The organism is Mesobacterium hydrothermale, assembly GCF_035818635.1.
Classification (GTDB): domain Bacteria; phylum Pseudomonadota; class Alphaproteobacteria; order Rhodobacterales; family Rhodobacteraceae; genus Mesobacterium_A; species Mesobacterium_A hydrothermale.
Window position 1 is genome coordinate 1 of sequence record NZ_JAYLLH010000013.1, and the last position, 56,736, is coordinate 56,736.

The 56,736-nt window shown below is 63.7% G+C and carries 51 protein-coding genes and 2 pseudogenes (1 of these 53 only partly in view); 33 read left to right on the forward strand and 20 right to left on the reverse strand.

Annotated elements, in window-relative coordinates; translation table 11 throughout:
• Positions 1–71: 71 nt before the first annotated feature.
• The 3 genes and pseudogenes from paaZ to VK792_RS10810 form a co-directional block, all read left to right on the forward strand.
• Positions 72–1,523, forward strand: a pseudogene (gene paaZ, locus VK792_RS10800) (phenylacetic acid degradation bifunctional protein PaaZ); the annotation flags it as partial.
• Between the two features lie 88 nt (positions 1,524–1,611).
• Entirely contained in the window at positions 1,612–2,421 is an 810-nt protein-coding gene (locus VK792_RS10805; protein WP_326297499.1) for a PaaX family transcriptional regulator C-terminal domain-containing protein, read from the forward strand.
• 31 nt (positions 2,422–2,452) lie between these two features.
• A complete protein-coding gene (locus tag VK792_RS10810; RefSeq protein WP_326297500.1) occupies positions 2,453–2,791 on the forward strand; it encodes a DUF2794 domain-containing protein in 339 nt (112 codons plus the stop codon).
• A gap of 3 nt (positions 2,792–2,794) precedes the next feature.
• Here VK792_RS10810 and VK792_RS10815 read toward each other — a convergent pair whose 3' ends face one another.
• The 4 genes from VK792_RS10815 to VK792_RS10830 are packed head-to-tail and all read right to left on the reverse strand — an operon-like array spanning position 2,795 to position 6,346.
• Positions 2,795–3,700 carry a metal ABC transporter permease gene (locus VK792_RS10815; RefSeq protein ID WP_326297501.1) on the reverse strand — a complete coding sequence of 302 codons (906 nt, stop codon included), beginning with the start codon at positions 3,698–3,700 and terminating at the stop codon, positions 2,795–2,797.
• Between the two features lie 2 nt (positions 3,701–3,702).
• Entirely contained in the window at positions 3,703–4,608 is a 906-nt protein-coding gene (locus VK792_RS10820) for a metal ABC transporter permease (protein ID WP_326297502.1), read from the reverse strand.
• Complete coding sequence (locus VK792_RS10825; RefSeq protein WP_326297503.1) at positions 4,605–5,408, reverse strand: metal ABC transporter ATP-binding protein; 804 nt, start codon at positions 5,406–5,408, stop codon at positions 4,605–4,607. The genes VK792_RS10820 and VK792_RS10825 overlap by 4 nt, the downstream gene beginning before the upstream one ends.
• Positions 5,405–6,346: a metal ABC transporter solute-binding protein, Zn/Mn family gene (locus VK792_RS10830; protein WP_326297504.1), complete on the reverse strand. Its 942-nt coding sequence runs from the start codon at positions 6,344–6,346 to the stop codon at positions 5,405–5,407. Before VK792_RS10830 ends, VK792_RS10825 begins: the two co-directional genes overlap by 4 nt.
• A 181-nt stretch (positions 6,347–6,527) precedes the next feature.
• Between VK792_RS10830 and deoC the strand changes: the two genes are divergently transcribed.
• From deoC to VK792_RS10855, 5 genes are all read left to right on the forward strand, one after another.
• The gene (gene deoC, locus VK792_RS10835; RefSeq protein WP_326297505.1) at positions 6,528–7,517 is read left to right on the forward strand and encodes a deoxyribose-phosphate aldolase; all 990 of its coding nucleotides are present in this window, start codon (positions 6,528–6,530) and stop codon (positions 7,515–7,517) included.
• Between the two features lie 75 nt (positions 7,518–7,592).
• Positions 7,593–9,935: an aldehyde dehydrogenase family protein gene (locus VK792_RS10840; RefSeq protein WP_326297506.1), complete on the forward strand. Its 2,343-nt coding sequence runs from the start codon at positions 7,593–7,595 to the stop codon at positions 9,933–9,935.
• Positions 9,936–9,974: 39 nt separating this feature from the next.
• Positions 9,975–10,310 (forward strand): cupin domain-containing protein, encoded by a 336-nt coding sequence (locus VK792_RS10845; protein ID WP_326297507.1) that lies wholly within the window; start codon positions 9,975–9,977, stop codon positions 10,308–10,310.
• A gap of 117 nt (positions 10,311–10,427) precedes the next feature.
• The gene (locus VK792_RS10850) at positions 10,428–10,970 is read left to right on the forward strand and encodes a hypothetical protein (RefSeq protein WP_326297508.1); all 543 of its coding nucleotides are present in this window, start codon (positions 10,428–10,430) and stop codon (positions 10,968–10,970) included.
• A gap of 89 nt (positions 10,971–11,059) precedes the next feature.
• The gene (locus tag VK792_RS10855; protein WP_326297509.1) at positions 11,060–13,219 is read left to right on the forward strand and encodes an esterase-like activity of phytase family protein; all 2,160 of its coding nucleotides are present in this window, start codon (positions 11,060–11,062) and stop codon (positions 13,217–13,219) included.
• A 139-nt stretch (positions 13,220–13,358) separates the two neighbouring features.
• Here the strand turns inward: VK792_RS10855 and VK792_RS10860 are convergent, their stop codons facing one another.
• The gene (locus VK792_RS10860; RefSeq protein WP_326297510.1) at positions 13,359–14,762 is read right to left on the reverse strand and encodes an aspartate aminotransferase family protein; all 1,404 of its coding nucleotides are present in this window, start codon (positions 14,760–14,762) and stop codon (positions 13,359–13,361) included.
• Between the two features lie 81 nt (positions 14,763–14,843).
• Positions 14,844–15,512, reverse strand: a complete 669-nt coding sequence (locus tag VK792_RS10865) for a GntR family transcriptional regulator (RefSeq protein WP_435404843.1) — start codon at positions 15,510–15,512, stop codon at positions 14,844–14,846.
• Between the two features lie 152 nt (positions 15,513–15,664).
• On the opposite strand from VK792_RS10865, the gene VK792_RS10870 reads away from it, so the two are divergent.
• The 7 genes from VK792_RS10870 (at position 15,665) to VK792_RS10900 (ending at position 23,173) form a co-directional block, all read left to right on the forward strand.
• On the forward strand, positions 15,665–16,750 hold the full coding sequence (locus VK792_RS10870) for a polyamine ABC transporter substrate-binding protein (protein WP_326297512.1): 1,086 nt from the start codon (positions 15,665–15,667) through the stop codon (positions 16,748–16,750).
• Positions 16,751–16,809: 59 nt separating this feature from the next.
• Entirely contained in the window at positions 16,810–17,934 is a 1,125-nt protein-coding gene (locus VK792_RS10875; RefSeq protein ID WP_326297513.1) for an ABC transporter ATP-binding protein, read from the forward strand.
• Between the two features lie 3 nt (positions 17,935–17,937).
• Positions 17,938–18,828: an ABC transporter permease subunit gene (locus tag VK792_RS10880; RefSeq protein WP_326297514.1), complete on the forward strand. Its 891-nt coding sequence runs from the start codon at positions 17,938–17,940 to the stop codon at positions 18,826–18,828.
• A complete protein-coding gene (locus tag VK792_RS10885; protein WP_326297515.1) occupies positions 18,825–19,643 on the forward strand; it encodes an ABC transporter permease in 819 nt (272 codons plus the stop codon). Before VK792_RS10880 ends, VK792_RS10885 begins: the two co-directional genes overlap by 4 nt.
• Positions 19,640–20,962, forward strand: a complete 1,323-nt coding sequence (locus VK792_RS10890; protein ID WP_326297516.1) for an NAD(P)/FAD-dependent oxidoreductase — start codon at positions 19,640–19,642, stop codon at positions 20,960–20,962. The genes VK792_RS10885 and VK792_RS10890 overlap by 4 nt, the downstream gene beginning before the upstream one ends.
• An 87-nt stretch (positions 20,963–21,049) precedes the next feature.
• Positions 21,050–22,075: an extracellular solute-binding protein gene (locus VK792_RS10895; protein WP_326297517.1), complete on the forward strand. Its 1,026-nt coding sequence runs from the start codon at positions 21,050–21,052 to the stop codon at positions 22,073–22,075.
• 162 nt (positions 22,076–22,237) lie between these two features.
• The gene (locus tag VK792_RS10900) at positions 22,238–23,173 is read left to right on the forward strand and encodes a DMT family transporter (protein ID WP_326297518.1); all 936 of its coding nucleotides are present in this window, start codon (positions 22,238–22,240) and stop codon (positions 23,171–23,173) included.
• A gap of 37 nt (positions 23,174–23,210) precedes the next feature.
• Here the strand turns inward: VK792_RS10900 and arsJ are convergent, their stop codons facing one another.
• The 6 genes from arsJ to VK792_RS10930 form a co-directional block, all read right to left on the reverse strand.
• On the reverse strand, positions 23,211–24,488 hold the full coding sequence (gene arsJ, locus VK792_RS10905) for an organoarsenical effux MFS transporter ArsJ (protein ID WP_326297519.1): 1,278 nt from the start codon (positions 24,486–24,488) through the stop codon (positions 23,211–23,213).
• A 91-nt stretch (positions 24,489–24,579) separates the two neighbouring features.
• Positions 24,580–25,578, reverse strand: coding sequence for an ArsJ-associated glyceraldehyde-3-phosphate dehydrogenase (locus VK792_RS10910; protein ID WP_326297520.1), 999 nt, complete (start codon positions 25,576–25,578; stop codon positions 24,580–24,582).
• The gene (locus VK792_RS10915) at positions 25,575–26,402 is read right to left on the reverse strand and encodes an arsenate reductase/protein-tyrosine-phosphatase family protein (protein ID WP_326297521.1); all 828 of its coding nucleotides are present in this window, start codon (positions 26,400–26,402) and stop codon (positions 25,575–25,577) included. The genes VK792_RS10910 and VK792_RS10915 overlap by 4 nt, the downstream gene beginning before the upstream one ends.
• A gap of 66 nt (positions 26,403–26,468) precedes the next feature.
• Entirely contained in the window at positions 26,469–27,809 is a 1,341-nt protein-coding gene (locus VK792_RS10920; protein ID WP_326297522.1) for a sensor histidine kinase, read from the reverse strand.
• Positions 27,806–28,465 (reverse strand): response regulator transcription factor, encoded by a 660-nt coding sequence (locus tag VK792_RS10925; protein WP_326297523.1) that lies wholly within the window; start codon positions 28,463–28,465, stop codon positions 27,806–27,808. The genes VK792_RS10920 and VK792_RS10925 overlap by 4 nt, the downstream gene beginning before the upstream one ends.
• Position 28,466: 1 nt before the next feature.
• Entirely contained in the window at positions 28,467–28,760 is a 294-nt protein-coding gene (locus VK792_RS10930; protein ID WP_326297524.1) for a PepSY domain-containing protein, read from the reverse strand.
• A 134-nt stretch (positions 28,761–28,894) separates the two neighbouring features.
• Here VK792_RS10930 and VK792_RS10935 point away from each other — a divergent pair, with 134 nt between their 5' ends.
• The 6 genes from VK792_RS10935 (at position 28,895) to VK792_RS10960 (ending at position 32,906) form a co-directional block, all read left to right on the forward strand.
• On the forward strand, positions 28,895–29,233 hold the full coding sequence (locus VK792_RS10935) for a PepSY domain-containing protein (RefSeq protein WP_326297525.1): 339 nt from the start codon (positions 28,895–28,897) through the stop codon (positions 29,231–29,233).
• Positions 29,233–29,862 (forward strand): cytochrome b/b6 domain-containing protein, encoded by a 630-nt coding sequence (locus VK792_RS10940; protein WP_326297526.1) that lies wholly within the window; start codon positions 29,233–29,235, stop codon positions 29,860–29,862. The genes VK792_RS10935 and VK792_RS10940 overlap by 1 nt, the downstream gene beginning before the upstream one ends.
• Positions 29,863–30,012: 150 nt before the next feature.
• The gene (locus VK792_RS10945) at positions 30,013–30,333 is read left to right on the forward strand and encodes a polyketide synthase (protein ID WP_326297527.1); all 321 of its coding nucleotides are present in this window, start codon (positions 30,013–30,015) and stop codon (positions 30,331–30,333) included.
• A 133-nt stretch (positions 30,334–30,466) separates the two neighbouring features.
• The gene (locus VK792_RS10950; protein ID WP_326297528.1) at positions 30,467–30,847 is read left to right on the forward strand and encodes a DUF2946 family protein; all 381 of its coding nucleotides are present in this window, start codon (positions 30,467–30,469) and stop codon (positions 30,845–30,847) included.
• Between the two features lie 51 nt (positions 30,848–30,898).
• On the forward strand, positions 30,899–31,606 hold the full coding sequence (locus VK792_RS10955; RefSeq protein ID WP_326297529.1) for a Crp/Fnr family transcriptional regulator: 708 nt from the start codon (positions 30,899–30,901) through the stop codon (positions 31,604–31,606).
• 187 nt (positions 31,607–31,793) lie between these two features.
• On the forward strand, positions 31,794–32,906 hold the full coding sequence (locus VK792_RS10960) for a serine/threonine protein kinase (RefSeq protein ID WP_326297530.1): 1,113 nt from the start codon (positions 31,794–31,796) through the stop codon (positions 32,904–32,906).
• Between the two features lie 340 nt (positions 32,907–33,246).
• Here the strand turns inward: VK792_RS10960 and VK792_RS10965 are convergent, their stop codons facing one another.
• Positions 33,247–34,182 (reverse strand): LysR family transcriptional regulator, encoded by a 936-nt coding sequence (locus VK792_RS10965; RefSeq protein ID WP_326297531.1) that lies wholly within the window; start codon positions 34,180–34,182, stop codon positions 33,247–33,249.
• A gap of 357 nt (positions 34,183–34,539) precedes the next feature.
• Between VK792_RS10965 and dctP the strand changes: the two genes are divergently transcribed.
• The 8 genes and pseudogenes from dctP to VK792_RS11005 all read left to right on the forward strand — a co-directional run bounded on the left by dctP (position 34,540) and on the right by VK792_RS11005 (position 43,544).
• On the forward strand, positions 34,540–35,325 hold the full coding sequence (gene dctP, locus VK792_RS10970) for a TRAP transporter substrate-binding protein DctP (RefSeq protein WP_326297597.1): 786 nt from the start codon (positions 34,540–34,542) through the stop codon (positions 35,323–35,325).
• Positions 35,326–35,375: 50 nt separating this feature from the next.
• Positions 35,376–35,894 carry a TRAP transporter small permease gene (locus tag VK792_RS10975; protein WP_326297532.1) on the forward strand — a complete coding sequence of 173 codons (519 nt, stop codon included), beginning with the start codon at positions 35,376–35,378 and terminating at the stop codon, positions 35,892–35,894.
• Positions 35,895–35,972: 78 nt separating this feature from the next.
• A pseudogene (locus VK792_RS10980) lies at positions 35,973–37,174 on the forward strand (TRAP transporter large permease).
• Positions 37,175–37,184: 10 nt separating this feature from the next.
• Positions 37,185–37,535: a hypothetical protein gene (locus VK792_RS10985; RefSeq protein WP_326297533.1), complete on the forward strand. Its 351-nt coding sequence runs from the start codon at positions 37,185–37,187 to the stop codon at positions 37,533–37,535.
• Positions 37,532–38,497 (forward strand): alpha/beta hydrolase, encoded by a 966-nt coding sequence (locus VK792_RS10990; protein ID WP_326297534.1) that lies wholly within the window; start codon positions 37,532–37,534, stop codon positions 38,495–38,497. The genes VK792_RS10985 and VK792_RS10990 overlap by 4 nt, the downstream gene beginning before the upstream one ends.
• 439 nt (positions 38,498–38,936) lie before the next feature.
• Positions 38,937–39,896 carry a TAXI family TRAP transporter solute-binding subunit gene (locus tag VK792_RS10995; RefSeq protein WP_326297535.1) on the forward strand — a complete coding sequence of 320 codons (960 nt, stop codon included), beginning with the start codon at positions 38,937–38,939 and terminating at the stop codon, positions 39,894–39,896.
• Between the two features lie 71 nt (positions 39,897–39,967).
• On the forward strand, positions 39,968–41,752 hold the full coding sequence (locus VK792_RS11000) for a TRAP transporter permease (RefSeq protein ID WP_326297536.1): 1,785 nt from the start codon (positions 39,968–39,970) through the stop codon (positions 41,750–41,752).
• A 178-nt stretch (positions 41,753–41,930) separates the two neighbouring features.
• Positions 41,931–43,544, forward strand: a complete 1,614-nt coding sequence (locus VK792_RS11005) for a thiamine pyrophosphate-binding protein (RefSeq protein ID WP_326297537.1) — start codon at positions 41,931–41,933, stop codon at positions 43,542–43,544.
• 353 nt (positions 43,545–43,897) lie between these two features.
• Here the strand turns inward: VK792_RS11005 and VK792_RS11010 are convergent, their stop codons facing one another.
• Positions 43,898–44,137, reverse strand: a complete 240-nt coding sequence (locus tag VK792_RS11010) for a YdcH family protein (RefSeq protein ID WP_326297538.1) — start codon at positions 44,135–44,137, stop codon at positions 43,898–43,900.
• A gap of 148 nt (positions 44,138–44,285) precedes the next feature.
• Between VK792_RS11010 and VK792_RS11015 the strand changes: the two genes are divergently transcribed.
• Positions 44,286–45,221 carry a hydrogen peroxide-inducible genes activator gene (locus VK792_RS11015; RefSeq protein WP_326297539.1) on the forward strand — a complete coding sequence of 312 codons (936 nt, stop codon included), beginning with the start codon at positions 44,286–44,288 and terminating at the stop codon, positions 45,219–45,221.
• 24 nt (positions 45,222–45,245) lie between these two features.
• Here VK792_RS11015 and VK792_RS11020 read toward each other — a convergent pair whose 3' ends face one another.
• Positions 45,246–47,531: an adenosylcobalamin-dependent ribonucleoside-diphosphate reductase gene (locus tag VK792_RS11020; RefSeq protein WP_326297540.1), complete on the reverse strand. Its 2,286-nt coding sequence runs from the start codon at positions 47,529–47,531 to the stop codon at positions 45,246–45,248.
• Positions 47,532–47,672: 141 nt separating this feature from the next.
• Here VK792_RS11020 and VK792_RS11025 point away from each other — a divergent pair, with 141 nt between their 5' ends.
• Positions 47,673–48,104, forward strand: coding sequence for a DUF1489 family protein (locus VK792_RS11025; protein WP_326297541.1), 432 nt, complete (start codon positions 47,673–47,675; stop codon positions 48,102–48,104).
• An 87-nt stretch (positions 48,105–48,191) separates the two neighbouring features.
• Positions 48,192–49,052 (forward strand): glutathione-dependent disulfide-bond oxidoreductase, encoded by an 861-nt coding sequence (yghU, locus tag VK792_RS11030; protein WP_326297542.1) that lies wholly within the window; start codon positions 48,192–48,194, stop codon positions 49,050–49,052.
• A 124-nt stretch (positions 49,053–49,176) separates the two neighbouring features.
• On the opposite strand, the gene hisG is transcribed toward yghU, so the two are convergent.
• The 3 genes from hisG to hisS are packed head-to-tail and all read right to left on the reverse strand — an operon-like array spanning position 49,177 to position 52,435.
• Positions 49,177–49,869 carry an ATP phosphoribosyltransferase gene (gene hisG, locus VK792_RS11035; protein WP_326297543.1) on the reverse strand — a complete coding sequence of 231 codons (693 nt, stop codon included), beginning with the start codon at positions 49,867–49,869 and terminating at the stop codon, positions 49,177–49,179.
• On the reverse strand, positions 49,866–50,954 hold the full coding sequence (locus tag VK792_RS11040; protein ID WP_326297544.1) for an ATP phosphoribosyltransferase regulatory subunit: 1,089 nt from the start codon (positions 50,952–50,954) through the stop codon (positions 49,866–49,868). The genes hisG and VK792_RS11040 overlap by 4 nt, the downstream gene beginning before the upstream one ends.
• Positions 50,951–52,435: a histidine--tRNA ligase gene (hisS, locus tag VK792_RS11045; protein ID WP_326297545.1), complete on the reverse strand. Its 1,485-nt coding sequence runs from the start codon at positions 52,433–52,435 to the stop codon at positions 50,951–50,953. The genes VK792_RS11040 and hisS overlap by 4 nt, the downstream gene beginning before the upstream one ends.
• A 266-nt stretch (positions 52,436–52,701) precedes the next feature.
• Here hisS and VK792_RS11050 point away from each other — a divergent pair, with 266 nt between their 5' ends.
• Positions 52,702–52,908: a SlyX family protein gene (locus VK792_RS11050; protein ID WP_326297546.1), complete on the forward strand. Its 207-nt coding sequence runs from the start codon at positions 52,702–52,704 to the stop codon at positions 52,906–52,908.
• On the opposite strand, the gene VK792_RS11055 is transcribed toward VK792_RS11050, so the two are convergent.
• Both VK792_RS11055 and dnaE read right to left on the reverse strand, forming a co-directional pair.
• Positions 52,909–53,901, reverse strand: a complete 993-nt coding sequence (locus VK792_RS11055; protein ID WP_326297547.1) for a hypothetical protein — start codon at positions 53,899–53,901, stop codon at positions 52,909–52,911.
• 105 nt (positions 53,902–54,006) lie between these two features.
• Positions 54,007–56,736: the 3' portion of a DNA polymerase III subunit alpha gene (gene dnaE, locus VK792_RS11060; protein WP_326297548.1), read on the reverse strand. It continues 774 nt past the right edge of the window; 2,730 of the gene's 3,504 nt are visible here — the last part of the coding sequence; its start codon lies beyond the right edge, outside the window; its stop codon occupies positions 54,007–54,009.

A 56,736-nucleotide genomic window follows, 5' to 3' on the forward strand; every position in this document is an offset into this window, starting at 1 on the left:
GTTTGGCGGGCAGACCCCAACGACATCATCGCCGCAAGAAATCGAGGGTTCCAAATGTTGGATTCAATCCACTAGCCGAGGCCTGTTTCCGCATGATCGTCGAGTCGGGCATCCTGCCCGAAGGTGCGGTGCAGCTGATCGTCGGCGGGACCGGCAACCTCCTGGATCACCTCGGTCCACAGGACGTGGTCAGCTTTACCGGCTCTGCCGCCACCGCGCTCAAGCTGCGCTCGAACATGACCCTGCTGCGCAACTCCACCCGGTTTGTTGCCGAACAGGACAGCCTGAACGCCTCGATCCTTGGCCCTGACGCCGCGCCGGGCACGCCCGAATTCGACCTGTTCATCAAGCAGGCGGCGCAGGAAAGCACCGTCAAGGCCGGGCAGAAATGCACGGCGATTCGCCGCATCATCGTGCCGGACCGTCACATCGGCACCGTGGCAGAGGCGCTGTCGGCCCGGCTGGCCACCACCACCATCGGCGACCCGGAAACCGATGTGCGCATGGGCGCGCTGGTGTCTGCCGCGCAAAAGGCCGACGTCCTGGCGGTGGTCGATCGCCTGGCAGGCGAAACCACCCGCGTCCCCACGGGCGATCTCGCGGTACCCGACGCCCCCGGCACCGGCTTTCTCGCCCCCATCCTGCTGCGCTGCGACGATCCCGACGCCGCCCGCGCGGTCCATGACTGCGAAGCGTTTGGCCCGGTCTCGACCCTGATGCCCTACCGCGATCTCTCCCACGCGGCAGAGCTTGCCAATCGCGGCGGCGGCTCGCTTGTGGCCTCGCTCATCACCCATGACCCGGCGGTGGCGCGCTGCGTCGCGGTGGAAACCGCCGCCTGGCACGGGCGGCTCTACATCGCCGACCGCGACAGCATGGGAGAGGCGACAGGCCATGGCTCCCCGCTGCCGCATCTGCTGCACGGTGGCCCGGGCCGCGCCGGCGGCGGCGAGGAGCTTGGCGGTATCCGCGGCGTTCTGCACTACATGCAACGCTGCGCGGTGCAGGGCTCACCCGACATGCTGACCGCCGTCACCGGCCAATGGGTGCCAGGCAGCGCCGAACGCGGCGACCCCGTCCACCCGTTCCAGCAAACCTTCCACGATCTCGCCATCGGCCAGACACTGTGGACGGCAGAGCGCCAGGTCACGCTTGAGGATATCGAGCATTTCGCCCATTTCACCGGCGACACCTTTTATGCCCACATGGACGAAGACGCCGCGCGCGCGAACCCGTTCTTCCCCGGCCGTGTGGCCCATGGCTACCTTTTGCTCAGCTTCGCTGCCGGGCTTTTCGTCCAGCCCGACCCGGGGCCGGTGCTGGCCAACACCGGGCTGAACGCACTCAGCTTCCAGAAACCGGTCAGCCCCGGCGACACGATCCGCGTCCGCCTGACCTGCAAGCGCAAGACCCGCCGAACCGACAGCTACGGAGAGGTCGCGTGGACCGCCACGCTCTACAACCAGGACAGGGACCAGGTGGCGGAATACGAACTGCTGACCATGGTCAGCTACAGCCGCTGATCCTTTCATCTTTCCCATAAATACTCGAACGCAACGGCACCACGCGCGTGCCGTTGCATTGCCGGGCAAAGCCCTTAACCATGGCCCGATGGATCCGCTCGCGCCCCTTGTCACCCGCCTGCATGCCGAAGGCCGCCTGCGGGTCTGGTCATTGGTCATCACCGTCTTCGGTGACAGCGTGCAGCATCGCGGCGGGCGTATCGCCACCGCGCGGCTGTCGCGGCTTCTGGGCCGGATCGGCATCGGCAACAGCGCGTTGCGCACGGCCCTGTCCCGGCTGGCCAGCGACGGCTGGATCGAAGGGCGGCGCGAGGGGCGCAACAGTTCCTACTGCCTGACCCGCAAGGGGTCCGAGACATTCGGCCCCGCCACTGCCCGCATCTATGCCCCGCCGCGCCTTGGGCCTGTGACGGACTGGGTGTTCGATGCCGGGCCCGACTTGCCGGGGCTGACCGTGGCCGGGGGCACCCTGCGTCCCGCAGATGTCCCGCAACCCTCGGGCGCGGGTTTTCGGATCACCGGCCAATTGTCGCCCACGTCGCGGCAGGCGGTGATCGACGGGCTGGATCCGGACCACCTGACCGCGCTGGAACGGCTGGCCGCGGATCTGTCCGACCTTGGCGCGATCGCGAACCCCGACCCGCTGACCGCCGCATCCGCTCGCATCCTGCTGATCCACCGCTGGCGCCGCCTGGTGCTGCGCTGGCCCGAACTGCCGGCGGAACTGATGCCCGACGCGATCACCCCGCGCGACCTGCACGCGGCGGTTGCCAGGCGCTATGCCACGCTTTCTCCGCGGGCCGAGCACTGGTTCGACCGTGGCGATGGCGACATGGCAGCGATGCCTGCGGCGGCAGAGGCCTTCGCCAAACGCTTCGGCGGGCGCGGACTCTCTTGATTTGTGGAAAAATCAGCGCAACTGTTGAGAAATGAACAGCCTGACCCCGTTTCCCGGCGGCACCAGCGCGTCGCAGGTCGCCTTCCACCGGACCGAGCTTTCGGTCATCCTGTCGCTTTACGGTCGGATGGTCGCCGCCGGAGAATGGCGTGACTACGGTATTTCCAACCTGCGTGACGTGGCCGTGTTTTCCGTCTTTCGGCGCACGGCGGAAAACCCGCTCTACAAGATCGAAAAGCGCCCCGCGCTGCGTCTGAAACAGGGGATGTACGCGGTGATCGGCATGGATGGCCAGGTGTTGAAACGCGGACAGGACCTGAAGACCGTGCTGCGCGTCCTGGAACGCAAGCTTATCCGCCCGGTGGAATAGGCCTCAGCTGGTCCGATGCGGCGCGAAGAGCGCGGCCAGCGTCAGGATCAGCCCCGACACCGTCGCGATCATCCCCGCCGCGCTGACCGACTGCGTGAAGCCCAGCCAGATCGGCCCGTACCCGGCCAGAACGTACCCCGCAACCGCCGCCAGCGCGGCAAAGCCAAGGCTCCACCACACCTGTGCCTGCAAGCTGTTGGTCATCAACCGCGCGGCTGCGGGCGGGCAGATGAACATGGCGATCACGATGATCGACCCCACGGCATCGAATGCCGCGACCGCCGCAATCGCCGCCAGCACCACCAGCCCGAAACCGATCAGTGCCACCGGCAGTCCCTGCGAACGGGCAAACTCTTCGTCGAAGGTGGACAGTTTCAGGGGCCGCCAGAACAGCCAGATCGCCCCGGCCACCAGCAGCAGGCACAGCGCCATCCGCGCCAGTTCCGGCGGCAGGCCTTGCAAGGCCCGGGGGTCCAGCAGCGAAGACCAGCCCAGCCCGTCCAGCCAGATCAGGCTTTCCAGGTTGCCATACAGCGCGTGCTGTACGTCAAGGTGCACAGATGACGTGTCGGATTGCTCCAGCAGCAACACGCCACCGGCGAACATCGCGGTGAAAACGACCCCCATCGCCGTGCCGGCGTTCAACCGCCCCAGCCGCCGCACCGCCTCGATCAGCAGCGCGGCCAGGATCGCGGCCCCGGCGGCGCCCAACAGCATCGGCCAGGTGCTGACCTGCCCGGTCAACAGAAAGGCCACGACGATCCCGGGCAGCACCACATGGCTGATCGCATCGCCCATCAGCGCTTGCCGCCGCAGCAGCAGGAAATTGCCGGGCAAGGCGCAGGCCAGCGCGGCAAGGGTCCCGATCAACAGCGGGGGCAGGGACAGGGCGACAAACTCGGCTCCCATGATCAAAGGCCCCGTGCTGCGCGTCTGTGCCGGATCGCCCGGGCCAGGGCCCCGCGCCGGGGCGCGGCCACCAGCGACAGGGTAAACAGCGCGACGCCCACCAGCACGATGATCGGTCCGGTTGGCAGGTTCGGCGCCGATGCCGACAGCGCCGCGCCGACATAGGCGGCGACCGCGCCCAGCCCGCCCGACAGGACAACCAGCCGGGAAACGCTGTCGGTCCAGAACCGCGCCGTGGTAGGCGGGATGACCAGCAGCGCGACGATCAGGATCAGCCCGACGATCTTCAGCCCGACCACCGTGATCGCCAGGACCAGCCCCATCAGCATCGCGTCGCTCTTGCGCTGCGACACCCCCTGCGTCGCGGCAAAGACCGGATCGAACGCGGTCAGCGTCAGGGGCCTGCGAAACAGGAACACCCCTGCCAGCACGGCCAGCCCGCCAAACGCGATGATCACCGCTTCGGAAAACAGCATCCCGGCGGTCGAGCCCAGAAGATAGCTTTCCAGCCCGGCCTGACGGCCTGCGGGCAGGGCCTGCACCACGGTCATCAACACGATCCCGAAACCGAACAGCACCGACAACGCGGCACCGATGGCGGCATCTTCGGGCAGGCGCGTCCGGGTTGTCAGCCAGCGCACCCAGCGCAGCCCCAGCCAGGCCGACAGCGCCGAGCCGGCCATCAGCGCCAGCACATCCCGCCCGTCACCGCCCAGCAGCGTCAGGATCAGGAACACCCCGACCAGCCCCGGCAGGGTGGCGTGGCTGACCGCGTCGGACACCAGCGCCCGCTTGTGCAGGAACAGGAATGCTCCGACAGCGCCAGCCGCCAGCCCCAGCGCCGCCGCGCCAAGCGCGACAAGGCTGGCGTTGTAGCCCAGTTGCAGCATCAGCGCCTGCCAGATCATGCCGCCCCCAGCGCCAGCGTGGCGGTGTCCAGCCGCCCGCCATAAGCGCGGTGCAGGGCCTCGGGGGTAAAGGCCTGCGCCACCGTACCCTCGGCAATCCGTTCCCGGTTGACCAGGAACACGTCGTCGAAATACCGCGCCACCGTGCTCAGGTCGTGGTGCACGCAGACGATGGTCCGGCCTTCGTCGCGCAGCGCGTGCAGCACTCCGATGATCGCGCGCTCGGTGGCCATGTCGACCCCGGCAAAGGGTTCGTCCAACAGGTACACCTCGGCCTGCTGCGCCAGGGCGCGGGCAAGGAACACGCGCTGTTGCTGGCCGCCGGAAAGCTGCCCGATCTGGCGTCTGGCAAAATCGCGCATCCCCACGCGGTCCAGACAGGCAAGGGCCCGGTCGCGATGCGCGGAACGGATCCGGCGCAACAGGCCCAGTTCGCGGGTGAGACCCATCAGCACAACATCCAGCACATCAGACGGGAAATCCCAGTCCACCGCCGCCCGCTGCGGCACATAGGCGACCCGCCCGCGCTGGCGCTCGAAGGGCTGACCAAAGATCGTGACCTGCCCTGACAGGCGCGGCACGATCCCAAGCGCGGCCTTGAGCAGGGTCGATTTCCCCGCCCCGTTCGGCCCGATGATCGCCGTCATCCGCCCGGCCAGGGCGGTCATGTCGACGTCCAGAACCACCGGCTGGTCGCCATAGCTGACCGTCAGGCCGCGCAGGGCGAACGGCACTGCGTTCAGGTCCGTCGGCGTCACGGGGGTCACGTTCCCCAAGGTGACGGGCAAGGTCTCGCTCATGCGCCCAGCCTGCCCGTCATGCCGCGCGCAGGCACGTCCGCGCCAAGTGCCCCTGCGATGGTCGTCACGTTGTGGTCGATCATGCCCACATACGTCGCCTCGTAGGTGCCAGGGGCACCCATGGCATCGGAATAAAGCTCGCCTCCAACGGTGACGCGATGCCCGCGCGCCGCGGCGCCTTCGATCAGTGCGCGCAGGTTGCGGTCAGAAACAGAGCTTTCGACGAAAACCGCGCCGATCTGGCGGTCGACCAGCAGGTCTGTCAGGCTGCGGATGCGGTTCAGCCCGGCCTCGCTTTCGGTCGAAATGCCCTGGATGCCTTCGACCTGGAACCCGAAATCTCGCCCGAAATAGCCAAAGGCATCATGGGCGGTCACCAGCACGCGCGCGGCTTCGGGAACCCCAGTCAGCATGTCTTGTGCATAGGTTTGCAGCCGGTCCATCTGCGCCAGATAGGCCTGGGCATTCGCGCGCAGGGCATCGGTCTGATCCGGCAGCAGCGCAGTCAGCGCCATTTCCACTGCGCCCACGGCATGGCGCCAGAGCGACGGCACCATCCAGACATGCGGATCGGAGCGGGTGGACCGGTGGATCACCAGGTTTTCGGGAACCGCTTCGGCCACGGCGACCACGCGGGTGCGCGCGGCAAGACGGTCCAGAAACTCGGTCATCTGCGCCTCCAGGTGCAGCCCGTTGCACAGCACTAGGTCGGCGCGGGTCAGCGCAACGATGTCGCTGCGGGTCTGGCGATAGCCGTGCGGGTCCACACCCGGTCCCATCAACGTGGTCAGGTTTACCCGGTCCCCGGCGATCCCGGCCACGGCATCGGCGATCATGCCGGTGGTCGCAACGATTGACGGGCGCGACGCGGCCAGCGCCGGGACCGTCGCAAGGGGCAAGGCGGCAAGGGTTGTCAGCAGCGTTCGGCGGCTTGGCATGGGGTCTCTCTGTTGCAATTCATTCGCAACAAGATATGTGCGCCGAACGCGATTGGTCAAGTCACCTGTGAATGACTCGCAAAAGCAGACTTTTGCCGTGGCGGCAGTGCTCTGCCTGCGTGCTTGCCTTGCGCGGTGGCCCGTGCGATTTTTCGCGGGTCCCAACAGCCGAAGTCGAGCGATGCACAGCACCCATAGTCCCAGCCAGATTCACTTGCCCCAGACCACCGAGCCGCGCAATCCCGGCATGGCGCTGGACCTTGACTGGGTGATGCGCGCCACCGCCAACCGGTCGGCCATCGAACGGCGCGCGGCAACGCTGCCGGGGCGACGGTCGGTGAAGAAGGATTTTCAGGCGGCGTGGCTGTGCCGGGCGATTTCCTGCATCGACCTGACGACGCTGGCGGGCGATGACACCGCGGGCCGGGTCGGGCGGCTGTGTGCCAAGGCGCGCCAGCCGGTGCGCGCCGACCTGCTGGACGCTTTGGGCATGGGCGGGCTGACCGTGGGTGCGGTCTGCGTGTATCACGACATGATCGCACCGGCGGTCACCGCGCTGGAGGGCAGCGGCATTCCCGTCGCCGCGGTCAGCACCGGCTTTCCCGCAGGGCTGTCGCCGTTTCACCTGCGCGTGGCCGAGATCGGCGAAAGCGTGACCGCGGGCGCGGCGGAAATCGACATCGTGATTTCCCGTCGTCACGTCCTGACCGGCAACTGGCAGGCACTTTATGACGAGACGCGTGCCTTTCGCGCCGCCTGCGGCGAGGCGCATGTGAAGGCGATCCTGGCGACGGGCGAGCTGGGCACCTTGCAGAATGTCGCGCGGGCCTCGCTGGTCTGCATGATGGCGGGGGCAGATTTCATCAAGACCTCTACCGGGAAGGAAAGCGTGAACGCGACCCTGCCGGTGTCGCTGGTGATGATCCGCGCGATCCGCGACTATCACGATGCGACGGGCTACCGCGTTGGCTACAAACCCGCGGGCGGGATTTCCAAGGCCAAGGACGCGTTGAACTACCTTGCGCTGATCAAGGAGGAACTGGGTGACCGCTGGCTGCGGCCCGACCTGTTCCGGTTCGGGGCGTCGAGCCTGCTGGGCGATATCGAACGGCAGCTGGAACATCACGTCACCGGTGCCTATTCCGCCGGTTGGCGGCACGCGATGGCCTGAGGGGCGCGCAGCGATCTTGCCTGACGGCGTGCCCATGACACGCGGGGAATTGAGTATTTTTGGAAAGATGAAAGCATGACCATCAAGGATATCTTCCAGTCCATGGACTATGGCACCGCCCCCGAAAGCGCAGGGGACGCGCTGGCCTGGCTGGTCGACCAGGGAGACCGGTTCGGGCATTTCATCGACGGTGCCTTTACCGAGCCAGGTGACGGGTTCGAAAGCCGCAACCCGGCGACGGGCGAGGTGCTGGCGCTGCTGACCCAGGCGACGCCGGCCGATGTGGAGGCTGCTGTCAGCGCGGCGCGTCGGGCCCAGCCGAAATGGGCGCGGCTGGGCGGCGCGGGGCGCGCGCGGTTCCTGTATGCGCTGGCGCGTCTGTTGCAGAAACACGCGCGGCTGTTCGCGGTGCTGGAAACGCTGGACAACGGCAAGCCGATCCGTGAGAGCCGTGACATCGACGTGCCGCTGGCGGCGCGGCATTTCTATTACCACGCGGGCATGGCGCAGCTGATGGCCGCCGAACTGCCCGGGCGCGAGGCGCTGGGCGTGTGCGGGCAGGTGATCCCATGGAATTTCCCGCTGCTGATGCTGGCGTGGAAGGTGGCGCCGGCGATTGCCATGGGCAACACCGTTGTGCTGAAGCCTGCCGAGTATACCTCGCTGACCGCGATGCTGTTCGCCGATATCTGCCGCCAGGCGGGGCTGCCCAAGGGGGTTGTCAATATCGTGACCGGCGACGGTCACGTCGGCGAGATGATCGTGAAGGCCGATGTGGACAAGGTGGCCTTTACCGGTTCGACCGAGGTCGGTCGCAAGATCCGCGCGGCGACTGCCGGGTCGGGCAAGGCCCTGACGCTGGAGCTGGGAGGCAAGTCGCCATACATCGTCTTTGAGGATGCCGATATCGACAGCGCGGTCGAGGGGCTGGTCGATGCGATCTGGTTCAACCAGGGGCAGGTCTGCTGCGCCGGATCGCGCCTGATCGTACAGGAAGGGATTGCCGAGCGGTTTCACGCCAAGCTGCGCGCCCGGATGGACAAGCTGCGCATCGGCGACCCGCTGGACAAGAGCATCGACGTAGGCGCGATCGTCGATCCGTCGCAGCTGGCGCGCATCCAGGCGTTGGTGGATGGCAATACCGAGGGTGAGGTGTACCGCACCCCGTGCACCTTGCCGAACCAGGGCTGTTATTATGCCCCGACATTGATCACCGGGCTGCACCCGGCCTCGCACCTGATGCAGGAGGAGATCTTTGGTCCGGTGCTGTGCGCCACCACCTTCCGCACCCCGGGCGAGGCGGTCGAGATCGCCAACAACACCCGCTACGGGCTGGCGGCGTCGGTCTGGTCGGAGAACATCAACGTCGCGCTGGACATCGCGCCGAAACTGGCCGCGGGCGTGGTCTGGGTCAATGGCACGAACATGTTCGATGCCGCGGCAGGGTTCGGCGGTGTGCGCGAAAGCGGCTTTGGCCGCGAAGGTGGCTGGGAGGGGTTGCAGGCCTACACCCGGCCCGCGGGCAAACCGAAGCCGCTGAAACCCGTGATGCCCTTCAAGGGCGACACGGTCGAGCCGCAGGCTGTGGACCGCACCGCCAAACTGTACATCGGGGGCAAGCAGGTGCGCCCCGATGGTGGCTATGCCCGCGCGATCCATAACCGCAACGGCACGCTGATCGGGCAGGCGCCCATCGCCAACCGCAAGGATGTCCGCAACGCGGTCGAGGCGGCGCAGGGGGGCAGGGGCTGGGCCGCGGCCACGGCGCATCTGCGGGCGCAGATCCTCTATTACATCGCCGAAAACCTTGCCGCGCGGAAAGACGAATTCGCCGTGACCTTGAACCGGATGACCGGGACGCGCAGCGGTGACAAGGAGGTCGATGCCAGTGTCGACCGGCTGTTCACCTATGCCGCCTGGGCCGACAAGTTCGACGGGCAGGTGCGGTCCGTGCCGATCCGGGGTGCGGCGTTGGCGATGCGCGAACCCTGCGGCGTGATCGGGGCATTCTGCCCGGACGACGCGCCGCTTCTGGGGCTGGTGTCGGTGATGGCGCCGGCGATCGCCATGGGCAACCGGGTGGTGCTGGTGGCCAGCGAACCCTTCCCGCTGGCGGCCACGGATTTCTACCAGGTCCTGGATACGTCCGACCTGCCGGGAGGTGTGGTCAATATCCTGACCGGCAGCCATGCCGATCTGGCCCCGGCGCTGGCCAGCCATATGAACGTGGAGTCGGTCTGGTCATTCTCGTCGACCGACCTGTCGGCGGTGATTGAAAAGGCGGCGGCGGGGAACCTGAAGCGCACCTGGGTCAACGATGGCGCTGCCCGCGACTGGTTCGGGGCCGAGGGCGAGGGCCGCCCCTTCCTTGAGGCGGCGACCGAGGTCAAGACCGTTTGGATTCCCTACGGCGCCTGAACCCGTGCTATGACAGGGGTGTGAGAGAGGAGTTCCACCATGCCCCTGCCAGCCTTCATCCGTGCCCTTCCTGCCGCCGATATCCCGGTGCCCGAGGATCTGGTGACGACCAACGCGATGCAGTCCGAAGACGGGCTGATCGTGTTTTTCACCATTCACAAGGATATGGAAATCCCGCCGCATTCCCACGGCCCGCAATGGGGTATGGTGATCGAAGGTCGGTTCGAACTGACGATGAACGGCGAAACCCGAGTCTGCACGGCTGGCGACTCCTATGACATTCCGGCCGGAGTCGAACACGGGGCAAAGCTGACGGCGGGCACGATCCTGATGGATGTCTTTGCCGAACACGACCGTTACGCGTTGCGGCGCTGACCTGCGGGGGTTTGCGGGAAGGCCGGGCGAAAACCCTTGGCCATCCGGGCCCGGATTTGCAACAGTCGGGGCAACGGTCACGCAACGCGCCCCGTGCCGGGCGCAGGGAGAATTCGCATGAAGACTCATGTTCTTGCCGCCTGCACGCTTCTTGCCGGGTGCGGGTATTTCGACAGTGACACCATCGAACGGCTGACCAATGTCTCGCCGCTCGAGGCCGATCCGGGCCAATACGAAGTTGTCGTGACCCTGCCAGAGGGGTTGGATATCCCGCGCGGCGGGGCGGTGTTGAACGTGACCGCGCAGCGCCCTGACACCCATGCCAGCAGCAGCGGGCGGTATGTTCTGCAACGGCGTGAAACCACCGAAGGGGCGCTTTTGTTCCGGGTGGCCCCTGGCGATCTGCCCCAACTCAAGGCGCAACAGGCCCTGATCCGCGACTGGGAGGCCGAGACCGGCGGCGCGACCACGGGCACATTTGGCGTCGATGTCGATGCCTGCCGCAAAGGCGACGGCCCCGATCTGAACGGGCTGATGAGCATTTCTCTGATCGAAGGTACGGGGACTGCGCCGCGTGTGCTGGTGCCGCCAACCCCGGTCCGGCAGGTGGTCATCACCGGCGGCGACAATCAGGTTATTCTGCCGCCCTGCGGGCTCTGACAGTTTCGCGCAGCCGTCACAGAACAGTCATTCCCCCGTTACACAAGCGGCGCACCTGTCGCGGGTGATTATCCAACGGGGATCCTGACATGACTGGACGTCTTGTTTGCCTGACCTCGGCCCTTGCGTTTTGCGCCGGTGCCGCGTCGGCGGAAATGAATTTCAACCGCATCGCCAGCTTTGAAACCTGGCGCAACATGGCCGAAGGCGCGGATACCAAGCGCGAATCCTCGGCCGAGATCATCGCCGCCAGCGACGACGGCATGACACTGGTCTATTCCGACAGCCCGCTGGGCGTCGTCGGCCGCATCGACATCACCGACCCGAAGAACCCGCAGCCGCTGGGCAACACCGATATGGACGGCGAGCCGACCTCGGTCACCGTGATCGGCAATACCGCGTTCGTTGGCGTCAACACGTCTGAAAGCTACACCAAGCCGGGCGGCAAACTGGTGTCGCTCGACCTTGCTTCTGGCGCGATCACCGGCGAATGCGATCTGGGCGGCCAGCCCGATTCGACCGCGCATGACGACGCGGGCACCTTTGTCGTCGTCGCCATCGAGAACGAGCGCGACGAAGATCTTGGCGACGGCCGCGTCCCGCAGATGCCCGCCGGGTGGGTCACGAAGGTGATGATCGAAAACGGCGCGATGAACTGCGATGTGCAAAAGATCGACGTGACCGGTCTTGCCGCCATTGCCGGCGAAGACCCGGAGCCGGAATTCGTGGACGTGAACGGTCTGGGCGAAATCGTCGTGACCATGCAGGAAAACAACGAAATGGTCGTGATCGGCGCCGATGGCACCGTGCTGAACCACTTCTCTGCCGGTGCTGTCGATCTGGTACGTGTCGATCTGGACGACGAGCGCGCCGCGCTGACCTTTGACGGCGAACAGCCCGGCCGCCTGCGCGAACCCGATGGGGTCCAGTGGTTGGACGACAACCATTTCATGATCGCCAACGAAGGCGATATGGACGGCGGCTCGCGGTCGATCACCGTGTTCCACAAGGACGGCACACTGGTCTACGAATCGAACTCAGCGTTCGAAACCGCAGTTATCCAGGCCGGTCACTACCCGGACAAACGCTCGGACGCCAAGGGTGTGGAACCCGAGGGCATGGAATTCGCCACCTTTGGCGGAACGCCTTATGCGCTGGTCCTGACCGAACGCGCCTCGACCGTGCAGGTCTACGACGTGACCAACCCCGCTGCGCCGGTGCTGAAACAGACCCTGCCGTCGGGCATCGCGCCTGAAGGTGTGATCGCGATCCCGGAACGCAACCTGTTCGCCACCGCGAACGAGGCTGACCTGATCGAAGACGGCGGCGTACGCAGCCATGTCATGATCTATGAATACCAGGACGCACCGGCAGCCTATCCGCAACTGACTTCGGCCGGGGCGGACGAACTGATCGGCTGGGGCGCGAATTCGGGAATGGTCGCGGGCGAAGACGGTCTGGTCTATTTCGTCAACGACAGCTTCTACAGCTTCCAACCGCGCATCTTCACCGTCGATACCAAGCAGACCCCGGCGCGTATCGTGTCGGCGCTGGACGTGACCCGCGCTGGCCGCCCGGCCCAGAAGCTGGACATGGAAGGCATCACGCTGGACGGCAAGGGCGGGTTCTGGATCGCCTCGGAAGGCCGCACCGACCGGGTCATCCCGCACGCGATCTACAATGTGAACGCAAAGGGCGAGATCAAGAAGGAAATCGGTCTGCCGGCAGAACTGCTGGCCAACGAGATCCGCTTTGGTTTCGAAGGCGTCACGATGATCGGCGATACCCTGTGGATGGCCGTTCAGCGCGAGTGGAAAGACGACCCTAAGGGCTTCGTCAAGTTGGTGGCCTACAACACCGAAACCAAGGAATGGGGCGCTGTCCGCTATCCGCTGGAGCCGAAGGGCGCGGGCTGGATCGGCCTGTCGGAAATCGTGGCCCACGGTGACTGGGTCTATATCATCGAGCGCGACAACCAGATCGGGTCGAACGCCAAGGTGAAGAAGCTCTTCCGTGTCCCGGCCTCGGAGATGGTGGCCGCGCCGCTGGGCGGTGACCTGCCTGTGGTGAGCAAGCAAGAGGTCCGCGACCTGATCCCCGACCTGGCTGCCAACGGCGGCTATGTCGTCGACAAGGTCGAAGGGCTGGCGATTTTTGCGGACGGCACCGCCTGGGTCAGCACCGACAACGACGGTGTCGACGACAGTTCAGGCGAAACGTTCTTCTGGACCATCGGCAAGCTTCAGTAAAACGGGGCGGGCGGGGCCATCCGGCCCCGCCCGCGCTGGTCTTGTCCGGGCTTTGCCCGGACCCGGGGGAGGGGGCGCTGCCCCCTCTTTGCCGTTCCGGCAAATTCACCCCCGAGGTATTTGGAAAACCAAAGACGGATCAGGCGCGCGGGGCGGCCTGCATCAACCCTTCGTCCTTGAGCCGTGCGTGGGCTTCGTCCAGCGATTTCCAGGCCCGCTCGATCAGCGTGTCGATCTCGTCGCGGCTGATCACAAGCGGCGGAGAGATGATCATCCGGTCGTAGACGTGGCGCATGATCAGGTTGTTGGCGAAGCAGCGTTCGCGGGTGATGTAGCCGACGGTCCCGGCCTCGGCCGCGAATTGGGCGCGGCTGGCCTTGTCCGGGGTCAGCGCGATGGACCCCATCATGCCGACGATCCTGGCTTCGCCCACAAGCGGGTGATCTGCGAGCGATTCGAACTTTTCCTTCAGGTAGGGACCGGTGTCGGTCGCGACCCGGGTCACGATGCCTTCCTCGTCAAGGATGCGCAGGTTTTCCAGCGCCACGGCGCAGGCGACCGGGTGACCGGAATAGGTATAGCCGTGGTTGAACTCGACCCCGGCAATGACCTCTGCCACCTCGTCGCAGACCACCGAGCCGCCGATCGGTTGGTAGCCCGAGCTGAGCCCCTTGGCGATGGTCATGATGTGCGGGCGGATGTTCATGGTCTGGGAACCGAACCAGTTGCCGGTGCGGCCGAAGCCGCAGATGACCTCGTCCGCGATCAGCAGGATGCCGTACTTGTCGACGATCCGCTGGATTTCCGGCCAGTAGGTCGACGGCGGGATGATCACGCCGCCCGCGCCCTGCACCGGTTCGGCGATGAAGGCGCCGACGCGGTCGGGGCCGATCTGTTCGATCGCGGTTTCCAGCTCGCGGGCGCGGGCCAGGCCGAATTCTTCGGGCGACATCTCGCCGCCTTCGTTCCACCAATGCGGCTGGTTGATGTGGTGGATGTCGGGAATCGGCATGCCGCCCTGCGCGTGCATCCCCTTCATCCCACCCAGCGAGCCCGAGCCCACCGACGAGCCGTGATAGCCGTTCCAGCGCGCGATGATCACGTTGCGGTCGGGCTGGCCTTTCGCGTCCCAGTAGGTGCGCACCAGGCGGATGTTGGTGTCATTCGCCTCGGACCCCGAGGATGCAAAGAACACGTGGTTCAGATCGCCCGGCGCCAGTTCGGCGATGCGCTGCGCCAGCGCGATGGCCGGCACATGGGTGGTTTGGAAAAACGTGTTGTAATAGGGCAGTTCCTGCATCTGGCGCGCTGCGGCATCGGCCAGTTCCTTGCGCCCGTAGCCGATGTTGACGCACCAAAGACCGGCCATGGCATCAAGGATCCGCTCGCCTTCGCTGTCGGTCAGCCAGCAGCCTTCGGCGCGGGTGATCACGCGCGGGCCCTTGGCGCGCAGACCGGCGCCCTGGGTGAACGGATGCATGTGGTGGGCCGAATCGAGCGCCTGAAGCTCGGCCGTGGGCATGTGGTTGGAAACCTGGACCATGGAATGTGCCTTTTGTCGGAAGTGTCCTGCGATTGCGTGCAGAATATGATCAAATTTTGGGGCGGTCAATTGACGCCGTGCCTAGGCCTGGATCAAACCGTCCCGCAGTCGGGTCATGCCCTGTGCCACGTCCTGCGCGATGGCGCGCGATGCGGCTTCGGCGTCGCGTTGGGCAAGCGCGGTAAGCAGCGCTTTGTGCAGATCGGGTGTATCGCTGGGGCCCAGTGTCTTCAGAACCCCCCGCAGCGACGGGCCGAATCGCAACCACAACGCATCGACCATGCCCGACAGAATCGGTGCGTTCGCCAGCGCATATAGCCCGGCATGAAAGCGATAGTTCTGCGACAGGTAGCCAAAAACATCGTCATCGCGGATCGCTGTATCCAGCGCCGCGTCGATCGAGGCCAGCGCCGCAATGTCGGTTGCCGTGGCGCGCGCCGTGGCGCGCCGGGCCAGTTCCGGCTCCAGCGCGTTGCGCGCCACCAGCAACTGTTCCAGGTCATTGCCCTCCAGCACCGGCACGCAAATCCGGCGATTTCCCTGAAAATCCAGCGCCCCTTCGGCGGTTAGTCGGCGCAGCGCCTCTCTGACCGGGGTCATGCCCGCTTGTAATTCCTCGGTCAGGCCCTGGATCGTGACGGGTTGCCCCGGCGCCAGTTCGCCAAACAGGATCATCTCGCGCAGCCTGCGATACACCAGTTCATGCGCGGGCAAGCCCGCTTTTCCGACCATGGTTGGCGGACGTTCCATCATCGCTGCAATTGCCTGTTTTGGTATCGACACGAGTGATCTTGCTTTGGCTTTCGCACCATGAATAGATGCCTGCTGTTGCCATGAATGGCAATATTTGATCAAACTCGGGGCAAGGGATGCCAAATCCCGTCGCTCAAGGGGAGTATGGAATGACACTGAAACTGATGACCGCCACCGCGGCGCTGGCTCTGACCGCCGGTCTGGCCTTCGCCGAGGAAGTGCGCGTTTACAACTGGTCGGATTACATCGACGAAGAGCTTCTGTCGAAATTCGAGGCCGAGACCGGGATCGACCTGATCTACGACGTGTTCGACAGCAACGAAGTTCTGGAAACCAAGATGCTGGCCGGCGGGTCGGGGTATGACGTGGTGGTGCCCACAGGCACCTTCCTGCAGCGTCAGATCCAGGCGGGCGCCTTCCAGAAGCTCGACAAGTCCAAGCTGCCGAACCTTGTCAACATGTGGGATGTGATCTCGTCGCGGACCGCGACCTATGACCCCGGCAACGAATATTCCATCAACTACATGTGGGGCACCACCGGGATCGGCGTGAACGAAGCCAAGGTCAAGGAGCTGTTGGGTGACGACGCACCGGTGACCTCCTGGGATCTGGTGTTCAAGCCCGAGAATATCGAAAAGCTGGCCGCCTGCGGCGTTCACTTCCTGGATGCCCCGACCGAGATGATCCCGGCGGCGCTGAACTATATCGGGGAAGACCCCGACAGCCATGACCCCGATGTCATCGCCAAGGCCGAGCCGGTCTATATGGCGATCCGCCCCTACATCCAGAAATTCCACAGCTCGGAATACATCAACGCGCTGGCCAATGGCGATATCTGCGTGGCGATTGGCTGGTCGGGTGACGTGCTGCAGGCCCGCGATCGCGCGGCCGAGGCGGACAATGGTGTTGAAATCAGCTACTACGCGCCCGACGAAGGTGCGCAGATGTGGTTTGACCAGATGGCCATCCCCGAGGATGCCCCAAACCCCGATGGCGCGCACAAGTTCCTGAACTTCATCATGGACGCGCAGAACATGGCGGCGGCGTCGAACTATGTCTATTACGCCAACGGCAACAAGGCCTCGCAAGAGTTTCTTGAGGAAGACGTGATCGGCGACCCGGCGATCTATCCGGATGCGGCGGCGATGGAAAACACCTTCACCACCACGCCCTATGATCCCAAGGTTCAGCGCGTGGTGACCCGCCTGTGGACCAAGATCAAGTCGGGCACCTGATCCTGACCGTTTCGGCCCGCGCCACCCCGGCGCGGGCCTTCTTTATTGCGGAGACATGAATGGCCGTACCCGTCTTTGCCCCGTGGACCGATCCCGAGGAAAAACCGCTCATCCAGTTCCGAAACGTGACCAAGCGGTTCGGCGATTTCACCGCGATCGAAGATCTGACGCTGGACATCTACGCCAAGGAATTCTTCGCCCTGCTGGGTCCGTCCGGCTGCGGCAAGACCACTCTGATGCGGATGCTGGCCGGGTTCGAAAACCCGACCGAAGGCAGTATCCTGCTGTCCGGGCAGGATATTTCCGGCGTGCCGCCGAACATCCGCCCCGTGAACATGATGTTCCAAAGTTATGCCCTGTTTCCCCACCTCTCGGTCTGGGAAAACATCGCGTTCGGCCTAAAGCGCGAATCCAAGGACAAGGCCCAGATCCACGCCCGGGTCGATGAAATGCTGCGCCTGACGCGGCTGGAAAAATTCGCCCGCCGCAAGCCGCATCAGATTTCCGGTGGCCAGCGGCAGCGCGTGGCGCTGGCGCGGTCGCTGGCCAAGGCGCCGAAACTTCTGCTGCTGGACGAACCGCTGGGCGCGCTCGACAAGAAGCTGCGCCAGGACACCCAGTTCGAACTGATGGACATCCAGGAAAAGACCGGCACCACCTTCGTGATCGTGACCCACGACCAGGAAGAGGCGATGACCGTCGCCAGCCGCGTCGCCGTTATGGACGAAGGCAAGCTGATCCAGGTCGCCACGCCCGCCGAAATCTATGAACAGCCCAATTCCGTCTACGTTGCCGATTTTATCGGCGAGGTGACGATCCTCGACGGTCACGGCACCCGCACAGACGACGGCTATGATATCGCCATCGGCGAAGGGCTGCCCACGCTGCGGGCCAAGACCTCGCACGATCTGGGTGCCGGCGGCAAGATGCATCTGGCGATCCGTCCCGAAAAAGTGGCGATCTCGGCGGAAAAGCCCACCGACCGGCCCAATGCGCTTCAGGGCAAGATCCTTGATATCGCTTATCTCGGCAACATCTCGACCTATCACGTCGAACTGCCGGGCGGCACGATCGTCAAGGCGCAAGAGGCCAACACCCGCCGTCTGTCCCGCCGCAGTTTCACATGGGAAGACACCGTCTGGCTCAGTTGGACCGACACCGCCGCCGTCGTGCTGGAGCGCTGAGTCATGCGGCGCTTCGTCCTCATCGCCATACCCTACACCTGGCTGGTGCTGCTGTTCTTGGTGCCGTTCCTGATCGTGCTGAAAATCAGCCTTTCGGACCTTGCCCTTGCCCGCCCGCCCTACATGCCACAGTTCGACCCGTCGGCAGGCTGGGCCGGGGTCAAGGATTTCTTCAGCCAGCTCGATTTCGAAAACTTCGTTTTTCTGACGACAGACGATCTTTATTGGAAAGCCTATCTGTCCAGCCTCAAGATCGCGCTGATCTCGACCTTCGTAACCTTCCTCGTCGGCTATCCCATTGCCTATGGTATGGCGCGGGCGCCCGATGAATGGCGCCCGACACTGATGATGCTGGTGATCCTGCCGTTCTGGACCAGCTTCCTGATCCGGGTTTACGCCTGGATGGGCATCCTCAGCCAGGAGGGCCTGCTCAACCAGTTCCTGATATGGCTGGGGATCATCGACGATCCGCTGATCATCCTGAATACGCAAAAGGCGGTCTATGTCGGCATCGTCTACACCTATCTGCCGTTCATGATCCTGCCGATCTACGCCGCTCTGGAAAAGCTCGACAGCTCGCTTCTGGAAGCGGCCGAAGACCTTGGCTGTTCGCGCTTCTCGGCGTTCTGGCTGGTCACATTCCCACTGTCCAAGACCGGCATCTTCGCCGGCTGTTTCCTTGTGTTCATCCCCGCATTGGGTGAAATCGTCATCCCCTACCTGCTGGGCGGCTCGGAAACCCTGATGATCGGCAAGGTCCTTTGGGAAGAATTCTTCAACAACCGTGACTGGCCGGTGGCCAGCGCCGTGGCGGTGATCCTGCTGATGATCCTGATCGTCCCGATCATCCTGTTTGAACGCAACGAACAAAAGCAGCGCGAGGCCGACGGATGAGACGTTTTTCCTGGTTCAACGCCACCTCGCTGACGCTGGGTTTCGCCTTCCTGTACCTGCCGATGATCATCCTGGTGATCTACAGCTTCAACGCGTCCAAGCTGGTCACGGTCTGGGCCGGGTTCAGCCCGAAATGGTATGGCGAACTGTTGCGCAACGAACAGATGCTGGATGCCGCGTGGGTGACGGTGCGCGTGGCGTTCCTGTCGTCGACGCTGGCCACGCTGCTGGGCACCATGGGTGCCTATGTCCTGGTGCGCGGCGGGCGGTTCTATGGCCGGACGTTGTTCGGCGGCATGATCTATGCCCCCCTTGTCATGCCAGAGGTCATCACCGGCCTGTCATTGTTCCTGCTGTTCAAACCGATCTTCAGCCAGTTGGGCGTGCACACCATCGTACTGGCGCACGCCACCTTTTCCATGTGCTACGTGTCGGTGGTCGTGTCCTCGCGCCTTGTCACCTTTGACCGGTCGCTGGAAGAGGCCGCGCTGGATCTGGGCTGTTCCCCGTTCGAAGCATTCCGGCTGGTCACCCTGCCGATCATCGCACCGGCGGTGATCTCGGGCTGGCTTCTGGCGTTCACCCTGTCGCTGGACGATCTGGTCATCGCCAACTTCACCACCGGCCCCGGCGCCACCACCCTGCCGATGAAGATCTGGTCCGCGGTGCGTCTGGGCGTCAGCCCGGAAATCAACGCACTGTCGACCATCATGATCAGCCTGGTGACCATCGGGGTGGTCACTGCCTCGATTGTCTCTAAACGGGCCGCCGTCCGGCAAGCGCAGGAAGAGCAGGCCGCCGCGCGCGCCACATGAGGCGGGTATACGAGCCCGCCGCCTATGGCCCGCAACAGGGCTGCTGGTGGGCCGACACCATCGACGCGCCGGTCTGGGACAAGGTCCTGGGCGATCTGCGCGTCGATGTTGCCGTGATCGGCGGTGGCTTCACGGGTCTGTCCGCCGCGCTGCACCTTGCGCAGGACGGCATCGACGTCGCGGTTCTCGAGGCCGAAACGCCCGGATATGGCGCATCAGGCCGCAACGGCGGGTTCTGCTGTCTTGGTGGCTCCAAGGCCACGGACCGCATGATGATCAAGTCCGCGGGCCGCGACGCGGCGAAAGACTGGCACGCGACCGAGGTCGCGGCGGTCGACACCGTTGCCGGTCTGATCGACACCCACAGCATGCAGGTGGATCGTCATTCCAACGGAGAGACCCTGCTGGCCCACAGCCCGCGTGCGGTGGCCGAATTGCGTGCCCGGGTGGACGAGGTGCGCGCCGACTACGGCGTCGACCCCGAACTGCTGGACCGCGATGCGCTGCGCGAACACGGGCTGGCCGGGCCGTTTCACGGCGCGCTGACCGTGCCGATCGGCTTTGCCCTGAACCCGCGGAAATACCATTCCGGCCTGGCCCGCGCCGCGCAGACCGCCGGTGCCCGGCTTTTTGCCCGGACCGCAGTGGGCGGCATCACCCGCACCGGGGGCGCCTGGCGCCTGCGCAGCCACAATGGGACGATCACCGCCGATCGCGTCGTCATCGCCACGAATGGCTATTCGTCAGAAAACGTGCCCGATTGGTTGGGGGGCAGGTACCTGCCGGTTCAGTCCAGCGTGATCGTCACCCGGCCGCTAGGCTCTGACGAACAGGCGGCGCAGGGTTGGACCAGCGCGCAGATGGCCTACGATTCACGGATGTTGCTGCACTACTTCCGGCTGATGCCGGATGGCCGGTTCCTGTTCGGGATGCGGGGCGGTCTGCGCGCCACCCCCGGCGCCGAAGCCGCGATCCGCCGGAAAATCCGCGCCGATTTCCACACCATGTTTCCGGCCTGGCAGGATGTCGAGATCACCCACGATTGGTCCGGCCTTGTCTGCCTGATGCCGACCCTCGTCCCCTATGTTGGCCCCGTGCCGGACATGCCCGGGGTTTTCGCAGGCCTTGGCTATCACGGCAACGGCGTTGCCATGGGCAGCCACAGCGGTGTGATCCTGGCCGATCTGGTACAGGGGAAATCGTCCCGCGCACGCTATCCCGGTGTCCTGCGCCTCGTACCGAAACGCTTCCCGTTGGGCCGGTTCCGCCGCATGCTTCTGGCCCCGGCCTATACCATCGCCGGCCTGCTCGACCGCTGAACTCACGAAAAAATGCGGCAGCTGCGGCTTGCTCTTTGGCTCAGATCTGATACTTGATAAAAAAACTCAGATAACCGGAGTCCGCCAATGCGCCTGTCCATTCTGCCTGCCCTGACCGCCCTGGCCCTGACCGCCCTGGCCCTGACCGCAACGACCCTCGCCGCGCAAGAGGTGAACATCTATTCCTCGCGTCATTACGACACCGATGAACGGCTGTATTCGGATTTCGAAGACGCGACCGGCATCACCATCAACCGCATCGAAGGCAATGCCGACGAACTGATGGCCCGGCTTCAGGCCGAGGGGCGCAATTCCCCGGCGGATATCTTCCTGACCGTCGACACCTCGCGGCTGAAGCGCGCCAAGGACCTTGGCTTGTTGCAACCGATCGACAGCGCCGTTCTGGAACAGCGCATTCCCGCCAATCTGCAAGATGCCGACAATGCATGGTTCGGCTTTTCCCAGCGTGCGCGGATCTTCTTTTACAACAAGTCCGACGTGACCGATCCGCCGATGACCTACCTCGATATGGCCGACCCGAAATATCGGGGCATGATCTGTATCCGCTCGTCGGAAAACACCTATAACCAGACCCTGCTGGCCGCGATCATCACCAACCACGGGGCGGACGCGGCGCGCGCCTGGGCGCAGGGCGTGGTCGACAACATGGCCCGCCGTCCGCAGGGGGGCGACACCGACCAGTTGCGCGGGCTGGTGTCCGGCGAATGCGAAATCGCCGTGTCCAACACCTATTACTTCGCCCGTGCCCTGCGCACCAATGTCGACGGGATCACCGAAGGTCTGGACAACATCGGTTGGGTCTTCCCGTCGCAGAACGCCGAAGGCGCACATATGAACCTGTCGGGCGGGGGGGTGACGGTGCACGCACCGAACCGTGAAAACGCGATCAAGTTCCTGGAATACCTCGCCTCCGACCAGGCGCAGATCTATTTCTCGGCCGGGAATGACGAATACCCGGCTGTCGACGGCGTCCCGCTGGATGACGCGGTCAAGAAAATGGGCGCCTTCAAGCCCGACACCGTCGACCTGTCGAAGGTGGCCGAGAACCTGCCGGAGGCGCAGCGCATCTTCAACGCCGTCGGCTGGCGCTAAGCCTGCCGCCGGACCGGGCGCCGCGCGCGCCCGGTTTCCCCCTCCCCTTGTCAGGCGCGCCCGCGCATTGCCTTCCCCCGGTCCCCGGTCTTAACTGGCCGCGACCATGACACCGCACGCTGCATCCCCGACCGGCACGCCCGCCCCGACCTGGGCCCCCGCATGACCGCGCCCACGCCCCTGACCGCGAACAGGCGAGCGCGGATCGAAGGCCATCTTGCGATGCTGCTGTTTTCGGTCATCGTTGCCGGGTCCAATTCCTTTGGAAAACTCATCGCGGGCGATATCGACCCCGCAGCCCTGACCGCCGTCCGCTTTGCGCTGGGCGCCGTGCTGCTGGGAGCGGGGCTGGCCGCGACGGGGCGGCTGAATCCCGCGCATTTCCGCGCGCCGTGGCGCTATCTGCCGTTGGGTGCGGCCTATGCCACCTTCTTCGTGCTGATGTTCGAAGCGCTGAAAACCACCTCTCCAGTCTCGACCTCGGCGATTTTCACCATGATGCCTTTCATCGCCGCGCTGATGGGCTGGGTGCTGTTTCGTCAGCGCAACGCGCCCTTGGTCTGGGTGGCGTTGATGATCGGGGCATTCGGGGCGCTTTGGGTGGTCTTTCGCGGCTCGCTTTCGGCGTTCCTCGGCTTCGGGCTGGGCCGGGGCGAACTTTTGTACCTGATCGGCACCGCCGCCCATGCGGCCTATGCCGTCCTCGTCCCGCACCTGCGGAGGGGCGAACCGGTCTACGCGGTCTCGCTGGGGGTCGCGGTCAGTGGTGCGGCGATCCTGATGGTGATGTTCTTCCCCCACATCACCGCCACCAACTGGGCGGCGCTGCCGCTGCGGGTCTGGGTCGTGCTGGCCTATCTTGCGATCCTCGCGGGCATCGGAACCTTCTCGCTCGTCACCCTCGCAGCCCAGCGCCTGACTCCGGCCAAGGTGACCGCCTACACCTACCTGACCCCGTTCTGGGTGGTCCTGATGGAGATGGTGTTGGGCAATGGCGTGCCCACGTTTGCGGTCTTGCTGGGGGGTGTGCCAATCATTCTGGCGCTGATCCTGCTGTTCTACGAATCCGAGCGCCCGCAGCAGCGGCAAAAGGCGTGATCCCGGCATCACCGCAGAGGCCGGTCGATCCCGCGGGCTACGCGCCGGGCTGAAGGGACGTGGCCCGCAAGCGGCCAGAGATCACCGCCGCCAGCGCCACCATCCCCGCCGCCGTGCCCAGCACCAGCGGCAACCCGCCCAGCTGATAGGTCAGCCCGGACAGAACCGTGCCCGCCAGCCGTCCGCCTGCGTTCGCCATGTAGTAGAACCCCACATCCATCGTCACCCGCTCTGATCGGGTGAACGCAAGGATCAGGTAGGAATGAAGCGACGAATTGATAGCGAACAGCGCCCCGAACACCAAAAGCCCCGCCACCAGCGTTACCGTCAGCCACGCCTGCGGTTCGGGCGACACCCACGCTGCCACGGTCAGCACCGCGGGCACCACGAACAGCGCGGCGGCCCAACTGCGCGCGGCGTGGATCAGGTCTGCCTCTGGCCGGGACGCAGCGCGCAGGATCCCCGGCGCGCTGGCCTGCACAGCCCCGTACAGGATGATCCACCCCGCCATGAACGTCCCGATCAGGAAGAACGCCGCGCGGTTCCCGGCCTCTGACCCGTCCGACAGCACGGCGTAGAAATAGACCGGGATGCCGACGACGAACCAGACATCCCGCGCCCCGAACAGGAACACCCGCGCGGCCGACAGCCAGTTCACGTTGGCGGATTTCGAAAACACCTCGGAAAACTTCGCCCCCTTGCGGCCCCGTGGCAGGCCCGGCGGCATGGCAAGAACGACGGCCACAAGGATCACCGCCAGCACCACCGCCATCGCCAGCACCGCCCAGACAAACCCCAGCGTGGCCAGCAAGGCGGCCCCCAGCAGGAACCCCACGCCTTTGACCGCGTTCTTCGATCCGGTCAGCACCGCGACCCAGCGGAATAGCCCGCCCTGGCCCGAAGGTGCCAGCAGCTTGACCGCCGATTTCGACGACATCTTGGCCAGGTCCTTGGCCACGCCACTGACCCCCTGCACCCCCATGACAAAGGCGACCGACACCCCCACGGCCCAGCCCGGATCCAGTTGCGACAGCGCCAGCAGCGCCCCCACCTGCAACCCAAGCCCGGCATACAGCGTCGCGGTCAGCCCGAACCGCGCCGCGATCCAGCCCGCTGACAGGTTGGTGACCATCCCGGCGATTTCATACAGCACGAACAGATAGGCCAGTTGCACCGCGCTGAATCCCAGCGTGTGGAAATGCAGCAGTACCAGCATCCGCAGCGCGCCATCGGTCAGCATGAAGGCCCAATAGGCCGCCGTGACGGCGACATAGGCCGACAGGCCCTCGGGTCTGGCAGGGGCGGGGGCGGTCATCGGGTCGCCTTTCGCGTGGTGGGGGTCATATGTCGGTCATGCGCATGGAATGTGCATCGAATGTGCATGGGATGTGCCCCCGGTTTTCCGGTCACAAAGACCCGCCCACCATCAGCGCCACATCCACCAGCCGGTGGGCATAGCCCATCTCGTTGTCATACCAGGCATAGACCTTGACCTGCGTGCCATTGACCACCATCGTCGACGGCGCGTCGATGATGCTGGACCGTGTGTCGTTGGTGTAATCGGTCGATACCAGCGGCCGTTCCTCGTAGCCCAGAATGCCCTGCAATTCCCCTTCCGACGCGGCCTTGAACAGCGCGTTGACCTCTGCTGCCGTGGTGGCGCGCTCAACTTCGAACACGCAGTCCGTCAGCGATGCATTCAGCAGCGGTACCCGCACCGCATGGCCGTTCAGGCGACCCGTAAGTTCCGGATAAATCAGCGTAATCGCCGTGGCCGATCCGGTCGTTGTCGGGATCAGAGAGTTCAGTGCAGACCGTGCCCGGCGCAGGTCTTTCGCGGGCCGGTCGACGATGGTCTGGGTGTTGGTCACGTCGTGGATCGTGGTGATCGAACCGTGCTTGATCCCAAGGTTTTCGTGGATCACCTTCACCACCGGCGCAAGGCAGTTGGTGGTGCAGCTTGCGGCGGTGACAATGGTGTGGGCTGTGGGATCATAAGTTCCTGTATTCACACCGTAAACGATATTCGCTGTCGGCCCGTCCTTGACCGGGGCCGACACCACGACCTTTTTCACCCCGGCGGCGAAATAGGGGGCAAGCTTGGCTTCGGACTTGAAGACACCGGTACAGTCGATCACGACGTCAACCCCGTCCAGCGGCAGGTCAGACAGCGTCCGCGTCCCGATGAAGGGCAGGCGGGTGCCGTCGATGGTGACGCTGTCGTCGTCATGGCTGAACGTGGCGTGCCAGCGGCCATGCACGGTGTCGAATTCCAGCAGGTGCGCGTGCATCTCGGGGTCGCCCACCGCATCGTTGATCCAGGCGATTTTCGCGCCGCGGTCCAGCAGCGGTTTCAACGCCAGCTTGCCGATCCGGCCCAGGCCGTTCACTGCGTAAGTGGTCATTTTGAAAGGTCCTTTTCACGGCCGATGTCATCCACGGCGTTTTGCAATGCGATCCGGTCGAGCGACCCGAACGGCAGGGCCGCGAATGCTTCGATCCGGTGTTTCAGCGCGGCATAGGCGGCCTGGAACGCCAGGCTTTTCTCGGCATCCGTGCCGGTGGCCTTGACCGGGTCAGGCACCCCCCAATGGCCGCTGATCGGTTGCCCCGACCAGGCTGCGCATTCCTCGTTCGCGGCCTGGTCGCAGACGGTAAAGACAAAGTCGAACACCGGTGCGCCGGGCTGTGTGAACTCTTGAATATTCTTGGCGCGCAGGGCCGAAGTGTCGAAACCTTTGGATCGCAGCAGATCCACCGCAAAGGGGTTCAGCTCTGATTTTGGCTTTGCCCCTGCGGAATAGACAGTGAACCTGTCGCCGCCCGCATGGCGCAGCAACGTTTCGGCGAATATCGACCGGGCAGAGTTGCCGGTGCAGATGAACAGTACGTTATATTTCAGATCAGTCATGGGTATCGGTCCTTGCGCAGGTGACAGCAGGTCAGGCCGTCCGCGTCCACAGTCGGTGAATAGAAAGTCGAAGGTCTGTCGCACGGTCGTCATGTCGACCGAATAGAGCAGCGATGTCCCCGCTCGTTCCTGGGTGATCAGCCCCACCTGCTGAAGTGCGGACAGGTAGGCAGAGGTCGTACTGGCCTTTTGTCCCAGCACTGCAGCGATTTCACCGGCGGGCAGCCGGTTGGGATAGCGGCGCATCAGCAGCCGGAACAGGGCAAGCCGCTGCGGGTGGCCAAGGGTTGTCAGACGGTCGGGAATCTCTTTTTCCATATTTCATGTAATAATGAAATATGGAAAACCCGTCAACCATGACTTCACGGTTCCCGACAACAGGAATCACGGACGCGGCGCATGTGCTCTGGGCAAGGTTAGGGTCACGATCAAGCCGGGCGTATTGTCCGACAAACCCAGGCATCCGCCCGCAGCTTCTGCGATCTCGGCAGCGATGGACAGGCCAAGACCGGTGCCCGAGGTGTCGGCGCGCGCATGACGATGGACCAGCGCGTCGCGCTGCGCCTCTGGGATTCCCGATCCGTCATCGGCCACGCAGAGCGATACGGTGGCGTTTCCAGGCAGCGCGGAAAACCGCACGCGCGCAGTGGCATGGCGAGCGGCATTTTCAGCGATGGCCCCAAGCGCCTCGGCCAGGTCTGCGTCGTGCAGGGCGACGGCAAGGCCGGGCGGGATATCCTGGTGCCACTCCAGGTCCGCCCCGTCGGGTGTGCGTTTCAGCACTGCGATCAGCCGGTCCGCCACCTGCGCCGGGTCGCAAAGCGCGTCCGCAGCGCGCGCGGCGGTGCGGGTCCGCGCCAGTTCGCGGTCCACAGTCCGGCGCATGGCGCGGGCGATGTCCTCGATTCCGGCGGCCTTGTCCGTGGCGCCGTGCGACCGCAGCCGCTCGGCCTCTCCCATCAGGGCCTGCAACGGGGTTTTCAAGCCGTGCGCCAGATCGGCTGCGCGCGACCGGGCGCGTTCGGTTTCAGCGGCGCGTGCGGTCAGGAGTTCGTCGATTTCCGCGGCGACCGGGCGCACCTCTGCCGGCCAGTCCTGCCCCATGCGGGCGGCCTTGCCGGCCCGCAGCGCAGCCACCCTGTCCCCCAACCCGCGCAACGGGCGCAGGCCGACCGACAACTGCACCCAGCCCGCCGCTATCAGGACGACGGCCAACAGCCCCAGGAACGGCAGAAGTTCGGTGATGAAATCGCGTCGCGCGGCGGCAAGTTCTGCAAGGTCCATCCCCAGGGCGGCGCGCACTGCACCTCCGCCCAGACGGGCGGGCAGGGTGACGGAGCGTTCCAGGACCAGCAGCGTCTGTCCCGGTGGACCCGGCAGCCGATGCAGGTGCACCTGCCCCGTGTTCAGCGTGTCGTCTGGCAGAACCAGCACCACGTCCCACAAAGACCGTGACCGTTCGATGCCCTGCGCACCCTCGATCTGCCAGTAAAGCCCGCCATAAGGCAGGGCAAAGCGTGGATCGGCCGGCGGGCGGGCCAGCGTCAGCCCGTCGGGCCCAAGGTCAAGCCCGGCCAGTACCTGATCCAGATGCACGGTCAGTTCCGCCTCGGCCCGGCGTTCGACATGGGCGGCGAAAAGCTGTGACAGCCCCAGCGCAGCCAGCCCCAGCGCAATCAGAATAGCAAATGCGCCCGCAAGCGCAAGGCGCAGGCGCAGGCTCATGGCTGCTCCAGGAAATACCCGAAGCCGCGCCGCGTCCCGATCACGCCCGGGCCCAGCTTGCGCCGCAACCGGGCAATCACCGCCTCCAGCGCGTTGGCTTCGCGGGCGTCATCGTCGCCATAGAGATGTTCCAGCAATTCCGTCGGCGGTACCGGGCGGTCGCGATATTGCATCAGGTAGGCCAGCAGCCGGTATTCCAGCGCTGTGACCTTGATCGGTACGCCGCGCACGGCAACCCCCATGCGGTTGGTGTCCAGGCTGAGGAGTCCCGCCTCTTGCAACGCGGCGGCATGCCCCCCTGCGCGGCGCACCAAAGCGCGGGCGCGGGCCACCAGTTCTTCCATCCGGAAGGGTTTCGGAAGATAGTCGTCGGCCCCCGCCTCGATCCCTTCGACGCGTTCCTGCCAGGTGCCGCGCGCTGTCAGCACCAGCACCGGCATCGCTCGCCCGTTCGCGCGCCAGCGTTTCAGCACCGCCAGCCCGTCCAGACCCGGCAAGCCAAGGTCCAGCACGACCAGATCATAATCCTCGGTATCGCCCAGAAACCACGCGTCTTCACCGTCCCCGGTGGATTCGACGCGAAAGCCCGCGGCGTTCAGCGCGGCTTCCAGATCGGCAGCGATGCGGGGGTCATCCTCGACGGCAAGGGCTCGCATGTCAGTCGTCCTCGCGCTCGATCTCCAGCACCTGTCCGGTGGCGGCGTCGATCTTGACCTCGTAAAGGCGACCTTCGGGGGAAATCAGTTCCAGTTCATAACGCCACCGGCCACGTTTCTGATCCAGCTCGACGCTGATGACGCGCCCGGGTCGTGTGTCTTCGGCAGCTTGCAGGATCGCGGTCAGGGGCAGGATCTCTCCGGCCTCCAGCGCGTCGCGCGCGCGGTCGTGATCATCGCCATCCGCCCAGGCGGGCGCGGCAAGACAGACAAGAAAGAGAACAGCGCGGATCATGATCACAGTCTTTATCCAAACGAAGCTGACAGCAAGCTGACAGACGCGGTCAGGATGGCGTCAGGCGACTCGGGTCATAACAGCCCTACTGCAGCAAAACGAGCTGCCGAACCAAAACCCAAGGAGACTGACACATGACCCGGACCATTCTTTTCGCCGCCACGCTGACCACTGCTGCAAGCCTGTTCGCCCTGGGCGCCAATGCCCAATCGACCGGGACGCCGCAGATGACCGTGGCGCAGATCGCATCCATGCTGGCCGAGCAGGGCTATACGGTGCGCGAGATCGAACTGGAGCGCGGCCGCTTTGATGTCGAAATGATCGACGCCAAAGGCATGAAGGTCGAAGCGTACCTGGATGCCGCGACCGGCGAAGTCCTTCCCTACGCCGACGATGACGACAGCGAAGACGACGATGATGATCGCGGCGGCAAAGGCGACCGTGATCGTGACGGCGGCCGGGATGACGACTGATGTCGCGGGCTGACGCCAATGGTCTGGTGCAGGTCTGGGACCCCTTGATCCGCATCGGCCATTGGGTGCTGGTGGTGGCATTTGCCACCGCCTACCTGACCGAAGGCGAACCGGAATGGCTGCACGCCTATGCCGGGTACACCATCGCCGCGGTTGTGGCGGGGCGGGTGATCTGGGGATTTGTCGGTCCACGCCGGGCCCGGTTCACCGATTTCGTGACCGGACCGAAACGGGTGGTCGACTATTTGCGTGGGCTGGCCACGGGGCGGTCCACACGCCACATCGGCCATAGCCCGGCCGGCGGCGCGATGACGGTGGCGCTGCTGATCATGCTGGCGCTGACCACGCTGACCGGCATGGCGACGCTGGCGGTGGACGAGGGCCGCGGCCCGCTGGCGGGGATTGTCGCGGAACACAGTCTGCCCGCGGGTGTCTATTCGGACGACAGTCACGCGATCCGCGGCGACAGCGACGGCGAAGACGGTCTGAAAGACCTTCACGAACTCGCCGCGAATGCGACGCTTGCCCTGGTTTTCCTGCACCTTGCCGGGGTGATCGTCGCCAGCCTGGCACATCGTGAAAACCTTGTGCGGGCGATGATCAACGGGCGCAAACGCGCGTTCGAATGATCATCGGGCACCGGGCAGACTGCCATGCCCGGTGCCGTTCTGACAGGTGGTCACTTCGCCACACGGATTCGCGTTTGTGAATGCGACTGTCCATGGTATCGGTTTCCTGAAATGATGCAGGCGCGCTGGATATTGGCCCTCAGGGTCTTGATGATGATGCTTGTTGTCGCGCTGGCGACGACGGGCTTTTCGCATCGTTTCACCGCGTCCTCTGATCAGCAGGCACAGCGTTACGCGGCGAGTTTCGGGTTGGATGCCTCTGCCATCTGCGGCGGGGGATCGGAAGGCACCGCTGACCACGGCTGTGACGCCTGCCGGCTGCATGCGGCGATGGCGTTGTCCGATCCGGCGATCGTCACCACCGCACTGGTCCTGTCACTGACGCCGGTCGCCTGGGCTGACGCCCGGCCTGCCCGTGCCGCCACATCGCACGATGCCACGCCGCCCGTGCGCGGCCCGCCACAGGTCTGAGTTTCCCGAACCCTTCGTGAAAACTCCCCGATCTGTTTCGGGGTCCGGCTTGTAGAGATCTGCGTGAGCAACCGACCGTCTGTCCCGGCCCGTCCGGCATTCCCTGGCATCCGCCTGCGGTGATGCGCTGACCATGCGCCTTGTCGCCCAAATCGTCCTGCGTGCATTGTTGATCGTCGCAGTGCTTGGCCTGGCCACCGTGCCGGACGGGATGATGCGTGCGCAAGGGCCGGATGGATTCAAGCTGGTGTTGTGCACCGAAAACGGCACGCAAGAGGTTTGGCTGACCGCCGACGGTACAGTTGTGCCCGCTGACGACGACAGCACAGAACACACCAAGCGCCCGCATTGCGTGCAAGTTGCGCTGGGTCAGGCCGATGCCCCGCCCTGCGACGTGGTGCCGGTGCGCGCCGTACTGCGGCCCGCCGTCCTGGCAACACCCGATCACCAGACCCCGCGCCCGCAACTGTACCGCGCCGCGGCGCGGGTGCGCGCGCCTCCTGTCCCGGTCTGAGCCGGGGCCGATCCGGCCCCCGACTTTCAGATCAAGGACAAGGAGCGCGAGATGAACGCGATCAACCAAACCTGGCTCGACAAGGATGCAGAGATCCTCGAAGGCCCCAGACCTGCCCTGTTTCGGGGGCTGTCCGTGCAGGACATGGACAGGCTTTACGATGCCTGCCAGACAGAAACCTATGTCGATGGGCAAACCGTGCGCCGCCCGCAGATGCTGGGCCTGGTCGAAGAGGGTGCCTTGCGCGAAGACATGGACACCGACGGCGTTCCGCGTCTGTTCGCGCTGACGTTCCGTGGCGAGCTTGTGGCGCCGCATGGCCCGCGCACACAGGCGACGCGGGTGCACGCAATGGGTGAAACGCGGTTGCTGACCTGCGAAAGCGGCACGTTTTCGGATTTATGTGTAACGATACCCCGGCTGCGACTGAACGTGCTGCAATTGATGCATGACCAACTGGATGCTGCGCGGAACTGGCACCTGCTGCTGGGCCGCAAGACCGCGGCAGAGCGGATGGCGTCGCTTTTGTACGATGTCTATCGTCGGCAGGGTTGCCCGGACGAAATCGCCTTTGGGCTCAGCCGGGCCGAGATCGGCCAGATGCTGGGACTGACGCTGGAGACCGCGTCCCGCCAGTTGCGCGCGCTTCAGAAGGCCGAGATCGTCAGCCTGCCGTCGCGCGGAACGGTCTGCGTTCTGGAGCCGCAGCGCCTGCTTCTTGCCACTGGCGACATGTCCGAACAGCGTCGCGCGGCCTGATCCGGGGCAACCCTGCCCAGTTTTGGGTGGGGCGCCGATCGCAAAGGGCGTCGGAAAGATCGGAATCCGCGTCGTTTCCCGTTCGCGTCCCTGAAGAACTGTCTGTATCTGTGGTCTCACCTTGCGTGACGGTGGCCGGCAGACCGGTGCGTGCCGTCAGACGCACACCACATGCAATGAGACCGGAATGACCAAGACTATCGTCAACAGCTGGAATGAATGGGACCCGTTGAAACATGTGATCGTGGGCCGCGCCGACGATTGCCATATCCCGCCCGCGGAACCCGCGCTGGATGCCAAGGTGCCTGAGGACAGCGACATGCGCGGCCAGTGGGGCCGCCGTCCGCAGGACACCATCGACCGCGCCAACGAACTGCTCGACACATTCGCCGCCCAACTGGAAGCCCGTGGTATCTGTGTCGACCGGCCAACGCCGATCGACCATTCGAAACCCGTCACCACGCCGGATTTCCATACTGACAGCCAATTTGGCTGCATGCCGCCGCGCGACGTTCTGCTGACCGTCGGGAACGAGATCCTCGAGGCGACGATGTCCTATCGCTGCCGGTGGTTCGAATACCTGAACTATCGTCCCCTGATGCAGAAATACTGGGAAGAAGACCCGAATTTCCGGCACGAAGCCGCGCCCAAGCCACGCCTGACCGATGCGGATTATCACCCCGACTACCTGTCCGAAAAGATCGGCGTGGAAAAGCGCCTGCAGTGGGCCGCCGAAAAGTTTTTCGTCACAACCGAGGAAGAGCCGTTGTTCGACGCGGCAGACGTGCTGCGGTTCGGACGGGACCTTGTGGTGCAGCACGGGTTTACCACGAACCTCAAGGGTATCGAGTGGCTTCGCCGTCATTTCCCGGATCACCGGGTGCATGCGGTAAACTTTCCCGGGGACCCGTATCCGATCCACATCGACGCAACCTTTACGCCGCTGCGCCCGGGACTGATCCTGAACAATCCGCAGCGCCGCCTGCCGGAAGAGCAGCGCAAGATGTTCAACGACAACGGCTGGGAAATCGTCGATGCGGCGCAGCCATCGCACAACCAGCCGCCGCCACTGTGCTATTCGTCGGTCTGGCTGTCGATGAATGTGCTGGTGCTGGATCCCAAGACCGTCTGCGTCGAGAAATCCGAGGTCTGGCAGGCAGAGCAGATGGACAAGCTGGGTATGGAGGTGGTCGAGGTCGATCTGCGCGATGCCTATGCCTTTGGCGGCGGCCTGCATTGCAGCACCGCCGATGTCTATCGCGAAGGCACCTGCGAGGACTATTTCCCGAACCTGTCCTGATCACCGGGACGCGGGCGCTGCTTTGCCGGCGTCCGCGTCGGGATTCGTACCCTGCACCGCGACGAACTTGATTGGTTCGTCGTCCGCTATTGGCGCCTGCGAAGGCGGTGGCGACATGACCACCCATCCGCAATCCCAGCCAGCTGAATGCAAGTGGTCGGACGCGATGAGTCTGTACCTTCAAGGCGGGAACAGTCGGCTGCATCAGGGGCGGGGCGAACTACATCCCGCACGAATGTGTCCGGCTGTGTGACCTGGTGCAGCCAGAGCACATCGCTGGCGCAATGGCAAAAAGCTGCTGCACTCGTTTTCGCACATGGGGGAAAGCGACCAATTCAGCCTACAAAAGCTCGGCCGGCCAGGTTTTTGAAACAATGAGATGTCTCACCACGGTCAGCATTTCGTACTGGACGCGTTTCAGAAGGTACGAGTCCGCTTTTTCCTTGCGAAGCGCCAGACACACTGTGCGCTCGAAAACCGGATCGACGATTGGCAACGCGATGAGTCTGCCATCGACCAATTCGGGCATAACCGCAGATCGTGCAAGTACGGCAGCACCAACACCGCGCTCGATTTGCTGTATCAACTGGTGGCCGGCATCGACCTCAAGCCTGATGTTCAGTTTCAATCCTCGGTTTGCAGCAACCGCCTCGACGCCCGTCCGCAGGCCATGTCGTCGGCTGGGTGCGATCAATGGAAGGCCTGCAAGGTCCTTCAGCCCAAGTTGCCTGGGCAATGTCTGAGCTTGCTCGGGGTGGCAGATCAGGAACAACCGCTCGGTCGCCAGTTCCGTGATCTCAAGGGTTGCGTCCGATTTCCTGTCGAAGACGAAGCCGAAATCGATCTCGTCATTGGCAAGCCACCCTTCCAGATAACCAGAGAAGGCCTCTGCCACGGTCAGTTCAACATTTGGCAGGGCAGTATTCACAGCCTCGATCAAAGGCGTTGTCAGCACGGCTGAAACCGAAGGCGGCAAGCCGATAGAGACCGCACCAGAGGGCGATCCCTCCCATGCGGTGACTTCTGCAATCGCGTCGACAACCAGAGCATTCAGTTTTCGCGAGTATTTCAGAAGGATCTCCCCCTGTTCAGTGGGATGCACCCCTCTGGAATGTCGGCGCAGAAGCTTTGCCCCCATGACGTCCTCAAGTCTTTGCATCCGTTGGGTAATTGCGGATTGCCCGGTGTTCAGTTCCTGCGCGGCCCGGGTCAGGTTGCCGTGCTCGCACACCACTGCGAAGTCGTGAAGAAGGGGTATGTCTTTGGATTTCAGCATGACATCATATAGTTTAATGTCTGTACTGCATATTCATTATTTCAACAGATTTCAACGAGCCTCTAAGGTCGCCAGCAGCATCATGCAAACTCCGTATGCTTGCGGAAGACTGGGAGGAACACGTGAAACACATCATGAAAACAGCACTGACAACTGTGGCCGCAATGTGCACCGCAGCGGCTTCATGGGCCACGGACTACAAACTCGACATCTCGCTTGATACCGGGGCCGAGCCATATCCGGAACGAGTCCATCATGAAATTTGCCGACGAACTGACGGCACGCTCGGAAGGCAAGCTGGAAGTGCGCGTGTTCCACGCAGCATCGCAGTAAAAAGGCGCCAACGTCCCGACCGCCCTGGCGCAAGGCGCGCTGGACATGGGGGCGCCTTTGCACCAGCATTTTTCAAAAATCATTCCCGAAGCGGGCACCGTCCTTCTTCCGCTGTTCTATGGCGCAACGCCGGACGAGATCCACGCCGTATGGGACGGCCCGGCTGGCGACGCACTGAACGCCATGATCGAAAAGAAACTGCGCGTCAAAGTCATCGGGCGCTGGTTCGACCTAGGCTATGGCACCGTGTTCACCACACAAAAACAGCTGAACGTGCCTGAAGACATGGACGGCATGAAAATGCGTGTCCCGGGTGGTGCGGCAAACATGCAGCGCTACAGCACCTTCGGTGCGAACCCTGTTTCGATCCCACTCTCGGACGTTCCGCAAGCGCTTCAGCGCGGGACAGTGGACGGCATCTGTTCGACGCAAGAGACCGTGCGCTCGGCAAAGCTTTGGGAAAGTGGCATTTCCTACGCCTTCGAAGACCGCCAGGCCTATCTCCAGTATGTTCCCATGATCAGCCTGGCCGCGTGGAACAAGTATCCCGAGGATATCCAGACCATGATCGTTGACACATGGGAAGACATGATCGACGACGTGCGTTCCGTCGCAATGGACCGTCAGATGGCGGCGCGTCAAATCGGTGCCGAGAACGGCGTGACCACCATCGATCCCGCGCCCGAAGACCTTGCTCGCATGCGCGACAAGCTGATGGCTGGTCAGGCCCAAGTTGTGGATGAACTTGGCATCGCTCTGACTTCATTGCCCTGGTTCAGGCAGAACTGGCCAAGCTTCGCTAACACCTGACGACGGGGCGGCCATTTCTGCCCCGTCGCTTTCTGGAACGGACGGCCCCGATGATGACTTTCGCCAACCGGATCACGCAATTCGCTCGGATCGTTTCCGGCATCATCGGCCTCGCCGCTCTGTTGCTGCTGTGCTTCGAGGTTGTTGCGCGGTATTTCGCACCGCACATTCTGCCCGATTGGGGCAGCGAGGTGGTCATATACCTGACAGTCTGGGCCATGTTCCTGGTGGTGGGTGAGTTGGCCCTGAGTGGCGGGCATGTCCACGCGGATTTTGTTGTCGACCGACTGAACCCAAAGCCAAAATGGGCGTTTGGGTTGCTCGCCTCTTTCGTCGGTCTGGTCTTTTCGGTCCTGTTCCTTTGGTACGGATACGAGGTCGTCGATTTCGCCCACATGATCGGGGAAGAGTGCGACAGTTCGCTGCGTTTCCCGAAGTGGATCTACTACCTCGCGCTGCCGACCGGTATGGCGCTGCAATGCCTGGGCTACGCCGTTCGTATCTGGGCCGAAGTTACCGAGCCCGGCTCGATGACCAGTGAGTCTCATCTTCCGGCGTTGGAGGACTGACCCGTGGAATTCACGCTCGTCGGCATCGCGTTGCTTGTTTCGCTCGCACTTGGCATCCCGATTTACGCGGTGCATGGCATGCTGGCCGTGGTCATGTTTGCCATCGAAGGCACGCCTTTGATCGCAGTTGCCCAGATCTACGTCGATCACCTGAATTCGATCACGCTTCTGGCAATTCCGTTCTTCATCATCTCGGCCACGTTCATGCAAAAGGGGGAATCGCTCAGGCGCTGGTGAACTGGGCCAATGCCTGGGTCGGGCGGTTCACCGGTGGTCTGGCGATCGTCTGCGTGACCGCGACGACGGTGTTCGCCGCAATCTCGGGGTCTTCGGTCGCTACGGCTGTGGCAATGGGCCTGATCCTTGTTCCTGCGATGCTTGAGCAGAAGTATGATCGCCCCTTTGCCGTCGGCCTCGTCGGTGCGTCGGGGACATTGGGTATCCTTATCCCGCCAAGCCTCGCCTTCATCGTCTACGCCATCATCGCGGAACAATCCGTCCCGCGCCTTTTTCTGGCCGGTGTGATCCCGGGCCTGATGCAGGCGGCCCTGTTCATCGCCTATTCAGTGTGGGTTGCCAAACGCCGCAACTATCCGCGCGTGCCGCCCTTGCCGCGCGAAGACTTCATCCGCGTGAATGTCCAGGCAATCCCGGCACTGTTGGTCCCGACCATCATCCTGGGCGGCATCTATAGCGGAATCGTGACGGTCTCGGAGGCCGCTGGCGCCGCGGCACTGGTCTCGATCCTTGTCAGTGTCTTCTACTACCGCGGATGCGGCGTGCGTGACGTGATCCCGATCATCGGGGAAAGCATGCGCTCGACCATGTCCATCGTCATGATCATCATCACCGCGCTTGCCTTTGGCCATTGGCTGACAAAATCCGGTGCGCCACAGGATCTGGCTGACTGGATTGTGGCGATGGATCTGGAGGCCTGGCAGTTCCTGATCATCATCAACATCTTCTTTCTCATTCTGGGAACCTTCCTCGAAGTGTTCGCGATCATGCTGATCACCCTGCCGATCATCCTGCCTTTGCTGGGGCCGCTTGGGATTGATCCGATCCACTTTGCAGTTCTCATGACGATCAACATGGAGCTGGCCCTGCTGACGCCGCCGATCGGATTGAACATTTTTGTGCTGAGTTCGATCACCAAGACGCCGGTTGCAGAAACCGTAAAAGGGGTGCTGCCGTTCATGGCCCTCCTGCTCATTCTGCTGATCCTGGTGACGTATGTTCCCGCCATCAGCCTGTGGCTGCCCAATCTGGTTTACGGATAGGAGACCTGAAATGCCCGTCATTCGTATCTTCTATGACGAAACTCTGGACCCGATCATGCGGGCGGGACGGACTGAGATTCAGGACAAACTCGAAGCGATGATGCGAGAGGTTCTGGCCGCTGATCCGGCGAAATGTCAGGTGGTGATGAGCGCGGTCATGCATGCAACACCCAAGCCGGTCTATGTCGATCTGCAATTCCGCGCCAACGATCACCGGACCCGTGCAGTTGTGTCAGAGGCGATGGACCGAACCGCCGCGGCAATCTTGGCCGTTACCGGCACGGGTATCCGCATCAGTGCCTTTGATATCGATCAGGCAACCTTGCATGCGCTGGACCTGGGCTCGGGAGAGGCGTCATGAAAGACTTCGACAAGCAACACATGAAGATCGCTGAAATCAGCAGCTTCTTTGCTGGTGGCAAGCGAGTCACACTCACGGACCAACCCCAAAAACATGTGCAGGTCGCCCGCAATGGCCCCGCAAGGCTGGTGGACTTGAACGGCGACTATGTGACCCGGCAATGCTACGTCCAGCATGTGCGCCTTGCCGCGTCGGACTATGAAACACCGGTCATGTTCTGGCACGGAGGGGCCATGACCGGAGTAACGTGGGAGACAACGCCCGACGGTCGTCCGGGTTGGCAGATGCGGTTTCTGCAAGCCGGGTTCGACACCTATGTCTGTGACGCGGTCGAGCGTGGCCGCTCGGGCTGGTCCCCTTTCCCCGAGATCTACGACACGGCCCCCATCTTCCGAACCAGCAACGAGGCCTGGGAGCTTTTTCGTTTCGGTGCACCTGACGGATATTCGAACAACCCGAACGAATGCCGCCCTCACCAAGGGTCTCTCTTCCCGATCAGCGCGCTCGATCACTTTTCGGCACAATTCGTCCCGCGCTGGACAACCCACGGGCAAGAAACGCTTGAAGCCTATTTCGACGTGCTGAAGCGGACTGGGCCGGTCTGGCTGATCGCTCATAGTCAGGGCGGCAACTTCGCCCTTGACGCCGCGGCGCGACACCCGGAATTTTTCAAGGGCGTTGTCGTGATCGAGCCTGCCTCGGCACCCGAGGACATCGGAGCAGCGAAACTGGTGCCCCATTTGTTTGTCTGGGGGGACTATATCGAGCACTCGCCAACCTGGGTCTCTTACCGCGAACGGGCTGACGCCTATGCAACTGCGCTCGCCAATGCCGGCGGGTTCGTTGAGACACTTGATTTGCCGGCCAACGGTATCCCTGGCAATTCACATGTCCCGATGATGGATGTGAATTCGGATCACGTCGCAGATTTGGTTCAAGGGTGGATCGACAGGATCAGATGAAGGATTACGGCGCTGACCCGGATGGTTATTCCGGCGTTTCGCCTGATTTGTCTTTCATGCCCGGTATCCACCACCTTTCGGCGATGCGTCACACGAGCGCGCGGATACGCAATGAAAGCCCTGCGCATGGACCGTTTTCAAATGAAGACCACCAGCCCGGTCAAATCGCGATTCCAGGGCAAGTACCAAAGAGCAAACGACGGTCGTACGAGTCCTAACCGCCGTGCAGATGGCTGCTACGCCCCGGGTATCGACGGGGGCGGGTTGTAGACTTTATACGGCCAATCTCAGTTTCCGTTTGGGTGTCATGCCGCACCCGTCGATCAATGGGGCAGCACTGCGGTTTTCACCAAAGGACCTGCGCATCCAACACTTTTGCACGACACCCTGATGCGCCAGACTGTATAGATCGACCTATCATCTTTTGGGAGGAGACCAGATGAACCTTGTACTGAAAACGGCAGTGACGGCGATCGCGCTGACCGCTGCAGCCCTGACGTCGGCATCTGCCGAAACGCGCATCACCTACAAGTCCGCGAAGGTTGGATCGTCCTATTACCAGATGGGCGTCGAACTGGCCGAAGCCATGAAGGCCGGCACCAACGGCGAGGTGATCGTCACCCTCGAGGAAAGCCAGGGCTCCGTCCAGAACGTGATGGACGTGCGGGCGCGCGGTGGCGATTTTGTCTTTACCACGCCGCCCGCGCTCGTCGGCCTCGCCCAGGGGGGCAAGGCGATGTTCGAAGGCAAGGGCAGCCCGGCTTTCGACGAGATTCGCGCGCTCTTCCCGATCCCCTCGCTGACCATGCATTTCGTCATGTCCCAAGACAGCGGTGCGACCGACCTGATGGGTCTGGAAGGCAAGACGATCCTTCTGGGCAAGGGTTCTTTCGGTGCGACCGAGGGCGCGAAATACCTGGATCTTTTCGGCTTGACCGACAAGGTGACGATTGCGGATGCGGAGCTGTCCAACGCCGTTGCTGCGCTGAAGAACGGGCAGATCGACGGCTTTGTGACCGCAGGGTCCTGGCCCGCGCCAAACGTGATCGAGGCCGCCGCGTCGACCCCAGTGACCGTCCTGTCCATGACCGACGAACAAGTGGCGGAAACCAAGCGCACCAGGTTGACGATTCCTGCCGGTACCTATGCCGGTCAGGACAGCGACATCATCACGACTTCACTGCCGGTCGTGGCCTTCACCACCACCAAGATGGATGACAACACGGCCTATGCTCTGACCAAGACCTTCTGGGAAGAAAAGGCCCGACTGAGCCAATCCTCGCCCTGGTGGAACGGTGTCGATCCGTCCATGCTGAGCACCATCGGCGGCAAGATCCACCCCGGTGCCGTGCGCTATTACGAAGAAGCCGGTATCGACCTGAGCGACGCGCAGAAATAGCACGTCAGCTTTGTTTGCAGGCCGGACAGACCCTCCGGCCTGCGCCACAGCTTTCCCGAGAGAGCCCCCGCATGCCTGATACCCCCCGCAGCCGCATTGCCGCGGCGTCCTGGCTGATCTTGTCTGCCGCCCTGGTGGCCTATCACCTGACGCTGGTTTTTTCCGGTCTCGTACCGAACCTTGTCAGCCGCCCGCTGCACATGGCGTTCATCTTGCCCTTTGCGCTGGTGTTGGGAAACAAAAGCCGCATGGGGTGGATCAGCGGCGCCCTTCTGGCGGCTTTTGGTGTTGCCGCGGCGCTTTGGATCGCGGTCAACCACAATCGGCTGGGCGACCAATACGGTTTCCTTGAAAACAACTTTCAGATTGCCATCGCGGTTGTCTTGTTGGGGGTCACGCTCGAAGCGGCACGCCGCGCCATCGGCTGGCCCTTGCCGCTGGTCGCTGCCGCAGCCCTGTTTTACGGGTTGTTCGGGCAGTATATCCCCGGTCAGTTTGGCCATTCAGGCACTCCGCTTGCCAGTTTCCTCGGCACGCTGACCATTGCCGAAGGCGGCATCTGGGGGTCGCTGACCGGCGTGTCCGTGGGCGTTGTGGCGATCTTTGTCATCTTTGGGGCCGTGCTGAACGCGGGCGAGGCCGGGCAGGGTTTCATGAACGTGGCCGCTGCCGCCGCCGGACGCCTGAAAGGCGGCGGGGCAAAGGTGTCGGTGATCTCCTCGGCGTTGTTCGGGTCGATCTCGGGGTCTGCTTCGGCCAATGTCGCCTCCACAGGCGCCATCACGCTGCCCGCGATGACCAGGCTCGGCTATCCCAAGCGGCTCTCGGCGGCAGTCGAGGCGGTTGCGTCGTCCGGCGGGCAGATCATGCCGCCGCTGATGGGCGCGGGCGCATTCGTCATGGTCGAACTGACGGGCGTCCCTTACACGTCGATCATGGCGGCAGCCATCCTGCCCGCGATCCTCTATTTCTTTGCCGTCTGGATCGGCATCAATGCGTATGCCACGCGCTTTGACCTTAAAAGCGTGGACGAGGCGGACGGGCCCGCGCGACGCGATGTCATCATCACCTCGCTGTTTTTCCTGGTGCCCTTCTCGATCCTGCTCTGGGCGATGTTCGCGGCAAAGTTCACCCCGGAATATGCCGCCGCCCTGGCGATCCTGGCCGGTGCCTTGCTGCTCTTTTTCAACGCGGAGCTTGAATTCCGCCCCGCGCAGATTTCCGAACGCTTCAAGGGCGCTTTGCTGAATGCCGCCCGGCAGGTGTCGATGATCGCGGCCATCATCCTGTGCGCCTCGATCATCATCGGCGTGCTCGGGATCACCGGGCTTGGAGTCAAAATCACCTCGCTCATCCTCGAAGGATCGGGCGGAATGCTCTGGCCATCGCTGCTCCTGACGGCGCTGGCCTGCCTGCTGCTGGGGATGGAGGTGCCGACCACGGCGGCCTACGTCATCTGCGTGTCCGTCGCCGGTCCGGCGCTGACCCAGTTGGGGCTGGAGCCGTTGCAGGCGCATCTGTTTGTTTTCTGGTTTGCGCTTTTGTCCACCATCACGCCGCCAGTCTGTGGCGCGGTGTTCATCGCGGCGGGGATGATCGGGGAAAACTGGTTGAAGGTCGCGCTGACCGCGATGGCGTTGGGGGTCGGGCTGTATCTTATTCCGCTGGGCATGATCGCGAACCCCGACATCCTGCGACTGGCCGAAAACCCGGCCTTTGCAATCCTTGCGATGCTGCGGGTCGCCGTTGGGCTGGGGCTTGTGTCTTACGGGCTGATCGGCGCCCGCAAGGTGACCAAGACTGTGCTGCTGGTCGGTGCAGGTCTGATCGTCATCTTCTCGGGCCTCTACATCTGACACAAGGCGCAGGAACTGGATGAAACTGGCAGCGCGCGGAGTTCACGCGCGTTTGGACGTCATCATGCGCGAAACGCCGCATAAATATCTTCAAATTCCGAAACTCCGCGCAATCACCGCGCCCGTCGCAGGATAGAAACGCAGGAACCTTGTCAGCACGTTTCCAAAGAGCCACGCCATGTATGTCTATCAATCCATTGCCCAATCCCTTGCCGATCATGGTCTCGACACGATGTTCGGGCTGATGGGGGATGCCAATCTGTTCATGGTGGACCATTTCGTGCGTGGGGCCGGCGCAACCTTTGTTCCCGTAGCTTTCGAAGGCAGCGCAGTTCTGATGGCGCTGGCCCATGGCCGTGTCGCGGGCAAGGTTGGCATCGCCACGGTCACCCATGGTCCGGCCCTGACCAACTGCATCACTGCCCTGACCGAGGCCGCCCGGGCCCATGTCCCGATGGTGCTGCTGGCCGGGGACACCGCCGTGTCGAATCCGCACAACCTGCAAAACATCGACCAGCGCGAGACGGTCAAGATCACCGGGGCCGGGTTCGAACAAATGCGCGCACCCGAGACCGCGTCTTATGACGTTGCCCATGCCATTTTCCGCGCGCAGGTGGAAAAGCGCCCCATCGTCCTGAACATGCCCGCCGATTTCATGTGGCAGGAAGTCGAACACACGCGCCACGTCTTCCCGGCTTTTACTGCCGCCTCTTACGTGCCCGAGGGAGATGATCTGGATCAGGCCGTCGGTATGATCGCCAGCGCGAAACGCCCGATCATCCTGGCCGGTATCGGGGCGAAGAACGCCGTGCCGCAGATCCAGGCCCTGGCCGACCGGCTGGAGGCGCCGCTTGCCACGACGTTGAAGGCCAAGGGGATGTTCAACGATCACCCTTACAACATCGATATCTTCGGCACGCTGTCGACGCCCGCCGCTTATGACGCGATCGGCAAGGCCGATTGCATCGTTGCCTTCGGGACGTCGCTGCACCATTTCACCACCGACAAGGGCGCGCTGATGAAGGGCAAGCGCGTCGTGCAGATCAACAACACCGTCACCGAGATCGCCAAGAACTATCACCCCGACGCGGCGCTGATCGCCGATGCCGGGCTTACCGCCGACAACATCGTCTGGTGGCTGAACGAGGCAGAAATCCCCGGCAGCGGCTTTACCGCAGAACTTGACATCGCCGCGTTGACCGCACACCCCAAGGGAGATCCGGACAAGGCAAAGCCAGGCTTCGTGAACTTCGAATACGCCCTGGACCGGCTGGAAGAGGCGCTGCCCAAGGATCGGTTCCTGACGACTGACGGCGGGCGTTTCATGACCGAGGTCTGGTGCCGCGTGTCCTGCCCCAACGCGGAAAGCTTCATCGCTACGACGAATTTTGGCTCCATCGGCTTGGGGCTGCAGGTCGCCATTGGCGCGGGCTACGCAGTGCCGAACCGGCCTGTCGTTCTGTTCACCGGTGACGGCGGGTTCATGATGGGCGGTATCAACGAATTCAACACCGCAGTGCGGATGAAACAGGACCTGATCGTGATCGTCGCCAACGATTCTGCCTATGGGGCCGAGCACATCCAGTTCCTCGACCGCAAGATGGATCCGGGCCTGTCGATGTTCGACTGGCCGTCCTTTGCGCAAGTGGGGACCGCGCTGGGCGGTCACGGCGTGCTGGTCGAATCCAACGACGATCTGGACCGGGCCATCGCCGCCATCGAAACCCGCGACAAACCGCTGCTGATCGAACTGCGACTTGATCCGAACGACGTGCCGCGTATGCGCATCTGAACGTCGGGTGTTTTCAGCTCCGGTTGATCCACTCCCCAACCCCTGGACAGTTTCCGGCATGGTCTGAGCCACGCTTTGCGCCTGCTGATCGGGTTGGGCTTTGTCTTTTCCCAGCCAATAGACCACGGCGGGGGGGGGTGTCTGGCCCTTGACAAATAGAGGGGCGCAAGGCCCCTCCGTGGTACAGGCTCAGGCGGCTGCCATTTCACTTTCTGGCCGCCGAGAGGCATGCGGACTTCCGCAGTCTGGCCCGTGGTGATCCTCGCCCTCGTCGGCGATAGCGCGACGCATGTCATCAAGATCGGGACTGTGCATCAGTCGCAAGCCGCTGTTCTGAAAGACAAGATTGAAGATCATGAGTGTGCCGCCACTGGCATCCGCGTGCGGTCCTGGCTACCGACAAGTTTCGAGTAATAGGTGATCTGGTCTTTCAGCCGCAGGCGCTGCCGCTTCAGCCGCTGCAGGGCCACGCTGCATGGCATGGGACGCTGCAGTTCCTCGTCGATCTGCACCGCCAACTGATGGTGGCGGCGGCGCAGCCGCGCCACCTTTGCCGGAAGAGCGGTAAGCAGCCGGGCGGGCATCGTCGTCATAACAAGTCTCCTTTGTTAGAGGTTGCGGGCGATCTGTCATGATCGCCCCCAGAACATGGGGAGGTCCAATGATCGGAAGAAGGTGGCGGGGCCTGAAAACTCGATAGGCATTTCCTATATTTGAAAGACGCAAAGCGAAGAGGCCTCGATGTCTGTTGAACTCACCCTGCGCCAATTGACCTATTTCGCGGCCCTCGCCGAAACGCGCCATTATCGCCGTGCCGCCGAGCGTGTCGGCATCAGCCAGCCTTCGCTCAGTCAGCAGATCGTCGGGCTCGAAGCGGCACTGGGCGTGACGCTGGTTGAGCGAGGTCAGCGCGGGGCTGTGCTCACTCCGCAGGGTCGCATGATCCTTGCGCAAACGCGGCGTGTGCTCGAAGAGACCGAACATCTCAGGGCGTTGGCGCAGGGTGCCCGGGACGGCGTCACCGGGACAATCCGCCTTGGATCGACACCCACGCTAGGGCCATACCTTCTGCCGCATGTGATGCGACGGCTGCACGCGGCCTATCCAGAGTTGAAGGTCGTCATTCGCGACGCGCCACCCGCCACGCTTCAGGATGAACTCTTGAGCGGTCAACAAGACCTTATCCTGACGCAACTGCCCGTTCCCTCCGGCGATCTGGACGCCATGCGGCTTTTCCGCGAGCCGCTGAAACTGGCGATGGCTCTGGACCATCCGTTGGCAACGCGCGAGACCATCCGCGACGTCGACCTTACCGGTGTCGATGTGCTCTCGTTGTCGGATGCCTACCGGTTGCACGCGCAAGTAGCGGGTTTGTGCGAGGATTTGGGCGCCACGCTGCGGCGCGACTACGAGGGTACCAGCCTCGATGCGTTGCGCCAGATGACGGCGCTGAACATGGGGGTGAGTTTCCTGCCGGCGCTTTACGTCCGGTCCGAAGCGTCGCGCGACGCTGGCGACGTGGTCGTCAAACCCTTTCGATCCGGGCGCCTGACCCGCTCTATCGGCCTAGCGTGGCGCCGCCGCTCGGCGCATATCCGGATCATCCAAAAACTCGCTACCATCATCTCGGATGTGGTCCGGGAAACCTTTGCCGATCACGTCATGCTTGAGCTGTAACACGCACATTTCCTGGGTTCTGCGTCAGCCACATTTGGAATGGCCGCAGCTTCCGCAGGTCATGCAGCCTTCGACCATGCGCATGTCATACTGGCCACAGCTGGGGCAGGCTTTGCCGCGCGGGGCATTGTCGAGGTTGACCACCTGTGCCTGCGGGTCGGATTTCAGGCCCATGCCTTCGCCTTCCAGGAACCCGATCGCCACCATGTGGCGCTCGATCACCCCGCCGATGGCAGCCAGGATCGACGGGATATATTTGCCCTGCACCCATGCCCCGCCGCGCGGATCGAACACCGCTTTCAGCTCTTCGACGACAAAGGACACGTCGCCACCGCGCCGGAATACGGCCGAGATCATTCGGGTCAGCGCCACGGTCCAGGCAAAGTGTTCCATGTTCTTGGAGTTGATGAACACCTCGAACGGGCGGCGATGCCCACCGACGACAATGTCGTTGATCGTCAGGTAAATCGCATGCTCGCTGTCCGGCCATTTCAGCTTGTAGGTCGCGCCTTCCAACTCTTGCGGACGGTCCAGCGGTTCGGACATATAGATCACGTCGCCGCCCGCGGCCTCGCGCGCCAGCGCGGGGGTTTCCGCCGGGGTCTTTTCGTCCTTTTCGCTTACGCTCAGGACAGATCCTGTCACGTCGTTGGGCCGATAGGTGGTGCAGCCCTTGCAGCCGGATTCATACGCCGCCATGTAGACATCCTTGAACGCGTCAAAGCTGATGTCCTCGGGGCAGTTGATGGTCTTGGAAATCGACGAATCCACCCATTTCTGCGCCGCCGCCTGCATCCGTACGTGATCGAGCGGGGCCAGAGTCTGGGCGTTGACGAAATGGTCGGGCAGGGGGGTGTCACCCTTCGTGTCGCGCCACATCTGCACGGCGTAATCGACGACCTCTTCCTCGGTCCGGGTACCGTCCTTCTGCAGAACCTTGCGGGTATAGCTGTAGGCGAACACCGGTTCGATCCCGGAACTGACGTTGCCGGCATACAGGCTGATCGTCCCGGTCGGCGCGATCGAGGTCAGCAGCGCGTTGCGGATGCCGTGTACCCGGATCGCCTCTCGCACATCGTCATCCATCTGCATCATGTTGCCCGACGCCAGGTATTTCTCGGCGTCGAACAGCGGGAAGGCACCCTTCTCCTTCGCCAGTTCGACGCTGGCCAGATAGGATTCACGCGCGATCAGGTGCAGCCATTCCTCGGTCTGCCTGGCGGCCTCTTCGCTGCCATACCGCAGACCGACCATCAACAGCGCGTCGGCCAGCCCGGTTACACCCAGCCCGATCCGGCGCTTGTTCAGCGCCTCTTCACGTTGTTGCGGCAGCGGGAATTTCGACGCGTCAACCACGTTGTCCATCATCCGGATCGCGGTGCGCACCAGATCGGCAAGCGCGGCCTTGTCCAGCGCGGCTTTCGCCCCGAACGGGTTGGACACCAACCGGGCCAGGTTGACAGACCCCAGAAGGCAGGCGCCATACGGCGGCAACGGCTGCTCACCACAGGGGTTCGTGGCCGCGATATCCTCGATGTAGTTCAGGTTGTTCGCCTGGTTGATCCGGTCGATGAAAATCACCCCCGGCTCGGCAAAATCATAGGTTGCGCGCATGATCTTGTTCCACAAGTCACGCGCCTGTACGGTGTGATACACCACGCCGTCAAATTGCAAGTCCCACGACCCGTCAGTCTTCACCGCTTCCATGAAGGCATCGGTGACCAGCACCGACAGGTTGAACATGCGCAGCCGCGCACTGTCGGATTTCGCCGCGATGAACCCTTCGATATCGGGGTGATCGCAGCGCATCGTGGCCATCATCGCGCCCCGGCGGCTGCCGGCGCTCATGATCGTCCGGCACATCGCGTCCCACACATCCATGAAGGACAGCGGGCCCGACGCATCCGCCGCCACACCTGCCACCGGCGCACCCTTGGGCCGGATGGTGCTGAAGTCATAGCCGATGCCGCCGCCCTGCTGCATGGTCAGCGCGGCCTCTTTCAGCATGTCGAAAATCCCGCCCATGCTGTCGGGGATCGTGCCCATGACGAAACAGTTGAACAGGGTCACCTGCCGACCGGTGCCCGCCCCCGCGGTGATCCGGCCCGCGGGCAGGTATTTGAAATCCTCAAGCGCGGCATAGAATCGCTCTTCCCAGTGCTTGGGGTCGTTTTCGACCACCGCAAGCGCCCGCGCGATTCGCCGCCAACTGTCCTCGACCGTCAGATCGATCGGGGTGCCGTCCGCCTCTTTCAACCTGTATTTCATGTCCCAAATCTGTTCGGCGATCGGGGCGGCAAAACGGGTCATGGGCAGCGTCCTGTCTGGCAAGGGATAACGGGGGAATCGCGGCAGGCCGAAACCAACCGCTTGAAGACCGGGGTGATACCACTACCATATCTCGCGTCAAACCGATAGCATCGGTGACCACACCGGATCGAGGAAATTGCCGTGGCAGGACACATTCACCTCATCAAGCTGAGCGTCGGCACCGAAAGCGTCGAGGACCTGGCCGCGTGGCAGGCCACGGCGCATGAACGCTGGGCCGACGGCATCCCGCGCCACGTCACCCGGATGTGGCCCAAGCGTGCGGCCGAGGTGCTGAACGGCGGCTCGATCTACTGGGTCATCAAAGGGTTCGTGCAATGCCGACAGCGCATCCTGCGGCTGGATGAGGTCACCGGCCGGGACGGCATCCGCCGCTGTGCGATCGTACTGAAACCCGGTCTGATCCGTACGACCTCCGCCCCGAAACGCCCGTTCCAGGGCTGGCGCTACCTCGATCCGAAAGACGCCCCCGTCGACCTGTCGCCGGATCGCCAGAAAGACGACGCCTTGCCTCCCGAACTGGCCGGGGCGCTGGCCGAAATCGGTGTGCTCTAGGCATCCACAGCCCCTGTGCGGCGGGGCCATGGTCATTCCCGCGGCGACCCGCTAGATCTTGCCCAAACCATCTGTGAGGACAGCGCCATGACAGACACCTATACCCCGCCCGAAGTCTGGACTCTGACCGACGAAATACGCGCGGTCAGCGGCTCGAACCTGCCCACTGCCGGCGCGCAGTTCGAACAAGAACTGCCCGTGGGCAAACACCCGCACCAGCTCTACAGCATGGGCACGCCAAACGGCGTCAAGGTCACCGTCCTGTTCGAGGAGCTGCTGGCGCTGGGCATAGAAGAGGCCGAATACGACGCCTGGCCGATCCGCATCGGCAAGGGCGATCAGTTCGGCTCGGGCTTCGTCGCGATCAACCCGAACTCCAAGATTCCCGCGCTGATGGACCACTCCACGGCGAAACCGACGCGGCTCTTTGAATCCGGCGCGATCCTGCTCTATCTCGCGGAAAAGTTCGGCCAGTTCCTGACACCCGATCCCGCAGACCGCCCGGAACTGCTGTCGTGGCTGTTCTGGCAGATGGGTGCGGCACCTTACGTCGGTGGCGGATTCGGCCATTTCTATGCAAACGCGCCCTTCCTGCAGGAATATCCGATCAACCGTTTCGCAATGGAAACCAAACGCCAGCTCGACGTGCTGGACAAACATCTCGCCGACAAGGACTGGGTCGCAGGAGGGGCCTATACCATCGCCGATATCGCGATCTGGACATGGCATGGCCAGATGGTTCTGGGCCGCTCCTATAATGCTGCCACCTTCCTGCAAGTCGAAAGCTACGAAAATGTCCTGCGCTGGGCCAAGGCGATCGACGCCCGTCCGGCGGTCAAACGTGGCCGGATCGTCAATCGCTTCATGGGCGATCCGTCCGAACAGCTGCACGAACGCCATGATGCGTCAGATTTCGACACCAGGACCCAGGACAAGATCGGCGGCTAGACCGCCTCTTTCTGTCTTTGGTTTTCTAAATACCTCGGGGGTGTGGGGGCAGAGCCCCCACAGGCGCGGTTTCGCAGAAACCGCGCCGCGGTCGGGCCGCAAGCGGCGGTCCGAAACCTGCGGATCAAAGCCCCAGCTTCGCTACCAGGTCGCGCAGGTTGCGCCGGTCGGCCTCGTCCATCGGCGCGGTCCGGCTGCGGAACAGCGTCGCCTGGCTGCGCAGCACCGGGTCCTCGTCCAGGATCTTCAGATGGTTGGCGCGCAGCGTCTCCCCGGTCGAGGTGATGTCGGCAATCGCCTCGGCGGTCAGGTTCTTCACCGTACCCTCGGTCGCGCCCTGGCTGTCGACCAGCTGGTAATCTGCCACGCCGCCCGCCCGCAGATACTCGCGCACCAGCCGGTGATATTTGGTTGCGATCCGCAGCCGGAACCCGTGCCGCGCGCGGAATGCCGCCGCCGCCGCGTCCAGGTCATCCAGCGTGTCGACATCCACCCAGGCCTGCGGCACGGCGACGATCAGGTCGGCATGGCCAAAGCCCAGTTCGGCCAGCGGCGCGACCTTCTGGTCCCATTGCACCAGCTTCTCGCGGATCAGGTCCGTACCCGTCACGCCCAGGTGAATGCGCCCGGCGGACAGCTCGCGTGGGATTTCCCCGGCCGACAGCAGCACCAGGTCAACGCCCTTCGCGCCGTCGACAGCCCCGGCATATTCGCGGTCCGACCCGGTGCGCGACAGGGTGACGCCACGGGCGGCGAACCAGTCAAAAGTTTTTTCCATCAGCCGCCCCTTGGACGGCACGCCAAGCTTCAGGCTCATGCCCGGCCCTCCCGCAGGGTCAACAGGATGTCGGGGCGGATCACGCCGCCGACGGCGGGGCGGCCTTGGCCATTGCCCAGCCGCAGCGTCAGCGCGTCATAGCGCCCGCCGCTGGCCACCGGTGGCAGGCCGGGACGCGCGGGCGCGTGAAACCCAAAGACGAACCCGTCGTAATATTCCAGGCTGGTGCGACCATAGCTGCCTTCGAACTCCACCGTCTGCGGGTCGATTCCGCGAATGTCGATCGCCTCGATCCGCACCGCCAGCCGGTCCACCGCGTTGGCAATCGCGGGCAGATCGACGGCAATGTCGCGCAGGTGTTGCAGCGCGAAGCAGCAGCTTTCGCGCACGTTCAGCAGCGCGTCGATCAGCGCCACTTCCTCGCGCGACAGTGGCGGCTCGGTGGCATCGGCGCGCAATGCCGCGATCCGCGCGGCGATCTCGGTTGCCTCGCGCAGCCCGATCTGAACACCCGCCCGCGCCATCGGGTCCTCTGCCGCCAGCAGCGCCGCGCGGGTCGGTGGCACCGGTGTCTTTCCGGAAAACCGGTCCAGCAATGCGCGGAACCGGCGTGGCCGCCAGATGTGCCGCATCAAAGCCGCCTTGCGCCGATCCGAGGTTTTCAGCCCTGCCACGGCGGTTGTCAGAATGCCGATGTCCCCGGTCGCGGCGCGCAGGCCCAGCCCGTCCAGTTGCGCGTGGATCAGCGCGAACACCTCGGCATCCGCGGCCTCTGGCGCGCTGCCATCGAACAGCTCATAGCCCACCTGGATGTATTCAGAGGGCCGCTCGGGATGCTCTTCCTGACGCCGGAACACTTCGCCGGCATAGGTATAGCGCGCCACCTCGGCCCCGCTGTCGCTGTGCATCTGTACGACCGGCACGGTGAAATCCGGGCGCAGCATGACTTCACCCTGCGCCGGGTCCGACGTGGTATAGGCGCGCGCCCGGATATCTTCGCCGTACAGATCCAGCAAGGTTCCGGCGGGTTGCAGGATCGTGCAATCCACCGCGCGGGCCCCGGCGGCCTCGAAGCGCGCGCGCAACCGCGCCGCCTCGGCCCGGATGTCTGAAATCGGGCTCATGCGTAAAGGTCCAGGATCTCTTGCACCTTGGCGACCATCTGGTCGCGCGGCACCTCGTATTGGCTGGGGCGTTCTTTCCACTCTTCCAGCGTTGCGCCCTCGGCAATCTTGGCGCCCAGGATCAGGTCCTTGATCTGCACCACGCCACCGGCCTTTTCGTCACCGCCTTCGATGATCGCCACAGGCGATTGCCGTTTGTCGGCATATTTCAGCTGGTTGCCGAAATTCTTCGGATTGCCCAGGTACACCTCGGCCCGGATCCCGGCATTGCGCAGCTCCGCCACCATGGCCTGGTAATCCGCCATGCGGTCGCGATCCATCACGGTCACCACGACCGGGCCCTGCACCGCGCCACCAACCCGGCCCTTTTCGCGCAGCGCCGCCAGCAGCCTGTCAACCCCGATGCTGACCCCCGTCGCCGGCACCGCCTGCCCGGTAAAGCGCTTGACCAGATCGTCATAGCGCCCGCCGCCCGCGACCGAGCCAAACTGACGCTTGCGGCCCTTGTCATCAAGGATTTCAAAGGTCAGCTCGGCCTCGAACACCGGGCCGGTGTAATACCCCAGGCCACGCACCACCGAGGGGTCGATCACGATGCGGTCCGGGCCATAGCCCCCGGCGGCCAGAAGCTCTGCGATCCGTCCCAGTTCGTCGACACCGTCCGCCCCGACCGCGCTTGCCCCGATCGCGGCACGCAGGTTGTCCAGCGTCGCGGCGTTGTCTGCACCTTTCGAGGTCAGGAAAGCGACCACCGGTTCGGCCTGCTCCTCGCTCAGACCCACACCGTCGATATAGGCGCCCGAGGCATCGAGCCGCCCCCTGCCCAACAACTCGCGCACACCGGCTTCGCCCACCTTGTCGAACTTGTCTATGGTCCGCAGCACCGCGTCCCGCTGAGCGTCGTCGGTCAAGCCCATGCATTCCAGTACGCCGTTCAGAACCTTGCGGTTGTTGACCCGCACGATATAGTCGCCGCGCGGAATGCCGACCACTTCCAGCGTGTCCGACAGCATCGCGCAGATCTCAGCATCGGCTGCCACGCTGGCCGCGCCCACGGTATCCGCGTCGCATTGGTAGAACTGCCGGTACCGCCCCGGCCCGGGCTTCTCATTGCGCCAGACCGGCCCCATGGCATAGCGCCGATAGGGCAGGGGCAGATCATTGCGGTGCTGGGCATAGACCCGCGCCAGCGGCGCTGTCAGGTCATAGCGCAGCGCCAGCCAGTCGCCGTTGCCGTCTTCCTCTGTTTCCTGCCAGGCAAAGACACCCTCATTCGGGCGGTCGACGTCGGGCAGGAATTTTCCCAGCGCCTCGACCGTCTCCACCGCGCTCGATTCCAGCGCGTCAAAGCCATATCGATGATAGACCCCGGCAATCTGCGACAGCATATGCGCACGCTCGGTCACCTCGGCACCAAAATAGTCGCGGAACCCCTTGGGAGTCTGAGCCTTGGGGCGGGGGGCTTTCTTCTGCTTGGCCATGGGACCTGTCCGTTGCCGTAAGGATTGCGCGCACCCCTTATCGTTCAATGCCCTTCAGGGCAAGGCGACCCCCGGTCCTTCTTCTGGCCAAAAAATATCCCGGGGGTGAATTGGCCAGAGGCCAAGAGGGGGCAGCGCCCCCTTTCCCCGCCGGTTTGCCCTGCAAACCGGCACGACCTGTGCAGCGCCCCGGGCGCTGCCCCGCGCAGAGGCTTGCCATCCCACACCGTCACGTCCTATCTGTGCCGCAGCCAGGGGAGCTTGCCATGACCGACCGAACCGATCTGCTGGAAGAACGCATCGCCCACCTGTTGCGCGTCGTGGATGACCTGTCCGACACCGTCGCCCGGCAAGACGGCGAAATCGCCTTGCTGACACGGCGGGTGGCGATGCTGATGGAACGTGAAGCGACGCGAGAGGCCGAAGGCACCGGTGGTGTCGTGCTGGGCGATGAACGCCCGCCGCATTACTGATCAGCCGTTCACATCCATCGCCACGACACGCCCGTCGTGCAGCAGAATGTTCTTCCACACAGCGCTGCCTTCAAAGCTTTGATAGACCGACACGAACACGCCGGTGCGTGAAAAGGCGCTGATCTTGCTGCCACAGGGTTTGCCGCGCGCGCTCCCGCACTCCCGCCGTTTCAGCTTTTCATAGGCATTCTCGGTTTCGGAATAGGGCAGACCCTGTTCCGGCAGGCCATAGCGCAGCTGTTCGTGCATCTCGAAATCGCCGAACATCGTCAGGGCAGAGGTCACCTGCCGCGCGCAGCCATCGCCGAACCCGGTCAGGTACATGGCCCGCGGTGCGGTCGAGCCCGGCGCGCTGTTGAGGATTTCGTATTTCTTTGCGCCCTTCTCGGGCCAGCGCGCGATGGCCTTGCCCAGCTTGCCCTTGGGCACGTTGCAGACCCGCGCGATCTGACCGAACGGCAGGCTGGTTCCAAATGCCACTTCCTGGAAATCCACGTCGCCGGGCCTGGGGCCGGTGGCCGAGGCGGCGTTGCCAAACAGGCCCCGGCGCGCGGTCGCAGGCTCTGCCGGGGCAGGGCCGGTTTCCGGCAGCAGCGCGGCGATTTCCACCGGCGCCGCCTCGGCCACCTGATCGGCCTGCTTGGCCTCTTCGGCCTTGCTCTTCAGGAAACCAAGAAGGCCGCGTCGTTCCGGGGCTGGCGCATCGGTTTGCACCGGCAGGCTGGCTACTTCAAGCTCTGCCTCCGGCGCTGCGACCGGGGCGGGTGCATCGCTGCTGTCAGCGGTTTCTGCAGCCGGGGCCGTGGCCTCCTTGCGCCCGAACAGCCCCCCCAGGAATCCGCGTTTCGCAGACGTCGGCTCTGTCGCGTCGGGGCTAGGGATCGCGGATGTATCGACAGCCTCGGCCCGGGGCGCATCGGTGGCGACATCGACATCGGACAGCTTGTCCACATCCCCAAGGGGATCGCTGCAAGCCGCCAGAACGGACAGCATCGCACAGGATAGAGCGATTCTTTTCAAAGGCTTCCCCCGGGTATTCGAGGCGAGACCATAGACCACGCAGGGCCAATCGGTCCAGCGGGGGTGGCGGCGGGCCGCTCAGACCTCTTCCACGGCCAGGATTCCGGGCAGGGATTTCAGCGCCCCCTTGATTTCGGGCGTGACCGGGAACTGCTGTTTCAGGTCCATCGTCACTTCACCTGGCAGGCCCGCGTGGCTGAGGCACAGCTCGATCGGGCCGCGCGGCGCCTTGGGCAGTTGGTCCGCGGCGCGCTTCAGCACCGAAGCGATGCCGGTCAGCGCACCTTCCTCGTCCAGGAAGATGCGCAGCCCGGTCCCGACCGCGCCGGCCATCTGCGCCTCCAACGGCGCGACGGACCGGCCGACCGGATCGAACTGGCCTTCGTTGAACCGGGCTTCCAAGGACATGATCACCTTGGAGTCCTGTTCGAACACCCGGCGGCAGGTTTCGAAATCGTCGGCGAACAGCGCAATCCCCGCCACCTGCCCTGTGGGGTCGGAAATCGACATGCGGAAGAACCGCGTGCCCCGGCCCGACTTGCGTTCCTGTAGCCCCGACACCATCACCCCGACCCGGCCCACCGCGCCGCCATCGCGTTCTGCCTTTTCCTGCAATTCCGCCAGAGTCATGCATTTCTGCCGCTTCAGCGCGCCAAGATAGTCGTCCAGCGGGTGCCCGGACAGGTAGAACCCGATCGCCTTGTGTTCCTCTGCCAGCCGTTCGGCGGGCAGCCAGTCGTTGACAGGGGCCAGGCGCGGCTCGGGCAAGTCCTCGCCCGCCTCGCCAAACAGCGATACCTGGTTCGATGCTTTCTGTTCGTGCACAGCCGCGGAATACGCGACCAGCGCATCCAGGCTGTCAAACACCCGCCGCCGGTTGCGGTCCAGCACGTCAAAGCCGCCCGCGCGGGCCAGCATTTCCAGCGGCCGCTTGCCCACCCGTTTCAGATCGACCCGGCGGGCAAAGTCGAACAGGGTCACAAAGGGTTTGTCGCCGCGCCCCTCGACCACCAGTTTCATCGCCTCGACGCCCACGTTCTTCAGCGCGCCAAGGGCATAGATCAGCTTGCCCTCGACGACGTCGAACGTGGGCAGCGACCGGTTCACGCAGGGCGGGACATAGTCCAGCGACAGGCCCTTTTTGACCTCTTCGAAATAGATCGCCAGCTTGTCGGTCAGGTGAATATCGCAGTTCATCACCCCGGCCATGAACTCCACCGGGTGGTTCGCCTTCAGCCATGCGGTCTGGTAGCTGACCACCGCATAGGCCGCCGCGTGCGACTTGTTGAAACCGTAGTTGGCGAACTTTTCCAGTAGGTCGAAGACCTCGGTCGCTTTCTTCTTGTCGACCCCGTTTTCCGCCGCGCCCTTTTCGAACTTCGGGCGTTCGGCGTCCATCGCCTCTTTGATCTTTTTCCCCATCGCGCGGCGCAACAGGTCTGCACCGCCAAGGCTGTAGCCCGCCATGACCTGCGCGATCTGCATCACCTGTTCCTGGTAAACGATGATGCCTTGCGTTTCTTCCAGGATGTGGTCGATCAGCGGGTGGACCGAAGCGATTTCCTTCAGCCCGTTCTTGACCTCGCAATAGGTCGGGATGTTTTCCATCGGGCCGGGACGATACAGCGCCACCAGCGCCACGATGTCCTCGATGCAGGTGGGTTTCATGCGCCGCAGCGCATCCATCATACCCGAGCTTTCCACCTGGAACACCGCCACCGTCTTGGCCGCAGCATAAAGCTTGTAGCTCGCCTCGTCATCCAGCGGGATCGCGTTGATCTGGTTTTCCGCGCCTTCCGCGGGTTCATAGAGTTGCGTGCCGTCGGCGGCGACGTGCAGCGGTCGGCCCGATTTGAAAATCAGGTCCATCGCATTCTGGATCACCGTCAGTGTTTTCAGGCCCAGGAAGTCGAACTTCACCAGCCCGGCCTGTTCCACCCATTTCATGTTGAACTGGGTGGCGGGCATGTCCGACCGCGGGTCGCGGTACAGCGGCACCAGCTCGTCCGTGGGCCGGTCTGCGATCACGACACCTGCCGCGTGGGTCGAGGCATTGCGCAGCAGCCCCTCGACCTGCATCCCGTATTTCAGCAGCCGGTCGACGACTTCCTCGGCGCGGGCCTCTTCCTTCAGGCGCGGTTCGTCCTGCAATGCCTTTTCGATCGAGACGGGCTTGACCCCTTCCACCGGGATCATCTTGGACAGGCGGTCGACCTGGCCATAGGGCATCTGCAACACCCGCCCGATATCGCGCACCGCCGCCTTGGACAGCAGCGCACCAAAGGTGATGATCTGCGCCACCCGGTCGTGGCCGTATTTTTCCTGCACGTACTGGATCACCTCTTCGCGGCGATCCATGCAAAAGTCGATGTCGAAGTCCGGCATCGACACACGTTCGGGGTTCAGGAACCGTTCGAACAGCAGGCTGTAGCGCAGCGGGTCAAGGTCAGTGATTGTCAGCGCATAGGCCACCAGCGAACCGGCGCCCGATCCTCGGCCCGGACCGACGGGAATGTCGTGATCCTTGGCCCATTTGATGAAATCCGCAACGATCAGGAAGTAACCGGGGAACCCCATCCCCTCGATGATGTCCAGCTCGAAATCCAGCCGCTTCTGGTACTCTTCGACCGAAGTCGCATGCGGAATCACCGCCAGTCGGGCTTGCAGACCTTCATTGGCCTGACGCCGCAATTCCTCGACCTCGTCATCGGCGAATTTCGGCAGGATCGGTGGCCGCTTGTAGGCCATGAAGGCGCAGCGCCGGGCGATCTCGACCGTGTTTTCAATCGCCTCCGGCAGGTCGGCGAA

What these genes read in the sequence shown, in the direction of transcription:
- VK792_RS11040 (WP_326297544.1), bottom strand. Translation starts at nt 50,954, where the DNA reads ATGAGCCCGATTTCAGACATCCGGGCCGAGGCGGCGCGGTTGCGCGCG.
- VK792_RS10935 (WP_326297525.1), top strand. Translation starts at nt 28,895, where the DNA reads ATGACCCGGACCATTCTTTTCGCCGCCACGCTGACCACTGCTGCAAGC.
- VK792_RS10995 (WP_326297535.1), top strand. Translation starts at nt 38,937, where the DNA reads ATGAACCTTGTACTGAAAACGGCAGTGACGGCGATCGCGCTGACCGCT.
- VK792_RS10850 (WP_326297508.1), top strand. Translation starts at nt 10,428, where the DNA reads ATGAAGACTCATGTTCTTGCCGCCTGCACGCTTCTTGCCGGGTGCGGG.
- VK792_RS11010 (WP_326297538.1), bottom strand. Translation starts at nt 44,137, where the DNA reads ATGACGACGATGCCCGCCCGGCTGCTTACCGCTCTTCCGGCAAAGGTG.
- arsJ (WP_326297519.1), bottom strand. Translation starts at nt 24,488, where the DNA reads ATGACCGCCCCCGCCCCTGCCAGACCCGAGGGCCTGTCGGCCTATGTC.
- VK792_RS10820 (WP_326297502.1), bottom strand. Translation starts at nt 4,608, where the DNA reads ATGATCTGGCAGGCGCTGATGCTGCAACTGGGCTACAACGCCAGCCTT.
- yghU (WP_326297542.1), top strand. Translation starts at nt 48,192, where the DNA reads ATGACAGACACCTATACCCCGCCCGAAGTCTGGACTCTGACCGACGAA.
- VK792_RS11055 (WP_326297547.1), bottom strand. Translation starts at nt 53,901, where the DNA reads ATGCTGTCCGTTCTGGCGGCTTGCAGCGATCCCCTTGGGGATGTGGAC.
- VK792_RS10885 (WP_326297515.1), top strand. Translation starts at nt 18,825, where the DNA reads ATGAGACGTTTTTCCTGGTTCAACGCCACCTCGCTGACGCTGGGTTTC.
- VK792_RS10860 (WP_326297510.1), bottom strand. Translation starts at nt 14,762, where the DNA reads ATGGTCCAGGTTTCCAACCACATGCCCACGGCCGAGCTTCAGGCGCTC.
- VK792_RS11015 (WP_326297539.1), top strand. Translation starts at nt 44,286, where the DNA reads ATGTCTGTTGAACTCACCCTGCGCCAATTGACCTATTTCGCGGCCCTC.
- hisS (WP_326297545.1), bottom strand. Translation starts at nt 52,435, where the DNA reads ATGGCCAAGCAGAAGAAAGCCCCCCGCCCCAAGGCTCAGACTCCCAAG.
- VK792_RS10825 (WP_326297503.1), bottom strand. Translation starts at nt 5,408, where the DNA reads ATGAGCGAGACCTTGCCCGTCACCTTGGGGAACGTGACCCCCGTGACG.
- VK792_RS10915 (WP_326297521.1), bottom strand. Translation starts at nt 26,402, where the DNA reads ATGGAAAAAGAGATTCCCGACCGTCTGACAACCCTTGGCCACCCGCAG.
- VK792_RS10920 (WP_326297522.1), bottom strand. Translation starts at nt 27,809, where the DNA reads ATGAGCCTGCGCCTGCGCCTTGCGCTTGCGGGCGCATTTGCTATTCTG.
- VK792_RS10975 (WP_326297532.1), top strand. Translation starts at nt 35,376, where the DNA reads ATGATGACTTTCGCCAACCGGATCACGCAATTCGCTCGGATCGTTTCC.
- VK792_RS11005 (WP_326297537.1), top strand. Translation starts at nt 41,931, where the DNA reads ATGTATGTCTATCAATCCATTGCCCAATCCCTTGCCGATCATGGTCTC.
- VK792_RS10875 (WP_326297513.1), top strand. Translation starts at nt 16,810, where the DNA reads ATGGCCGTACCCGTCTTTGCCCCGTGGACCGATCCCGAGGAAAAACCG.
- VK792_RS10965 (WP_326297531.1), bottom strand. Translation starts at nt 34,182, where the DNA reads ATGCTGAAATCCAAAGACATACCCCTTCTTCACGACTTCGCAGTGGTG.
- VK792_RS11050 (WP_326297546.1), top strand. Translation starts at nt 52,702, where the DNA reads ATGACCGACCGAACCGATCTGCTGGAAGAACGCATCGCCCACCTGTTG.
- VK792_RS10890 (WP_326297516.1), top strand. Translation starts at nt 19,640, where the DNA reads ATGAGGCGGGTATACGAGCCCGCCGCCTATGGCCCGCAACAGGGCTGC.
- VK792_RS10990 (WP_326297534.1), top strand. Translation starts at nt 37,532, where the DNA reads ATGAAAGACTTCGACAAGCAACACATGAAGATCGCTGAAATCAGCAGC.
- VK792_RS10910 (WP_326297520.1), bottom strand. Translation starts at nt 25,578, where the DNA reads ATGACCACTTACGCAGTGAACGGCCTGGGCCGGATCGGCAAGCTGGCG.
- VK792_RS10925 (WP_326297523.1), bottom strand. Translation starts at nt 28,465, where the DNA reads ATGCGAGCCCTTGCCGTCGAGGATGACCCCCGCATCGCTGCCGATCTG.
- VK792_RS10865 (WP_435404843.1), bottom strand. Translation starts at nt 15,512, where the DNA reads ATGGAACGTCCGCCAACCATGGTCGGAAAAGCGGGCTTGCCCGCGCAT.
- VK792_RS10840 (WP_326297506.1), top strand. Translation starts at nt 7,593, where the DNA reads ATGACCATCAAGGATATCTTCCAGTCCATGGACTATGGCACCGCCCCC.
- VK792_RS10855 (WP_326297509.1), top strand. Translation starts at nt 11,060, where the DNA reads ATGACTGGACGTCTTGTTTGCCTGACCTCGGCCCTTGCGTTTTGCGCC.
- hisG (WP_326297543.1), bottom strand. Translation starts at nt 49,869, where the DNA reads ATGAGCCTGAAGCTTGGCGTGCCGTCCAAGGGGCGGCTGATGGAAAAA.
- deoC (WP_326297505.1), top strand. Translation starts at nt 6,528, where the DNA reads ATGCACAGCACCCATAGTCCCAGCCAGATTCACTTGCCCCAGACCACC.
- VK792_RS10815 (WP_326297501.1), bottom strand. Translation starts at nt 3,700, where the DNA reads ATGGGAGCCGAGTTTGTCGCCCTGTCCCTGCCCCCGCTGTTGATCGGG.
- VK792_RS10940 (WP_326297526.1), top strand. Translation starts at nt 29,233, where the DNA reads ATGTCGCGGGCTGACGCCAATGGTCTGGTGCAGGTCTGGGACCCCTTG.
- VK792_RS10805 (WP_326297499.1), top strand. Translation starts at nt 1,612, where the DNA reads ATGGATCCGCTCGCGCCCCTTGTCACCCGCCTGCATGCCGAAGGCCGC.
- VK792_RS10985 (WP_326297533.1), top strand. Translation starts at nt 37,185, where the DNA reads ATGCCCGTCATTCGTATCTTCTATGACGAAACTCTGGACCCGATCATG.
- VK792_RS10950 (WP_326297528.1), top strand. Translation starts at nt 30,467, where the DNA reads ATGCGCCTTGTCGCCCAAATCGTCCTGCGTGCATTGTTGATCGTCGCA.
- VK792_RS10900 (WP_326297518.1), top strand. Translation starts at nt 22,238, where the DNA reads ATGACCGCGCCCACGCCCCTGACCGCGAACAGGCGAGCGCGGATCGAA.
- VK792_RS10830 (WP_326297504.1), bottom strand. Translation starts at nt 6,346, where the DNA reads ATGCCAAGCCGCCGAACGCTGCTGACAACCCTTGCCGCCTTGCCCCTT.
- VK792_RS11020 (WP_326297540.1), bottom strand. Translation starts at nt 47,531, where the DNA reads ATGACCCGTTTTGCCGCCCCGATCGCCGAACAGATTTGGGACATGAAA.
- VK792_RS10960 (WP_326297530.1), top strand. Translation starts at nt 31,794, where the DNA reads ATGACCAAGACTATCGTCAACAGCTGGAATGAATGGGACCCGTTGAAA.
- VK792_RS10880 (WP_326297514.1), top strand. Translation starts at nt 17,938, where the DNA reads ATGCGGCGCTTCGTCCTCATCGCCATACCCTACACCTGGCTGGTGCTG.
- VK792_RS10870 (WP_326297512.1), top strand. Translation starts at nt 15,665, where the DNA reads ATGACACTGAAACTGATGACCGCCACCGCGGCGCTGGCTCTGACCGCC.
- VK792_RS10895 (WP_326297517.1), top strand. Translation starts at nt 21,050, where the DNA reads ATGCGCCTGTCCATTCTGCCTGCCCTGACCGCCCTGGCCCTGACCGCC.
- VK792_RS10955 (WP_326297529.1), top strand. Translation starts at nt 30,899, where the DNA reads ATGAACGCGATCAACCAAACCTGGCTCGACAAGGATGCAGAGATCCTC.
- VK792_RS10930 (WP_326297524.1), bottom strand. Translation starts at nt 28,760, where the DNA reads ATGATCCGCGCTGTTCTCTTTCTTGTCTGTCTTGCCGCGCCCGCCTGG.
- VK792_RS11000 (WP_326297536.1), top strand. Translation starts at nt 39,968, where the DNA reads ATGCCTGATACCCCCCGCAGCCGCATTGCCGCGGCGTCCTGGCTGATC.
- VK792_RS10945 (WP_326297527.1), top strand. Translation starts at nt 30,013, where the DNA reads ATGATGATGCTTGTTGTCGCGCTGGCGACGACGGGCTTTTCGCATCGT.
- VK792_RS10810 (WP_326297500.1), top strand. Translation starts at nt 2,453, where the DNA reads ATGAACAGCCTGACCCCGTTTCCCGGCGGCACCAGCGCGTCGCAGGTC.
- VK792_RS10845 (WP_326297507.1), top strand. Translation starts at nt 9,975, where the DNA reads ATGCCCCTGCCAGCCTTCATCCGTGCCCTTCCTGCCGCCGATATCCCG.